Annotated in this window: 52 protein-coding genes (2 of these 52 cut by a window edge); 33 read left to right on the forward strand and 19 right to left on the reverse strand. The window is 61.1% G+C overall.

Annotated features, from left to right (window positions below):
- From L8I05_RS09295 to L8I05_RS09350, 12 genes are all read left to right on the forward strand, one after another.
- On the forward strand, nt 1–55 hold the 3' end of the coding sequence (locus tag L8I05_RS09295; RefSeq protein ID WP_159954616.1) for a chemotaxis protein CheW. 647 nt of this gene lie to the left of the window's left edge; 55 of the gene's 702 nt are visible here — the last part of the coding sequence; the start codon falls outside the window, past its left edge; its stop codon occupies nt 53–55.
- Complete coding sequence (locus L8I05_RS09300; protein WP_242168510.1) at nt 52–2,361, forward strand: hybrid sensor histidine kinase/response regulator; 2,310 nt, start codon at nt 52–54, stop codon at nt 2,359–2,361. The genes L8I05_RS09295 and L8I05_RS09300 overlap by 4 nt, the downstream gene beginning before the upstream one ends.
- The gene (locus L8I05_RS09305; RefSeq protein WP_242168512.1) at nt 2,358–3,368 is read left to right on the forward strand and encodes a chemotaxis response regulator protein-glutamate methylesterase; all 1,011 of its coding nucleotides are present in this window, start codon (nt 2,358–2,360) and stop codon (nt 3,366–3,368) included. The genes L8I05_RS09300 and L8I05_RS09305 overlap by 4 nt, the downstream gene beginning before the upstream one ends.
- A 51-nt stretch (nt 3,369–3,419) precedes the next feature.
- Nucleotides 3,420–4,421, forward strand: coding sequence for a PleD family two-component system response regulator (locus tag L8I05_RS09310; protein WP_159954619.1), 1,002 nt, complete (start codon nt 3,420–3,422; stop codon nt 4,419–4,421).
- A gap of 233 nt (nt 4,422–4,654) precedes the next feature.
- Nucleotides 4,655–5,750 (forward strand): peptide chain release factor 2 gene (gene prfB / locus L8I05_RS09315; RefSeq protein WP_096236834.1). Its coding sequence is split into 2 segments (ribosomal slippage): nt 4,655–4,726 and nt 4,728–5,750, totalling 1,095 coding nucleotides; the frame shifts between segments, so codons are not numbered across the junction.
- Nucleotides 5,751–5,859: 109 nt separating this feature from the next.
- The gene (gene lysS / locus L8I05_RS09320) at nt 5,860–7,362 is read left to right on the forward strand and encodes a lysine--tRNA ligase (RefSeq protein ID WP_008431110.1); all 1,503 of its coding nucleotides are present in this window, start codon (nt 5,860–5,862) and stop codon (nt 7,360–7,362) included.
- Nucleotides 7,363–7,540: 178 nt separating this feature from the next.
- Nucleotides 7,541–8,257, forward strand: a complete 717-nt coding sequence (locus tag L8I05_RS09325; RefSeq protein WP_083359848.1) for a TetR family transcriptional regulator — start codon at nt 7,541–7,543, stop codon at nt 8,255–8,257.
- A 33-nt stretch (nt 8,258–8,290) separates the two neighbouring features.
- Nucleotides 8,291–8,839 (forward strand): hypothetical protein, encoded by a 549-nt coding sequence (locus tag L8I05_RS09330; RefSeq protein ID WP_242168515.1) that lies wholly within the window; start codon nt 8,291–8,293, stop codon nt 8,837–8,839.
- Between the two features lie 21 nt (nt 8,840–8,860).
- Nucleotides 8,861–10,138, forward strand: coding sequence for a flavohemoglobin expression-modulating QEGLA motif protein (locus L8I05_RS09335; RefSeq protein ID WP_177016287.1), 1,278 nt, complete (start codon nt 8,861–8,863; stop codon nt 10,136–10,138).
- A 176-nt stretch (nt 10,139–10,314) separates the two neighbouring features.
- Nucleotides 10,315–11,220 (forward strand): alpha/beta hydrolase, encoded by a 906-nt coding sequence (locus L8I05_RS09340; protein ID WP_242168518.1) that lies wholly within the window; start codon nt 10,315–10,317, stop codon nt 11,218–11,220.
- On the forward strand, nt 11,217–11,543 hold the full coding sequence (locus L8I05_RS09345; RefSeq protein ID WP_048720026.1) for a hypothetical protein: 327 nt from the start codon (nt 11,217–11,219) through the stop codon (nt 11,541–11,543). Before L8I05_RS09340 ends, L8I05_RS09345 begins: the two co-directional genes overlap by 4 nt.
- A 99-nt stretch (nt 11,544–11,642) precedes the next feature.
- The gene (locus tag L8I05_RS09350; RefSeq protein WP_242168520.1) at nt 11,643–11,891 is read left to right on the forward strand and encodes a hypothetical protein; all 249 of its coding nucleotides are present in this window, start codon (nt 11,643–11,645) and stop codon (nt 11,889–11,891) included.
- Nucleotides 11,892–11,941: 50 nt separating this feature from the next.
- Here L8I05_RS09350 and L8I05_RS09355 read toward each other — a convergent pair whose 3' ends face one another.
- The 3 genes from L8I05_RS09355 to L8I05_RS09365 form a co-directional block, all read right to left on the reverse strand.
- On the reverse strand, nt 11,942–12,727 hold the full coding sequence (locus L8I05_RS09355) for an OmpA family protein (RefSeq protein WP_242168521.1): 786 nt from the start codon (nt 12,725–12,727) through the stop codon (nt 11,942–11,944).
- A gap of 56 nt (nt 12,728–12,783) precedes the next feature.
- The gene (locus tag L8I05_RS09360; protein WP_159954626.1) at nt 12,784–13,209 is read right to left on the reverse strand and encodes a DUF4398 domain-containing protein; all 426 of its coding nucleotides are present in this window, start codon (nt 13,207–13,209) and stop codon (nt 12,784–12,786) included.
- A 283-nt stretch (nt 13,210–13,492) separates the two neighbouring features.
- The gene (locus tag L8I05_RS09365) at nt 13,493–13,837 is read right to left on the reverse strand and encodes a pilin assembly protein (protein WP_177016284.1); all 345 of its coding nucleotides are present in this window, start codon (nt 13,835–13,837) and stop codon (nt 13,493–13,495) included.
- 185 nt (nt 13,838–14,022) lie between these two features.
- On the opposite strand from L8I05_RS09365, the gene ppc reads away from it, so the two are divergent.
- The 7 genes from ppc (at nt 14,023) to L8I05_RS09400 (ending at nt 21,253) form a co-directional block, all read left to right on the forward strand.
- Nucleotides 14,023–16,668 (forward strand): phosphoenolpyruvate carboxylase, encoded by a 2,646-nt coding sequence (ppc, locus tag L8I05_RS09370; protein WP_242168523.1) that lies wholly within the window; start codon nt 14,023–14,025, stop codon nt 16,666–16,668.
- 279 nt (nt 16,669–16,947) lie between these two features.
- The gene (adk, locus tag L8I05_RS09375; protein ID WP_242168526.1) at nt 16,948–17,595 is read left to right on the forward strand and encodes an adenylate kinase; all 648 of its coding nucleotides are present in this window, start codon (nt 16,948–16,950) and stop codon (nt 17,593–17,595) included.
- Between the two features lie 89 nt (nt 17,596–17,684).
- The gene (tsaB, locus tag L8I05_RS09380) at nt 17,685–18,371 is read left to right on the forward strand and encodes a tRNA (adenosine(37)-N6)-threonylcarbamoyltransferase complex dimerization subunit type 1 TsaB (RefSeq protein WP_242168528.1); all 687 of its coding nucleotides are present in this window, start codon (nt 17,685–17,687) and stop codon (nt 18,369–18,371) included.
- Nucleotides 18,372–18,531: 160 nt separating this feature from the next.
- Nucleotides 18,532–18,837: a hypothetical protein gene (locus L8I05_RS09385; protein ID WP_242168529.1), complete on the forward strand. Its 306-nt coding sequence runs from the start codon at nt 18,532–18,534 to the stop codon at nt 18,835–18,837.
- Complete coding sequence (locus L8I05_RS09390; RefSeq protein WP_242168532.1) at nt 18,837–19,697, forward strand: DUF72 domain-containing protein; 861 nt, start codon at nt 18,837–18,839, stop codon at nt 19,695–19,697. The genes L8I05_RS09385 and L8I05_RS09390 overlap by 1 nt, the downstream gene beginning before the upstream one ends.
- A gap of 26 nt (nt 19,698–19,723) precedes the next feature.
- On the forward strand, nt 19,724–20,551 hold the full coding sequence (locus tag L8I05_RS09395; protein WP_242168534.1) for an isocitrate lyase/phosphoenolpyruvate mutase family protein: 828 nt from the start codon (nt 19,724–19,726) through the stop codon (nt 20,549–20,551).
- Between the two features lie 3 nt (nt 20,552–20,554).
- Nucleotides 20,555–21,253, forward strand: a complete 699-nt coding sequence (locus L8I05_RS09400) for an extensin family protein (RefSeq protein WP_242168536.1) — start codon at nt 20,555–20,557, stop codon at nt 21,251–21,253.
- Nucleotides 21,254–21,256: 3 nt separating this feature from the next.
- Here L8I05_RS09400 and L8I05_RS09405 read toward each other — a convergent pair whose 3' ends face one another.
- Complete coding sequence (locus L8I05_RS09405; RefSeq protein WP_242168538.1) at nt 21,257–21,877, reverse strand: energy transducer TonB; 621 nt, start codon at nt 21,875–21,877, stop codon at nt 21,257–21,259.
- Nucleotides 21,878–21,973: 96 nt separating this feature from the next.
- Here L8I05_RS09405 and L8I05_RS09410 point away from each other — a divergent pair, with 96 nt between their 5' ends.
- Entirely contained in the window at nt 21,974–22,756 is a 783-nt protein-coding gene (locus L8I05_RS09410) for a class I SAM-dependent methyltransferase (protein WP_159954636.1), read from the forward strand.
- 115 nt (nt 22,757–22,871) lie between these two features.
- Here L8I05_RS09410 and L8I05_RS09415 read toward each other — a convergent pair whose 3' ends face one another.
- Complete coding sequence (locus L8I05_RS09415) at nt 22,872–23,507, reverse strand: TetR/AcrR family transcriptional regulator (RefSeq protein ID WP_159954637.1); 636 nt, start codon at nt 23,505–23,507, stop codon at nt 22,872–22,874.
- 93 nt (nt 23,508–23,600) lie between these two features.
- On the opposite strand from L8I05_RS09415, the gene L8I05_RS09420 reads away from it, so the two are divergent.
- A complete protein-coding gene (locus tag L8I05_RS09420; protein WP_242168540.1) occupies nt 23,601–24,704 on the forward strand; it encodes an efflux RND transporter periplasmic adaptor subunit in 1,104 nt (367 codons plus the stop codon).
- A gap of 6 nt (nt 24,705–24,710) precedes the next feature.
- A complete protein-coding gene (locus L8I05_RS09425) occupies nt 24,711–27,776 on the forward strand; it encodes an efflux RND transporter permease subunit (protein WP_242168542.1) in 3,066 nt (1,021 codons plus the stop codon).
- Between the two features lie 567 nt (nt 27,777–28,343).
- Here the strand turns inward: L8I05_RS09425 and L8I05_RS09430 are convergent.
- Genes L8I05_RS09430 through plsB form a run of 3 tightly spaced genes read right to left on the reverse strand, consistent with a single transcriptional unit; the run spans nt 28,344 to nt 32,045 of the window.
- Complete coding sequence (locus L8I05_RS09430) at nt 28,344–29,033, reverse strand: DUF4197 domain-containing protein (protein WP_159954641.1); 690 nt, start codon at nt 29,031–29,033, stop codon at nt 28,344–28,346.
- Nucleotides 29,034–29,072: 39 nt separating this feature from the next.
- On the reverse strand, nt 29,073–29,474 hold the full coding sequence (locus L8I05_RS09435; RefSeq protein ID WP_159954642.1) for a YbaY family lipoprotein: 402 nt from the start codon (nt 29,472–29,474) through the stop codon (nt 29,073–29,075).
- 51 nt (nt 29,475–29,525) lie between these two features.
- On the reverse strand, nt 29,526–32,045 hold the full coding sequence (gene plsB / locus L8I05_RS09440; RefSeq protein ID WP_242168544.1) for a glycerol-3-phosphate 1-O-acyltransferase PlsB: 2,520 nt from the start codon (nt 32,043–32,045) through the stop codon (nt 29,526–29,528).
- Nucleotides 32,046–32,226: 181 nt separating this feature from the next.
- Here plsB and L8I05_RS09445 point away from each other — a divergent pair, with 181 nt between their 5' ends.
- Nucleotides 32,227–32,436: a cold-shock protein gene (locus tag L8I05_RS09445; protein WP_032891681.1), complete on the forward strand. Its 210-nt coding sequence runs from the start codon at nt 32,227–32,229 to the stop codon at nt 32,434–32,436.
- A 147-nt stretch (nt 32,437–32,583) separates the two neighbouring features.
- Here the strand turns inward: L8I05_RS09445 and L8I05_RS09450 are convergent, their stop codons facing one another.
- The 4 genes from L8I05_RS09450 to L8I05_RS09465 all read right to left on the reverse strand — a co-directional run bounded on the left by L8I05_RS09450 (nt 32,584) and on the right by L8I05_RS09465 (nt 37,816).
- Complete coding sequence (locus tag L8I05_RS09450) at nt 32,584–32,961, reverse strand: hypothetical protein (protein WP_242168546.1); 378 nt, start codon at nt 32,959–32,961, stop codon at nt 32,584–32,586.
- A gap of 48 nt (nt 32,962–33,009) precedes the next feature.
- On the reverse strand, nt 33,010–33,819 hold the full coding sequence (locus L8I05_RS09455; RefSeq protein ID WP_159954645.1) for a putative RNA methyltransferase: 810 nt from the start codon (nt 33,817–33,819) through the stop codon (nt 33,010–33,012).
- Nucleotides 33,819–34,970 (reverse strand): succinyl-diaminopimelate desuccinylase, encoded by a 1,152-nt coding sequence (gene dapE / locus L8I05_RS09460; RefSeq protein ID WP_242168548.1) that lies wholly within the window; start codon nt 34,968–34,970, stop codon nt 33,819–33,821. The genes L8I05_RS09455 and dapE overlap by 1 nt, the downstream gene beginning before the upstream one ends.
- Before the next feature lie 254 nt (nt 34,971–35,224).
- Nucleotides 35,225–37,816: a glycosyltransferase gene (locus L8I05_RS09465; protein ID WP_177016271.1), complete on the reverse strand. Its 2,592-nt coding sequence runs from the start codon at nt 37,814–37,816 to the stop codon at nt 35,225–35,227.
- 211 nt (nt 37,817–38,027) lie between these two features.
- Between L8I05_RS09465 and tcdA the strand changes: the two genes are divergently transcribed.
- Complete coding sequence (tcdA, locus tag L8I05_RS09470; RefSeq protein ID WP_242168550.1) at nt 38,028–38,843, forward strand: tRNA cyclic N6-threonylcarbamoyladenosine(37) synthase TcdA; 816 nt, start codon at nt 38,028–38,030, stop codon at nt 38,841–38,843.
- A gap of 115 nt (nt 38,844–38,958) precedes the next feature.
- Here the strand turns inward: tcdA and L8I05_RS09475 are convergent, their stop codons facing one another.
- The 4 genes from L8I05_RS09475 to L8I05_RS09490 all read right to left on the reverse strand — a co-directional run bounded on the left by L8I05_RS09475 (nt 38,959) and on the right by L8I05_RS09490 (nt 42,016).
- On the reverse strand, nt 38,959–39,372 hold the full coding sequence (locus L8I05_RS09475; RefSeq protein WP_242168552.1) for a SufE family protein: 414 nt from the start codon (nt 39,370–39,372) through the stop codon (nt 38,959–38,961).
- Nucleotides 39,369–40,574, reverse strand: a complete 1,206-nt coding sequence (locus tag L8I05_RS09480; protein WP_242168554.1) for a cysteine desulfurase — start codon at nt 40,572–40,574, stop codon at nt 39,369–39,371. The genes L8I05_RS09475 and L8I05_RS09480 overlap by 4 nt, the downstream gene beginning before the upstream one ends.
- Nucleotides 40,575–40,641: 67 nt before the next feature.
- Complete coding sequence (gene dapD, locus L8I05_RS09485; RefSeq protein WP_159954651.1) at nt 40,642–41,676, reverse strand: 2,3,4,5-tetrahydropyridine-2,6-dicarboxylate N-succinyltransferase; 1,035 nt, start codon at nt 41,674–41,676, stop codon at nt 40,642–40,644.
- Nucleotides 41,677–41,707: 31 nt separating this feature from the next.
- Nucleotides 41,708–42,016, reverse strand: a complete 309-nt coding sequence (locus L8I05_RS09490; protein ID WP_229999207.1) for an arsenate reductase — start codon at nt 42,014–42,016, stop codon at nt 41,708–41,710.
- Nucleotides 42,017–42,296: 280 nt separating this feature from the next.
- Between L8I05_RS09490 and L8I05_RS09495 the strand changes: the two genes are divergently transcribed.
- Nucleotides 42,297–43,940, forward strand: a complete 1,644-nt coding sequence (locus L8I05_RS09495) for a Na+/H+ antiporter (protein WP_242168556.1) — start codon at nt 42,297–42,299, stop codon at nt 43,938–43,940.
- 10 nt (nt 43,941–43,950) lie between these two features.
- On the opposite strand, the gene dapC is transcribed toward L8I05_RS09495, so the two are convergent.
- The 3 genes from dapC to map all read right to left on the reverse strand — a co-directional run bounded on the left by dapC (nt 43,951) and on the right by map (nt 48,843).
- Nucleotides 43,951–45,150, reverse strand: coding sequence for a succinyldiaminopimelate transaminase (gene dapC, locus L8I05_RS09500; RefSeq protein WP_242168558.1), 1,200 nt, complete (start codon nt 45,148–45,150; stop codon nt 43,951–43,953).
- A 143-nt stretch (nt 45,151–45,293) separates the two neighbouring features.
- Entirely contained in the window at nt 45,294–47,996 is a 2,703-nt protein-coding gene (locus tag L8I05_RS09505) for a [protein-PII] uridylyltransferase (RefSeq protein ID WP_177016263.1), read from the reverse strand.
- A gap of 64 nt (nt 47,997–48,060) precedes the next feature.
- Entirely contained in the window at nt 48,061–48,843 is a 783-nt protein-coding gene (gene map, locus L8I05_RS09510; protein WP_159954656.1) for a type I methionyl aminopeptidase, read from the reverse strand.
- A 386-nt stretch (nt 48,844–49,229) separates the two neighbouring features.
- Here map and rpsB point away from each other — a divergent pair, with 386 nt between their 5' ends.
- The 8 genes from rpsB to rseP form a co-directional block, all read left to right on the forward strand.
- Nucleotides 49,230–49,967, forward strand: coding sequence for a 30S ribosomal protein S2 (gene rpsB / locus L8I05_RS09515; protein WP_003219330.1), 738 nt, complete (start codon nt 49,230–49,232; stop codon nt 49,965–49,967).
- Between the two features lie 203 nt (nt 49,968–50,170).
- Entirely contained in the window at nt 50,171–51,034 is an 864-nt protein-coding gene (gene tsf / locus L8I05_RS09520; RefSeq protein WP_083359812.1) for a translation elongation factor Ts, read from the forward strand.
- Between the two features lie 212 nt (nt 51,035–51,246).
- The gene (gene pyrH / locus L8I05_RS09525) at nt 51,247–51,990 is read left to right on the forward strand and encodes a UMP kinase (RefSeq protein WP_003172271.1); all 744 of its coding nucleotides are present in this window, start codon (nt 51,247–51,249) and stop codon (nt 51,988–51,990) included.
- Nucleotides 51,987–52,544, forward strand: a complete 558-nt coding sequence (frr, locus tag L8I05_RS09530; protein WP_016974404.1) for a ribosome recycling factor — start codon at nt 51,987–51,989, stop codon at nt 52,542–52,544. The genes pyrH and frr overlap by 4 nt, the downstream gene beginning before the upstream one ends.
- A gap of 17 nt (nt 52,545–52,561) precedes the next feature.
- Nucleotides 52,562–53,317 (forward strand): polyprenyl diphosphate synthase, encoded by a 756-nt coding sequence (gene uppS / locus L8I05_RS09535; RefSeq protein ID WP_016974405.1) that lies wholly within the window; start codon nt 52,562–52,564, stop codon nt 53,315–53,317.
- Nucleotides 53,318–54,127: a phosphatidate cytidylyltransferase gene (locus L8I05_RS09540; protein ID WP_197624437.1), complete on the forward strand. Its 810-nt coding sequence runs from the start codon at nt 53,318–53,320 to the stop codon at nt 54,125–54,127. It abuts the gene before it with no gap.
- Nucleotides 54,124–55,314 carry a 1-deoxy-D-xylulose-5-phosphate reductoisomerase gene (gene ispC / locus L8I05_RS09545; RefSeq protein ID WP_242168560.1) on the forward strand — a complete coding sequence of 397 codons (1,191 nt, stop codon included), beginning with the start codon at nt 54,124–54,126 and terminating at the stop codon, nt 55,312–55,314. Before L8I05_RS09540 ends, ispC begins: the two co-directional genes overlap by 4 nt.
- 53 nt (nt 55,315–55,367) lie before the next feature.
- On the forward strand, nt 55,368–56,525 hold the 5' portion of the coding sequence (rseP, locus tag L8I05_RS09550) for a sigma E protease regulator RseP (protein WP_242168563.1). Its footprint extends 195 nt past the window's final position; 1,158 of the gene's 1,353 nt are visible here — the first part of the coding sequence; it begins with the start codon at nt 55,368–55,370; the stop codon falls past the right edge of the window.

A 56,525-nucleotide genomic window follows, 5' to 3' on the forward strand; every position in this document is an offset into this window, starting at 1 on the left:
GCGCTGGCTGGATGAGGCGCAATTGTTGTCCGCCGTGACCCGGAGCCTCACATGACCCCCGACCAGATGCGCGATGCCTCGCTGCTGGAACTGTTCAGCCTGGAAGCCGACGCGCAGACCCAAGTGCTGAGCGCCGGTTTGCTGGCCCTGGAACGCAACCCGACCCAGGCCGACCAGCTGGAAGCCTGCATGCGCGCCGCGCATTCGCTCAAGGGCGCGGCGCGGATTGTCGGGGTGGACGCCGGGGTCAGCGTGGCCCACGTCATGGAGGATTGCCTGGTCAGCGCCCAGGAAAGCCGCCTGTACCTGCAACCCGAACACATCGACGCCTTGCTGCAAGGCACCGACCTGCTGATGCGCATCGCCACGCCGGGCAATGACGTCGGCCCGGCGGACATCGAAGGCTATGTGGCACTGATGGAGCGCCTGCTTGATCCGTCGCAGCTGACGGCCAACGTCGCGCCGCCGTCAACGCCAGCGCCAGCGCCAGCGCCAGCGCCACCGCCGGTGCCTGTTCCGGCGCCAGTCGTCGAAGCGCTGCCGCTGGAGCCCGAGCCCGCGCCGCCGGTCACCAGCGAACTGCCGCGCCAGAATAAACGCATGACCGAAGGCGGCGAGCGTGTGTTGCGCGTGACCGCCGAGCGCTTGAACAGCCTGCTCGACCTGTCGAGTAAGTCCCTGGTGGAAACCCAGCGGCTCAAGCCTTATCTGGCGAGCATGCAGCGCCTCAAGCGTATTCAAAGCCACAGCGCACGCGCCTTGGACACCTTGGACGGCCAGCTCAAGACCCTGGATTTGAACCTTGAAGCCCAGGAAGCCTTGGCCGACACACGCCGCCTGTTAAGCGAAGCCCAGGCGCTGCTGGCGGAAAAAACCGCTGAGCTGGATGAGTTCGGCTGGCAGGCCGGGCAGCGCGCCCAGGTGCTGTACGACACTGCGCTGGCGTGCCGCATGCGCCCGTTTGCCGATGTGCTCGCCGGGCAGGTGCGCATGGTGCGTGACCTGGGCCGCAGCCTCGGCAAACAAGTGCGCCTGGAGATCGAAGGCGAGAAGACGCAAGTCGACCGCGACGTGCTGGAAAAACTTGAGGCACCGCTTACGCATTTATTGCGCAATGCGGTCGACCACGGCATCGAAATGCCCGAGCAGCGCCTGCTGGCGGGTAAGCCGGCGGAAGGCCTGATCCGCCTGCGCGCGTCGCACCAGGCGGGTTTGCTCGTGCTGGAGTTGAGCGACGACGGTAATGGTGTTGACCTGGAGCGCCTGCGCGGCACCATCGTCGACCGGCACCTGTCGCCGCTGGAAACTGCCCTGCGCCTGAGTGAAGAGGAACTGCTGACGTTCCTGTTCCTGCCGGGTTTCAGCCTGCGCGACAAGGTCACCGAAGTGTCCGGGCGCGGCGTCGGCCTGGACGCGGTGCAACATATGGTTCGCCAACTGCGCGGCGCGGTGGTGCTGGAGCAGACGGCGGGACAGGGCAGCCGCTTCCATCTGGAGGTGCCGCTGACGCTGTCGGTGGTGCGCAGCCTGGTGGTGGAAGTCGGCGAAGAAGCCTACGCGTTCCCGCTGGCGCACATCGAACGCATGTGCGACCTGGCGCCGGACGACATTGTGCAACTGGAAGGCCGCCAGCATTTCTGGCACGAAGGTCGCCACGTCGGCCTGGTCGCGGCCAGCCAGTTGCTGCAGCGCCCGGCCGGGCAGAGCAACGAAGAAACCTTGAAAGTGGTGGTGATCCGCGAGCGTGATGCGATCTATGGCATTGCGGTGGAGCGCTTCGTCGGCGAGCGCACCTTGGTGGTGTTGCCGCTGGATGATCGCCTGGGCAAGGTCCAGGACATTTCTGCCGGTGCGTTGCTGGATGACGGCTCGGTGGTGTTGATCGTCGACGTTGAAGACATGCTGCGTTCGGTCGACAAGCTGCTCAATACCGGCCGCCTGGAACGCATCGCCCGGCGCAGCCAGCAGGCCACCGAAGCGCCGCGCAAACGCGTGCTGGTGGTGGATGATTCGCTCACCGTGCGTGAGCTGCAACGCAAATTGTTACTTAATCGCGGTTATGAAGTGGCCGTCGCAGTCGATGGCATGGACGGTTGGAACGCGTTGCGCTCCGAAGACTTCGACCTGCTCATCACTGACATTGATATGCCTCGTATGGACGGTATTGAATTGGTCACACTCTTGCGTCGTGATAGTCGCCTGCAATCGTTGCCGGTGATGGTGGTGTCGTACAAGGATCGCGAAGAAGACCGGCGTCGTGGACTGGACGCCGGCGCCGACTACTATTTAGCTAAAGCCAGTTTCCATGACGATGCCCTGCTGGACGCCGTGGTGGAACTGATTGGAGGCGCACGGGCATGAGGATTGCGATCGTCAATGACATGCCCCTGGCCGTCGAGGCCTTGCGCCGCGCCTTGAGTTTTGAACCCGCGCACGAAGTGGTATGGGTGGCCAGCAATGGCCTGGAAGCCGTGCAGCACTGCGCCGAAGTGACGCCGGACCTGATTCTGATGGACCTGATCATGCCGGTGATGGACGGCGTGGAAGCCACGCGGCGGATCATGGCCGAGACGCCGTGCCCGATCGTGATCGTCACCGTAGACCGCCAGGCCAATGTCAGTCGCGTGTTCGAAGCCATGGGCCATGGCGCCCTCGACGTGGTGGACACGCCGGCGCTGGGCGTCGGCAACGCCAAGGACGCGGCGGCGCCGTTGCTGCGCAAAATCCTCAATATTGGCTGGCTGGTTGGCCAGCGCGGCAGCCGCGTACGCACCGAAACCGCGCCCCAGCGCAGTACCGGCAAGCGCCAGAGCCTGGTGGCGATTGGTTCCTCGGCTGGCGGGCCGGCTGCCCTGGAAAGCCTGCTCAAGGGTTTGCCACGGGACTTTCCCGCGGCCATCGTGCTGGTGCAGCATGTGGACCAGGTGTTCGCCGCCGGCATGGCCGAGTGGCTGAGCAGCGCTTCCGGCCTGCCGGTGCGCCTGGCGCGCGAGGGCGAGCCGCCACAAAGTGGCGTGGTCCTGCTGGCCGGCACCAACCACCACATTCGCCTGTTGAAAAATGGCACGCTAGCCTATACCGCAGAGCCGGTGAACGAGATTTACCGGCCGTCCATCGACGTGTTTTTTGAAAGCGTCGCCAGCCATTGGAACGGCGACGCCGTCGGCGTATTGCTGACCGGCATGGGGCGCGACGGCGCCCAGGGGCTCAAATTGCTGCGTGAACAAGGATATTTGACCATCGCCCAGGACCAGCAGAGTTCGGCGGTGTATGGCATGCCCAAAGCGGCGGCGGCCATTGATGCCGCTGTTGAAATTCGCCCACTGGACAGAATTGCGCCCCGATTGCTGGAGGTCTTTGCAAAATGATCAAACCCTCCGCAGTGCCGGCTTGCAGGACAGTAATTCAGGTGACTGCACATGAATGATCTACAGATCGACGACATCAAGACCGACGAAAATGCCGCCATGGTGTTGCTGGTCGACGACCAGGCCATGATCGGCGAAGCCGTGCGGCGTGGCCTGGCCCATGAAGAAAACATCGATTTCCACTTTTGCGCCGACCCGCATCAGGCGATTGCCCAGGCGATTCGTATCAAACCCACGGTGATCCTGCAGGACTTGGTCATGCCGGGCCTCGACGGCCTGACGCTGGTGCGCGAATACCGTAATCATCCGGCCACGGCGAATATCCCGATCATCGTGCTTTCCACCAAGGAAGACCCGCTGATCAAGAGCGCGGCGTTTGCGGCCGGGGCCAATGATTACCTGGTCAAGCTGCCGGACAACATCGAGCTGGTGGCGCGCATTCGTTATCACTCGCGCTCCTACATGACCCTGTTGCAGCGGGATGCGGCGTATCGCGCATTGCGCGTCAGCCAGCAGCAACTGCTCGACACCAACCTGGTGCTGCAACGCTTGATGAACTCCGACGGCCTGACCGGGCTGTCCAACCGCCGCCACTTCGACGAATACCTGGAACTGGAATGGCGGCGCGCCATGCGTGACCAGACTCAGTTGTCGCTATTGATGATCGATGTGGACTTCTTCAAGACCTACAACGACAGTTTCGGCCATGTCGAGGGCGATGAAGCCCTGCGCAAGGTCGCGGCGGCAATCCGCGAAGCCAGCAGTCGTCCTTCGGACTTGCCGGCGCGTTACGGCGGTGAAGAGTTTGCCCTGGTGTTGCCGAACACTTCGCCGGGCGGCGCACGCCTGGTGGCGGAAAAGCTGCGCATGGCGGTTGAGGCGTTGAAGATTCCGCATATTGCACCGGCCGAGGGCGCGAGCCTGACGATCAGCATTGGGCTGTCGACCATGACGCCGGTGCAGAGCACGGACTGTCGGCAACTGATCATGGCGGCGGATAAAGGGCTGTACACGGCCAAGCATAATGGGCGCAATCAGGTCGGTATCGAATAATTCCAACGACGCTGATCCCCTGTGGGAGCTGGCTTGCCTGCGATAGCGGCCTGTCAGTTACCACCTCCGTCTCTGATACACCGCCATCGCAGGCAAGCCAGCTCCCACATTTGATCTGCATCCTTGTGCAGATCGTGCATATACCCGCCTTTTCGCCAAGCGGGCTGCCGTTGTCGCCGGTTTGTCGTTATACTCGTCGGCTTTCAAAAGTTCGCCAACGAGTGCTGCCCGCCATGGAAATCAACCCGATCCTTAACACCATCAAGGACCTGTCCGAGCGCTCCGAAACTATTCGGGGGTATCTTTGACTACGATCAAAAGCATGAGCGTCTGACCGAAGTCAATCGCGAGCTTGAAGATCCGGCTGTCTGGAACAAACCTGAATACGCCCAGGAACTGGGCCGCGAGCGCGCTGCGCTGGCGCAGATCGTCGACACCCTCGACGAGTTGAACACCGGTCTGGGCGATTGCCGCGACCTGCTGGACATGGCCGTCGAAGAAAATGACGAAGGCGCAGTGGGCGATGTCGTCGCCGAGCTGGCCCGTCTCGAGGAAAACCTCGCCAAGCTCGAATTCCGCCGCATGTTCAGCCACGAAATGGACCCGAACAACGCCTACCTGGATATCCAGGCCGGTTCCGGCGGCACCGAGGCTCAAGACTGGGCCAACATCCTGCTGCGCATGTACCTGCGCTGGGCTGACAAACGCGGTTTCGACGCGACCATCATGGAACTATCGGCCGGTGAAGTCGCCGGTATCAAAGGCGCAACCGTGCATATCAAGGGTGAATACGCCTTTGGCTGGTTGCGCACCGAGATCGGCGTACACCGTCTGGTGCGCAAGAGCCCGTTCGACTCCGGCAACCGTCGCCACACCTCGTTCTCTGCGGTGTTCGTCTCGCCTGAGATCGACGACAAAGTGGAAATCGAGATCAACCCGGCCGACCTGCGGATCGACACCTACCGCTCCTCCGGTGCCGGTGGTCAGCACGTAAACACCACCGACTCGGCCGTACGTATCACCCACGTACCGACCAACACCGTGGTCAGCTGCCAGAACGAACGTTCCCAGCACGCGAACAAGGACACCGCCATGAAAATGCTGCGGGCCAAGTTGTACGAGCAGGAAATGCAGAAGCGCAACGCCGCTTCCCAGGCGCTGGAAGACACCAAGTCGGATATCGGCTGGGGTCACCAGATCCGTTCGTACGTGCTCGATGCATCGCGGATCAAGGATCTGCGCACTAACATCGAACGCAGCGACTGCGACAAGGTACTCGACGGTGATATCGACGAATACCTGGAAGCCAGCCTGAAATCGGGCTTGTAACACATGCAATGCGGGATTGGCTGACACCCCTCGATCCCTGTGGGAGCGGGCTTGCCCGCGATCCCCAGCCACAGGCTGGGGCAACGAACCTGATGGAAAATTTAAAGACATGAGCGACCAACAACTCGACCCGCAAGCCCTGCAACAGGAAGAAAACTCCCTGATCGCCCTGCGCAAGGAAAAGCTGGCTGCCGAGCGCGCCAAGGGTAACGCCTTCCCGAACGACTTCCGCCGCGAAAACTACTGCGATGCCTTGCAGAAACAGTATGCGGACAAGACCAAGGAAGAGCTGGCCGAGGCTGCAATCCCGGTCAAGGTTGCCGGTCGCATCATGCTCAACCGTGGCTCGTTCATGGTGATCCAGGACATGACCGGTCGCATTCAGGTTTACGTCAACCGTAAAACCCTGTCCGAAGAAACCCTGGCCTCGGTGAAAACCTGGGACATGGGCGACATCATTGCCGCCGAAGGCACCCTGGCGCGTTCCGGCAAGGGCGACCTGTACGTTGAAATGACCAGCGTGCGCCTGCTGACCAAGTCGCTGCGCCCGCTGCCGGACAAGCACCACGGCCTGACCGACACCGAACAGCGCTACCGTCAGCGCTACGTTGACCTGATCGTCAACGAAGAAGTACGCCAGACGTTCCGCGTGCGTTCGCAGGTCATTGCGCACATCCGCAGCTTCCTGATGAAGCGTGACTTCCTCGAAGTCGAAACCCCGATGCTGCAAACCATCCCGGGTGGTGCCGCCGCCAAGCCGTTCGAAACCCACCACAACGCGCTGGACATGGAAATGTTCCTGCGCATTGCGCCGGAGCTGTACCTCAAGCGCCTCGTGGTTGGCGGCTTCGAGAAGGTGTTCGAGATCAACCGCAACTTCCGTAACGAAGGCGTTTCGACCCGTCACAACCCTGAATTCACCATGTTGGAGTTCTACCAGGCGTACGCCGACTACGAAGACAACATGGACCTGACCGAAGAACTGTTCCGCGAGCTGGCGCAGCTGGTGCTGGGCAGCACCGACGTGCCGTACGGCGACAAGGTGTTCCACTTCGGCGAGCCGTTCGTGCGCCTGTCGGTGTTCGATTCGATCCTCAAGTACAACCCTGAGTTGACCGCTGACGACCTGAACGACATCGACAAGGCCCGCGCCATCGCCAAGAAAGCCGGCGCCAAGGTGCTGGGCTTCGAAGGCCTGGGCAAACTGCAGGTGATGATTTTCGAAGAGCTGGTGGAGCACAAGCTCGAGCAGCCGCACTTCATTACCCAGTACCCGTTCGAAGTGTCGCCGCTGGCCCGTCGCAACGATGACAACCCGAACGTCACCGACCGTTTCGAGCTGTTCATCGGTGGCCGCGAAATCGCCAACGCCTACTCCGAGTTGAACGACGCGGAAGACCAGGCCGAGCGCTTCATGGCCCAGGTGGCCGACAAGGACGCCGGCGACGACGAAGCCATGCATTACGACGCCGACTTCGTCCGCGCCCTGGAATACGGCATGCCGCCAACCGCCGGTGAAGGTATCGGCATCGACCGCCTGGTGATGCTGTTGACCAACTCGCCGTCGATCCGCGACGTGATCTTGTTCCCGCACATGCGGCCACAAGCGTAACCGTAGCGAAATCCGAAGCCGCCTTTTATAAGGCGGCTTTTTTATGTGGTGTATTCAGCCGTCAAGAGAACGGCGCCAGGTGATCGTCCCCACTCCGTGCGTGGGATGATCGTTCCCACGCTCTGCGTGGAAACGCAGCCCGTGACGCTCCGCGTCACCCCTTAAAGGAAGATCTGTCGTGAACCGCGTAATGGCTCAAGAAGGTGCCGCCGGCATTGCTGCTGCCGTGGCTGAAAGTGTTCAGTACCAGGGCCGTAAGGCCAGCCGACGAGGCAGCGAGCAGCGCAGGCAGGACATTCTTGATGCGGCCATGCGCATCGTCGTGCGCGACGGCGTACGTGGCGTTCGCCATCGCGCCGTCGCGGCCGAGGCCGGCGTGCCGTTGTCGGCCACCACCTACTACTTCAAGGATATCGATGACCTGCTCACCGATACCTTCGCCCAATACGTGGAACGCAGCGCGGCCTTCATGGGCAAGCTGTGGGTGCGCAACGAAGGCCTGCTGCGCGAGATGGTCGCCTATGGCGATGGCAGCCCGCAGTCGCGCTCGCAACTGGCCGACGACATCGCGCGGCTCACCGCCGACTACGTGCTGCGCCAACTGACCAACCGCCGCGAACACCTGATGGCCGAACAGGCGTTTCGCCAGGAAGCCTTGCTCAACCCGCGCCTGGCGGAGCTGGTGCGCTCCCATCAACAGATTCTGCTGCAGGGCACGGGGCAGTTTTTCCAGGTATTGGGTTCGCGCGAGCCGCAACAGGATGCCAAAGTGTTGACGGCGATAATCAGTCGGATGGAATATCAGGGCCTGCTTGGCGGCCCAGAGCCTCTGACCGGTGAAGAGATGCTTGAGATCCTCAAGCGTTACATGCATTTGGTGCTGGCCTCGGTCTAGCCTCATCTGGGAGCTGGCTTGATGGAGTACGCAATGAAAGCCTGGCGTGTCGCGATCATCGCCTTGTCGTTCCTGTTGCTCAGCGGTTGTTTGGTGACCTTCAAGGACCCGCTGCCGGCCCGTGAAAACGCGCCGGATGCCTTGCTCGGCCATTGGTCGAGCAAAAATGCCTGGGGTGAGCCCCTCAACCTGCAGATCACCCGCGAGGGTGAGCACCGTTACAAAGCCGTGAGCTACCCTAAAGCCAATCCGGGCCAGCGCGATGAGTACCTGTTTACGGTGTCTCGTCATGGCAGCCGCTGGTATTTGTCGGCGCCGCTGCCGGACAAGTTCGGCGGGCATTTTTTCCTGGCTGGCTTTGAGTTTGATGAAAAGCACGAATTGGTGGTCTACAACCTCGACCTTGAGCAGATCCATCAAGCCATAGGTCAAAAAGTGCTGCACGGCAGCACCGTCGATACCGTCGAAGGTGACGGCGTGCTGGTCGACAGCCCCATGGACCAGGTGTTTGCCTACCTGGATGACCCGGCCAATGCCGATGTGTTCGTTGAAGCCGTGCGCTACCAGCGTGCGGGCAAATAACGTTTAAAGGGGAAGCACCGGGTGGACGATTACCAGCAGACGATACGCACCTTGTCTGATCGCATTGTGCTGGCGCAAACACCGATTCGCGTCCTCGACGCCGTGAAGTGGGACGAAAACATTCGCCAAGGGTTCCTCAAGGCCAAGGGCAAGGCCATGCCCGCCGTTGACCGCGATTACTACCTGGGCCGGCCGCTGTCGTTCGACTCCAGCGCGGTCAAGCTGGAGTTCCAGAACATCGAGCGCGACATCACCCGTCGCCTCGGCCAGTTCAGCCCGGTGGGGCAGATCATGCGGCGCATGTGCCGCGAATACCGCATGGTGGTGCGCATGCTCGAAGCGCGCGGCACCGAGGACTTCGGTCTGATCTCCCAGGAGCTGTATGGCGCCGCCTCCGACGCGTTCCACGCCGGCGACCCGACCCTGGCTGACCTCGGCCTGATGCTGTCCGACTACCTGAACAACATCGACGGCCGTGGCGATCTCAAAGACGAAGCCAAGACCCTCACCGCCAAAGATGCTGTGGCGTTGCTGCAAACCCGACTGAACAAAGTGTTTGGCGAGGCGGAAGAAACCATCCGCGTGTTTGAGTCCGACGGTATTGTCGCCGACGCGGCGGCCGGCGCCGATTACATCAAGATCCGCGCCGACGCGATGTTCAACGACCGCGATGTGCGCGCCCTGGAAGTGCATGAAGGCCTGGTGCACGTCGGCACCACGCTCAACGGCCAGAACCAGCCGATCTGCACGTTCCTGTCCAAAGGCCCGCCGTCCTCGACCGTGACCCAGGAAGGCCTGGCGATTTTGATGGAGATCATCACCTTCGCGTCCTACCCGAGCCGCTTGCGCAAACTGACCAACCGCACCCGCGCCATTCATATGGTCGAGGAGGGCGCCGACTTCCTGCAGGTGTTCGAATTCTTCCGCGAGCAAGGCTTTGAAATGGCCGAAAGCTACGGCAATGCCAGCCGGGTTTTCCGTGGTTCAACGCCGACCGGTCTGCCATTTACCAAGGATTTGTCCTACCTCAAGGGCTTTATCATGGTCTACAACTACATCCAGCTGGCCGTGCGCAAAGGCAAGCTGGAACAAGTGCCGTTGCTGTTCTGCGGCAAGACCACGTTGGAAGACATGCGGACCCTGCGCCAACTGGTGGACGAAGGCCTGGTGGTGCCGCCCAAATACCTGCCCGAGCAGTTCCGCGACATGAATGCGCTGGCGGCGTGGATGTGTTTCTCCAACTTCCTCAACCATCTGAGCCTGGATCGGATCGAGGCGGATTACTCGAATATTCTTTAGGGATTTCCCTGAAGAAACCGGATTAAAAAATGTGGGAGCTGGCTTGCCTGCGATGGCTGACTGTCAGTTGATACACCTGTAAATGACAGACCGCTTTCGCAGGCAAGCCAGCTCCCACATTTGATCTTCATTGATCTCAGGAACCGTTCTTCAACCCAATTGCGAGGCTTCAACGGATGAGAATCCTCGGCATTCTTTGCCTGCTCTTCACCTTGAACGGCTGCAGTTCGCTGCTGTTCTACCCCGAACCCGGCCTGCCGTTCACGCCGGAAAAGGCCCACTTGCAGTACCGCGACGTTACGCTCACCACCGCCGATGGGGTAAAACTGCATGCCTGGTGGCTGCCGGCCAAAGCCGGGGTGCCGCTCAAGGGCACGGTGCTGCACCTGCATGGCAACGGCGGCAATCTCGCATGGCACCTGGGCGGCAGCTGGTGGTTGCCGGAGCAGGGCTACCAAGTGCTGCTGCTGGACTATCGCGGTTATGGCCTGTCGGAAGGCAAGCCGTCGCTGCCGGCGATTTATCAGGACATCGATGCGGCGTTCAGCTGGATCGACAAGGCGCCCGAAACCCAGGGTCAACCGCTGATTGTGCTGGGCCAAAGCCTGGGCGGTGCACTGGCGGTGCACTACCTGGCGGCGCACCCGCAGCGTCAGCCGCAGCTCAAGGCGTTGGTGCTCGACGGCGTGCCCGCCAGTTATCGTGACGTAGGACAATTCGCCCTCAGCACCTCTTGGTTAACATGGCCGTTTCAGGTGCCGCTGTCCTGGCTGGTGCCCGACGGCGACAGTGCGATCAATGCCATGCCGCAGCTGACCGGCGTGCCCAAGCTGCTGTTTCATAGCCTGGACGACCCGATCGTGCCGCTGGCCAATGGCATTCGCCTGTATCAGGCCGCGCCGCCGCCCAGGGTGTTGCAGTTAACCCGCGGCGGTCATGTGCAGACCTTTGCCGACAAGACCTGGCAAACCGTGATGCTGCGCTATCTGGACGACCCCCAGCACTTCAACGGTCTGCGTCGCCTGGGGGAAATCCCCAACTACCCGAACCCTACAGTTGATTCATCAGAGAGCCCGCAATGAGCGAAGAACGCAACATGATCCCGCTGATCCTCACCGGCATCGGCACTATCATCGGTACAGTTGGCTGCCTGTGGTTCTACGGCTACCTGCACTTCGCCAAGCCGGAGGATGCGTTGCTGCTCAGCGATTTCACCATGCTCAAGACGGTGCCGGGCGAGGACTACAAAATCTCCCTGACCCCTGCTGCGCAGGTGGCCCAGTGTGTGGACGGTGTGCTGGTGATGTTTGATACCGAGCAAAAAGGCTTGAGCGGTGTGCTGGTCAACAATAAGAAGCAAGCTGTGCGTTGCATGGGCCAGGAAACCCCGCAGTTGGAACAATAACCCGACTGCAAGGAACCATATTTTGTACGAGACCACTGATGAGGGATGTCGGCAACTATGCGACACAACTTACTCAATGTGAATGTAGGGAGTATGAAGATGGTTTCGGGTATTGGCGGTGTGGGAAACATGGTGGGCAGTCTGTTTGGCGGTATGGACCAGATGCCGCAGGCGGGCGGTCAGCAGACGCAGGAAAAGGGCATAGAGGAGTTGAAGAAACGGTTGGAACAGTTGCTGACCAGTGTAGAGGGCGGTGGTGCTGAGCAAGGTGGCGGCGCTGGTGGTTTTTCGAATGGCTCGAAAATCAATATGCCAGAGATGAACACGAGTCAGGTCAATTTCATGTAGGCACAAAAAACCCCGCCAGGCTGGCGGGGTCTTTTATCTACATCAATCGATCAATTAGCAACGGAAGAACGTGGCTTGACCGGCTGGTTGTCGTTGGAGATGGTCACTTCAACGCGGCGGTTCATGGCACGGCCCGAGACGCTGCCGTTGTCGGCAACCGGGTATTCCTTGCCGTAACCCTGGGTCACGATGCGCGAGATATCCACGCCTTGTTGAGCCAGTGCACGTTGTACCGAAGCTGCACGACGCTCGGACAGGCTCTGGTTGTACGAGTCGGAGCCGGTGCTGTCGGTGTAGCCTTCGACGATCACTTTACGGTCCGGGTTATCACGCAGGAACTGCGCCAGCTTGGTGATGTTCACCAGGCCGCTGGACTTGAGGTCGGACTTGTTGGTGGCGAACAGCACGTCACCAAAAGTCACCAGCGTACCGCGATCAGTCTGCTTGGCGTTCAAGCTGTCTTGCAGTTGTTTGATCTGCGCGTCACGGGCTTGCAGCAGGGCGCGAGCACGTTCGTCGCCAGCGTTTTTCAGCTTGGCTTCGGATTCGCGCAGCACGATGGTGTCTTTCGCCACTTCAACGCGCTGGTTGGTCAGGTAGGCCAGTTGGTCAACCTTCTTCTCGTCTTCCTTGTCGCGGTAGGCCTTGTCAGCCTTGTCCAGCCAGTCGCTGGCGTCCTTGGTTTCCAGCGCCGCAAGCTTGGTCGCTTGTGGGTTGGTTTGCAGGGCCGAGAAGTTGGTCCGTGCGTTTTCCAGGTTCGCGTTCGGCGGGGTGGAGCAGGCCGCCAAGGCAACGCTCATCGCCAGCAGGGCAGGGATCATCAATTGTTTACGCATAGTCGTGTCGTCCTTTCAATTCGATTTCGGGTGCAGTGCAGTCAGTGGTCTGGGCCTTATTGCTGTTGGATAACAGCGGGGCGCATGCCTTCCTGACGCAGCTCCTGAACAGCTTTCTGGGAGTCCTTCACAGCCTGTTGGGCTTTGGCGGCCTGGGATTTACGCTCAGCGACGCGAGCGTCCCACTCGGCTTGTTCAGCCAGTTGGCGAGCCTTGTCGTAGTTCTTGTCGTGCATGGCGATTTCGGCTTCTTTGAGCTTGTCCTGAGCCGACTTCATTTCTACCGCTGCGTACTCGGTGCCGCCGGCGCTGACAGCGCTGTTCACCGCAGATTGGGTTACAGCGTATTGCTCGGTCGGAGGGTTGCCGGCGCAGCCCGCCAGAACGAAGCTGGTGCCGATTGCCAGCGCGGCCAATTTCAGCCCGCGCAGGTGGTTAAACGAGGATTTGGCAGTGCTGGTCTTCATCGTCTTCAACTCCATTGGGTAACTCCTGAAAAACATCAAAATCCACTTCGTTGGTCAGCGGTTGCGGGCCCGGCGGTAAAGCACCAAATGCCCTTTCAAACGGCCGTTCCAAGTGATGGCTTACTGGCTGTGACCGGAGGCTTTTTTCAAAAGTTCAGAGAAGATGGCGAATTGCCTAAAAAAATATCTGACTGATCGGTCAGCGTTTAAAAGTTGGAACTTTTGCATTGCGCAGAGGTAGTCCGAGCCTCTTGGAGGCCCGGATTATCTGGGGGAAACGGAGTTTAAAGGATGTTTATCAGTGCTTCTGTTCGTCCGCCGCGGCTGATAAATCATGCAGATAGCGGCGCGATAAAGTCAGAAAGCGTGGGGTAGGGCCGACGTCTTCGTACAGCGGGTCACCCTCTTCATCGGTGGCGATGACGTGCTGGCCCTTGATGTACGGAAAGCTCGCTTCCAGCTCTTCGAGGGCGGCGCCGATCAGCTCGCCGAGCAGTTCTTCGGTGTGGCGCTTGGGGTACATCTCGGCGATGGCGGCCAGGCGTGCGGCGGACTCCACGTCCAGATGAATCGCGTACTCGGTTTTGGTCAGGCGACCCTTGGCGTTCTCTTCCCAATGCTGGGCCAGTTCTCGAATTTTCATGGCAACCTCAATAAAGCCTGCTGTGGCAGGCGGTGATGAGTGTCCAGTCGCCTGCGTGGATAACGCGACGACTCACTGTTGAGACTAGCTGCAAGTCACAAGGTTTAAAGTGTCTTGTCAGAAACCGACGCGGGCGGCACTCTGGAACACCTGCGCGTCCCGGATTTCTGGCTGGAGATTGGCTGATGAGTGATATCGATGCACGCTTGCGTGAGGATGTTCACCTGCTGGGTGAGCTGTTGGGCAACACCATTAGAGAGCAGTACGGCGACGACTTTCTCGACAAGATCGAGCAGATCCGCAAAGGCGCCAAGGCCGACCGCCGGGGTGCCGCCGCCGAGCAGGCCGCCGGCGAGGAGCTCAGCGCCAGCTTGAACCAATTGCAGGAAAACGAACTGTTGCCCGTGGCGCGGGCCTTCAACCAGTTCCTCAACCTGGCCAACATTGCCGAGCAATACCAGTTGATCCACCGGCGCGACGAGTCGCAACCGGCGCCGTTCGAGTCCCGCGTATTGCCCGAGCTGCTGGCCCGCTTGCAAGGCGAAGGCCACAGCAACGAATCCCTGGCCCGCCAGTTGGCGCGCCTGGACATTGAACTGGTGCTCACCGCCCACCCGACCGAAGTGGCGCGCCGCACCCTGATCCAGAAATACGATGCGATTGCCGCGCAACTGGCGCTGCAGGATCACCGCGACCTCACCACCGCCGAGCGCGCGCAGATCCGCGAACGCCTGCAACGGCTGATCGCCGAAGCCTGGCACACCGAGGAAATCCGCCGTGTGCGCCCGACCCCGGTCGATGAAGCCAAATGGGGCTTTGCGGTGATCGAACACTCGCTGTGGCATGCCATCCCCAATTACTTGCGCAAGGCCGACCAGGCCTTGCACGCCGCCACGGGCCTGCACCTGCCGTTGGAAGCGGCGCCGATTCGCTTTGCTTCGTGGATGGGCGGCGACCGTGACGGCAACCCGAATGTCACCGCGCCGGTCACCCGTGAAGTGCTGTTGCTGGCGCGCTGGATGGCGGCGGACTTGTACCTGCGCGACATCGACCACCTGGCCTCCGAACTGTCGATGCAGCAGGCCAGCCCGGCGTTGCAGGCCAAGGTCGGCGACAGCGTCGAGCCTTATCGCGCCTTGCTCAAGCAATTGCGCGAACGCCTGCGCGCGACTCGCCAATGGGCGCACACATCGCTGACCACCACCACCCCGGCACCGGCTGAGGTGCTGCAGAACAACCGCGACCTGCTCGACCCGCTGGAGCTGTGCTACCAGTCGTTGCACGAGTGCGGCATGGGCGTGATTGCCGATGGCCCGCTGCTCGACTGCCTGCGCCGCGCGGTGACGTTCGGCCTGTTCCTGGTGCGCCTGGACGTGCGCCAGGACTCCAGCCGGCACTCGTCGGCCATGACTGAAATCACTGATTACCTGGGCCTGGGCCGTTATGAGGACTGGGACGAACAGGCGCGGATCAGCTTCCTGACCAAAGAGCTGGCCAACCGTCGACCGCTGTTGCCGGGCTACTTCAAACCGTCGGCAGACACCGCTGAGGTGTTGAACACCTGCAAGGAAATCGCTGCGGCACCGGCGGCCTCGCTGGGCTCGTATGTCATTTCGATGGCGGGCGCCGCCTCCGACGTGCTGGCGGTGCAGCTGCTGCTTAAAGAGTCGGGCGTGCAACGGCCGATGCGCGTGGTGCCGCTGTTCGAAACCCTGGCCGACCTGGATAACGCCGGGCCGGTCATGGAAACCCTGCTGCAATTGCCAGGCTATCGCGCGCGGTTGCAAGGCCCGCAGGAAGTGATGATTGGCTACTCGGACTCGGCCAAGGACGCCGGCACCACCGCCGCCGCCTGGGCGCAGTACCGGGCGCAGGAACGCTTGGTGGATATCTGCCGCGAACAACAGGTGGAATTGCTGTTGTTCCACGGTCGCGGTGGCACCGTCGGCCGTGGCGGCGGCCCGGCGCATGCGGCGATCCTGTCGCAGCCACCGGGCTCGGTGGCGGGGCGCTTCCGCACCACTGAGCAGGGCGAGATGATCCGCTTCAAGTTCGGCCTGCCGGACATCGCCGAGCAGAACCTCAACCTTTACCTGGCCGCCGTGCTGGAAGCCACATTGTTGCCACCGCCGCCGCCCGAACCGGCCTGGCGTCATTTGATGGACGAATTGGCGGCAGACGGTGTCAGCGCTTACCGCGCCGTAGTGCGGGAAAATCCGCAGTTCGTCGAGTACTTCCGCCAATCCACCCCAGAGCAGGAACTCGGCCGTTTGCCGTTGGGCAGTCGCCCGGCCAAGCGGCGTGCGGGGGGGATTGAAAGTTTGCGGGCCATCCCGTGGATCTTCGGCTGGACCCAGACCCGCCTGATGCTGCCCGCCTGGCTCGGCTGGGAAGCGGCCTTGAGCAAGGCGCTGGAGCGCGGCGAGGGCGAGTTGCTGGGGCAGATGCGCGAGCAATGGCCGTTCTTCCGCACCCGCATCGATATGCTGGAAATGGTGCTGGCCAAGGCCGATGCCGATATTGCGCGGCTGTATGACGAGCGTCTGGTGCAGCCTGACCTGCTGCCATTGGGTGCGCACTTACGCGACCTATTGTCGCAGGCGTGCAGCGTGGTGCTTGGCCTGACTGGCCAGTCGCAACTGCTGGCCCATAGCCCCGACACCCTTGAGTTTATCCGGCTGCGCAATACCTACCTCGACCCGCTGCACTTGCTGCAGGCCGAGTTGCTGGCGCGCTCGCGTCAACAGGAAGCAGCACAGGACAGCCCTCTGGAACAGGCGCTGCTGGTGTCTGTGGCCGGTATTGCCGCCGGTTTGCGTAACACCGGCTAAGGTTTTCCGCGTGTTCTCAAAGGCTTGCAGATAAACCACGACGGCCGCCCGGAAAAGGGCGGTCGGCGTTTATGGCGCCGGGTTGCACTCAGGCACACCCGACCTGTGACGCATGCGCGGCGCGGGTTCTTGCGACTTTCGGCGGCTTGTATGGATAGAGCCCGCTGTGTATCTTGATCAGCCTTTGGCCGTTTGATCGGCTAGACCCATATTTTTACGAGATTGGCCCCACGCGGCGAATCCGAGCGTCATCTCTATAAAAAATTGAGGAGCACATCGATGCGCGTCATTCTGCTGGGAGCTCCCGGGGCCGGTAAAGGTACTCAGGCAAAGTTCATCACTGAAAAATTCGGCATTCCACAAATCTCCACCGGTGACATGCTGCGCGCTGCCGTCAAGGCCGGCACCGAGCTGGGCCTGATCGCAAAAAGCGTGATGGACAGCGGCGGCCTGGTTTCCGATGACCTGATCATCAACCTGGTCAAGGAACGCATCAGCCAGGATGACTGCAAGAACGGTTTCCTGTTCGACGGTTTCCCACGCACCATTCCCCAGGCTGAAGCCCTGGTGAAGGCCGGCGTCGAGCTGGACGCTGTGGTTGAAATCGCGGTTGAAGATGAAGAAATCGTCCAGCGTATCGCTGGCCGTCGTGTTCACGAAGCCTCGGGCCGCGTTTACCACATCGTTTACAACCCGCCAAAAGTGGCCGGCAAGGACGATGTCACCGGCGACGACCTGGTGCAGCGTAAAGACGACACCGAAGAAACCGTGCGCCATCGCCTGTCGGTCTATCATTCGCAGACCAAGCCACTGGTGGATTTCTACCAGAAGCTGTCGGCTGCCCAAGGCAAGCCGAAGTACAGCCACATCCCTGGCGTGGGCTCGGTAGAAGCCATCACCGCCAAGGTGCTGCAAGCGCTGAGCTGATCAAACGATCAGCTGCATGCACAACGGCCCGCTTGCGGGCCGTTGTTGTTTATACTGGCGCACTTTTTTCGACTTGGACACCTACACCGATGAGCACCCTGCTGGCCCTGGACACCGCGACCGAAGCTTGCTCCGTTGCCTTGCTGCACGATGGCAAAGTAACCAGCCACTACGAGGTGATCCCACGCCTGCATGCGCAGAAGCTGTTGCCGATGATCAAGCAACTGCTTGAGGACGCGGGCACCACGCTTTCTGCCGTGGACGCCATCGCTTTCGGCCGTGGCCCGGGCGCATTCACCGGCGTGCGTATTGCCATCGGCGTGGTGCAGGGCCTGGCGTTTGCGCTGGAGCGCCCGGTGTTGCCGGTCTCCAACCTGGCCGTGCTGGCCCAGCGCGCCCTGCGTGAACACGGCGCTACGCAAGTGGCGGCCGCCATCGATGCGCGCATGGACGAAGTCTATTGGGGCTGCTATCGCGAAACCGCTGGCGAAATGCGCCTGGTGGGCGTCGAAGCGGTGCAGGCGCCGGAGTCCTCGGTGTTGCCTGCGGAGGCCAATGGTGACTGGTTCGGCGCGGGCACTGGTTGGGGTTATGGCGAGCGCATCGGCGTAAAACCTGTTGGCCAGGACGCCACGATGTTGCCACATGCCGAAGACTTGCTGACCCTGGCACGCTTCGCGTTCGAACGCGGCGAGGCGATTGCGGCGGATCAGGCGGCGCCGGTTTACTTGCGCGATAAGGTCGCGCAAACCAAGGCGGAGCGCGGGATTATTTGACGCCAAAAATGATGGCAATTTGGGGCAAACTCCGCCAATCGTCAGAATTTGCCCCTGTTTGTAAACCTTTTACAAATTATGTGTTCTAGTTATCACCAGAGCATTTGCGCACTACGGAAAGTGCCGCTAAATTGCCATCATTGATACCGAGTCTGCATGTATGCGTATAGACGGCTTTTCCTCACAGTCCTACCCACTCAAGCGTAAGCCGCGCAAGGCGAACGTGACGGTAGACGATTCCGTCGAAGACTCGCCGGATTTCATCGAGGTTCAGTCCGAGTCGCATGCCAGCGCACAAGGCGCTGCAGGTAGCGCGCGTATCAGCGGTCTTCCCGCCCGTCAGCAAGACATGGTCTTCCCCCGCTCCATGAGCAAAAGCGTCGCCACGGCCCTGGCCAGCTACCTGACCACCGCCGGCTTTGTCGAATGGGATATGGAAGTGCTGGGTCTCGACATCCATATCTGATGCGTCTGCCTTACTTTATCGGCTGCCCGTCCTGGAGTGAAAACGCCTGGCGCGAGTACCTGTACCCGGCCGATGCGCGCTCCGGCGATTACCTTGCGCTGTATTCCCAAGTCTTCAACGCCGTTGAAGGCAACACCACATTTTATGCCCGACCCTCGGCCGCCACTGTGCAGCGCTGGGCTGAAATCATGCCTGAGGATTTTCGCTTCACCGCCAAATTCCCCGGCGACATCAGCCACGCTGGCGACCTGCGCGAGCAACTGCCGGCGGCGGAAAGTTTTGTCGGTTTGATGAGCCCGCTGGGCGAACGTGTTTCGCCGCTGTGGCTGCAATTGTCGGCGAGCTTTTCGCCACAACGCCTCGGTGAACTGACCGGGTTTATTGATGGCCTGGAGCGCCCGCTGGCGGTGGAGGTGCGCCACCAGGCGTTCTTCGCCAAAGGCGATGCCGAGCGGATGCTCAACCGCCTGCTGCGCGACCGGGGTGTCGAGCGAATCTGCCTCGACCCGCGCGCCCTGTTCAGTTGCACCTCCACCTCGGCTGCCGTGCTGCACGCCCAATCGAAAAAGCCCAAGGTGCCGCCGCGTCCTGCTGCGCTGACGCTGTTTCCCCAAGTGCGTTTCATCGGCCATCCGGAGCTGGAAGCCAACGACCCGTTTCTGAGCCCCTGGGTGGAAAAAATCGCCGGTTGGATCGAGGAAGGGCGTACGCCGTACGTGTTCCTGCACACCTCGGATAACCGCCTCGCTGCGCAACTGGCACTGCGATTTCATGAAAAACTGATGGCACGCTTGCCGGGCCTGCCGCCACTGCCGACCTTGCATCGCGAACCCGCAGTGGAGCAACTGGGGTTACTCTAAGGCTCCTTTTCCGCCAGGAGTCAGACATGGATGCCCAAACCCTTCGCGCCGAAACCTTCAAGGCCCTGCACGAGCGTGATCGCGCGTTCGTGATGCCCAACCCGTGGGATGCCGGCTCGGCCATCATGCTTGCCAGCCTCGGTTTTGAGGCCTTGGCCACCACCAGCGCAGGGTTTGCGTTCAGCCTCGGGCGGCCGGATGCGGAAGGTGCATTGTCGCTGGAGGACACCTTGGGCAACGCCGGAACTATCGCGCGGGCGACTTCGCTGCCGGTGGCGGCGGACCTGGAAAACGGCTTCAGCGACACCCCTGAAGGCTGTGCCCAAACGATCCTGCGTGCGGCGGCCACCGGCATCGTCGGTGGCTCCATCGAAGACGCCACGGGCATTGCCGTCGACCCAATCTACCCTTTTGATTTGTCGGTTGAGCGCGTCGAAGCCGCCGTTGTGGCTGCCCGCAGCCTGCCATTTCCCTTCACGCTGACGGCTCGCGCGGAAAACCTCCTGCATGGCCGCCTGGATTTGCCTGACACCATCCGCCGCCTGCAGGCCTACGCCGAAGCGGGCGCCGATGTGTTGTATGCCCCGGCGCTGCGCAGCGCCGAAGACGTACTGGCCGTGGTCAAGGCCGTCGCGCCAAAGCCTGTGAATGTGTTGATGTCCGGTGGCTTGAACCTCAGCGTCGCGCAGTTGAGCGCGATGGGCGTGCGCCGCATCAGCGTCGGCTCGGCCTTGGCGCTGGCAGCGTATGGCGAGTTCTACCGGGCCGCGCAGGAGGTGTATGCGTTGGGCACCTTTACCTTCACCGAGCGCAAGATGCCGTTCAGCCAGGCCAACCAATTCTTCAAGGGCTGAGCCGTGCGGTTTTTCAAAGTGATCGGTGTACTGCTGTTGCTGGCGTGTCTGTGCGCTGTTGGCGTGTGGCGGGGTTGGCTGCCGTTGCCTGATGAGTGGAACCCGTGGGCGCCGCTGGATGTGCGTGCCAGCCCGAACCTGCTGACCCGTTTCAAACTTGGCCGGTTGCAGGATGATCCGGCGCTGTGTGATCAGGTGCTGAAAACCTCGGGTTTGCGCGTCAGCCACCAGGCTGACAGCCCGGCGGACGCCGCATGCCCACTGCGCAACGTCTTGCGCGTAAAGGGCGCCGACGTGGCCTTGAGCAGCAGTTTTCTCGCCAGTTGCCCGTTGGCTGTGGCGTTTGCCCTGTTCGAGCGCCACAGCCTGCAACCCGCGGCTCGGGCGGTATTTGGCCAGACGGTGACGCGGGTCGATCACCTGGGCAGTTTTGCCTGTCGCAACATGTATAACCGCGCAGATGGCCGGCTGAGTCAGCATGCCTCGGCCAATGCCCTGGATATCGCCGGCTTTCGCCTCGCGGACGGGCGCAGCATCAGCGTGCTCAAGGACTGGCCCGGCGAGGGCGAAAGTGCACGGTTTTTGCGGCAAGTGCGCGACGCTGCGTGTGATGATTTCAACGTGGTGTTGAGCCCGGACTACAACGCCGCCCATCGCAACCACTTCCATCTGGACATGGGACGTTGGTGGGTGTGTCGCTGATACTCAGGCGGCCAGGCGCAGGTTGTTGAGGATCAGTGGACGGGCCCAGTGGTAGTCGAAGTCGAGCGCCTTTTGCTGGGCTGCCAGTTCTTCGGCCGGGTAGGGCGTGGCAGGCGGTGGCAGCAGGTCCAGTTCGAACTCGGCGATCGGCAGGTGCAGCGGCTGGGGTTCCGGCGCTGGGCCAGGTTCAGGCAGCGGTTGGCCGGCGCTCAATACAATCGGACGGACCCAGCCGCTTTCGAAGTTTTGCTGGCGCTGTTGGGCGACGATTTCGTCGGCCGGGAGCGGCGTGGCGGGCGGTGGCAGAAGCTCGGTTTCAAATTCGGCGATCGGCAGGAACAGCGGCTCCGGCGGGGCGATCTCGGTGTCTTTTACGTCGCACTCACGCTGGGTGAGGATCTGCGACAGCAGGTCGGCGCCTTCACTGGGCTCTACCGCCGGGTCTCTCGGTGCCGGTGCCTTGGCGGCGAGCGCGTCCGGCGTGTCGCCGAGCTGCTCGGCCAGCGCCCGGGCGAAAAAGTCCTGCCACACATGACTCACCCCGGCCAGCGCTTGAGTATTGCGCAGGCCGTAATGGTTGTGGGTCGGCAGTACACCGATAGTTAGGGGAAGAATGTCTGACATTTTTCTCGGTCGACGCTCAGCTCTGGCAAAATACCTGACTGTTGTTTTTATCGGCCGTTATTTGCCGATCCTTAATATTTTTGAGCGTAGCGATTGATGAGCGAACAACCAGCGGCCAGCCGCATTCGGGTCGAGGCCTTGGCCGAAGGTTTTAAGGCGCGCGCCGAGCACTGGGCTGCGCAGCTTGGCTTGCCTTTGCAACTGGATGAGGCGGATTTTTCCCTGCAAGTCGGCGAACATGGCCTGCAGCTGCAACAGCTCGGGCCAGACGCCCCCGGGCCGGTGCGCGTGGACTTTGTCGAAGGTGGCGCAGCGCACCGGCGTTTATACGGCGGTGGCAGTGGGCAGATGATCGCCAAGGCCGTGGGCGTTGCCCAAGGCGTACGCCCACGGGTGCTGGACGCCACGGCGGGGCTGGGCAAGGACGCGTTTGTACTGGCCAGCCTGGGTTGCGAGATGAGCCTGATCGAGCGCCAGCCACTGATCGGCGCCTTGCTCGAAGACGGCCTGGCCCGTGGCGCGGATGATTTTGAAGTGGCACCGATTGTGGCGCGCATGCAGCTGCTCAAAGGCAACTCCATCGACGTGATGCGCAATTGGGAAGGTGAGCCGCCGCAGGTGATCTACCTCGACCCGATGTTTCCTCATCGTGAGAAAACTGCGTTAGTGAAGAAGGAAATGCGCCTGTTCCGGCCACTAGTGGGCGATGACCCGGACGCGCCGGCTTTGCTTGCTGCGGCGTTGGCCTTGGCCAGCCACCGTGTAGTGGTCAAGCGCCCGCGCAAGGCGCCGTGCATTGAAGGGCCCAAGCCGAGCCATGCGCTGGATGGCAAGTCGAGCCGGTATGACATCTATCCCAAGAAAGCGCTTAAGCCTTGAGGGCCTATCGCAGGCAAGCCAGCTCCCACAGTTGAGCGTGTTCTCATTGCTGGAATGCATTCTCCTGTGGGAGCTGGCTTGCCTGCGATAGCGCCGGTACAGGCAGCACAAGACGTCAGGGCCGATAAGCTCGCATAAACAACCCCACCACCTCCTGCACATGCGCTTCGGCGGCCTCTTCACTCAGTTGCCCGCCGCAGCCATACAGCAAACAGAAATTCGCCGTGCCCTTGAGCAGGCAAAAGAAGTGTTCGGCTGCCGTAAACGGTTTGTCGATGCTCAGCGCGCCGCTCTGGTCGATCTTGCTGAGCAGGCGCTCCATGCCCTGCAGCATGCGCATGGGCCCGGCCTCAAAGAAGATCTGCGAGAGTTTCACGTCCTGATTGCCGGTGGTCATCATCAGGCGATGCAGGTTTACCGACTCTTCGCTGTTGATCAGCCGATGGAAACCCCGTGCGATGTTCAGCAGCACGGTGTCCACGGGCATACCTGCTGGCAGTTCGAAATACATCACCGGCAGTTGCTCTTCGCATTTGGCCACGACGGCGGCGGTGAACAGCGTCTCTTTGTCGGTGAAGTGGCTGTAGACGGTCAGTTTCGACACGCCCGCTTCAAGGGCCACGGCGTCCATGCTGGTGCTCGCGTAGCCATTGCTCAAGAACAACACTTTCGCCGCTTCGAGGATTGCCTGGCGTTTTGCCATGTCCTTGGGACGCCCGGGGCTATTGGTGTTCACAGGATTGTCGGACATTTTCACCTTTAATACTGGACTGGTGAGTTTGGTATTAATAACATACCGGCCAGTATAATTATTCCTAGCTCCATTTGCGAAAGGTCCTTCAGCATGCGCAGTACTTTCCTGCCCCTTGCGTTGCCTGTCAGCCTGGTCTTCCTGTTGGTCGCCTGCGGCCATGAAGAAGCGGCCCAAACCACCATTCGCCCGGCCATGGTGGTGCAACCGCAGCCTTCGGCGCAGGCGATGGACAGCTTTCCAGGCGAGGTGCGGGCGCGGTATGAGCCGGACCTGGCCTTTCGCATTGGCGGCAAAGTCAGCAAACGCCTGGTGGAGGAGGGCGAGCGGGTCAAGGCCAACCAGCCGCTGGCCGAACTCGACCCGCAGGATGTGCGCCTGCAACTGGAAGCCACCCGCGCCCAAGTCGCCGCCGCCGAGGCCAACCTGAGCCTGGTGCGTGCCGAGCGTGACCGCTACAAGACCCTGATGGACCGTCAGATGGTCAGCCGTTCCCAGTACGACAATTCCGAAAACCTCTACCGCTCCGGCGAAGCACGCCTGAAGCAGATCAAGGCCGAGTTCGACGTGTCCAGCAACCAGGCAGGTTATGCCGTGCTGCGCGCGCCGCAGGACGGTGTGGTCGCCAAGCGCGCGGTGGAAGTTGGCCAAGTGGTCTCCGCTGGCCAGACCGTGTTCACCCTGGCCACCGATGGCGAGCGTGAAGTGCTGATCAGCCTGCCCGAGCAAGGCTTTGGCCGGTTCAAGATCGGCCAACCGGTGTCGGTCGAGCTGTGGAGCCAGCCCGACCAGCGTTTTGCCGGGCGCATTCGTGAGCTGTCGCCTGCCGCCGACCCCAAATCGCGTACCTTCGCTGCCCGCGTCGCGTTCACCGGCGGCAAAGTCCCGGCTGAGCTGGGCCAAAGCGCCCGCGTGTTCATACAGGCCGATGGCGTGATTGCGCTGTCGGTGCCGCTGTCGGCCCTGAGTGCGGAGAACGGCGCGTCCTACGTCTGGGTGGTGCAACCGGACAACACGCTCAAGCGCACCCCGGTGCGCATCGGCGCCTTCGGTGAAAAAACCGTGCCGGTACTGGAAGGCTTGACGCCCACCGACTGGGTGATTGCAGCCGGTGTGCACGTGCTCCATGAGGGCCAGCAGGTGCGCCCGGTGGATCGCTCCAACCGCGTGGTGAATCTGGCGGCCAACAAGGAGTAGTCCCCGATGGGTTTCAATCTTTCCGAATGGGCGTTGCGTAACCGCCAGATCGTACTGTTCCTGATGATCCTGCTGGCGGTGGTCGGCACGTTGTCCTACACCAAGCTGGGGCAAAGTGAAGACCCGCCGTTTACCTTCAAGGCCATGGTGATCAAGACCAACTGGCCGGGGGCCACGGCCCAGGAAGTCTCACGGCAGGTCACCGAGCGTATCGAGAAAAAACTCATGGAGACCGGCGACTACGAACGCATTGTCTCCTTCTCGCGTCCCGGTGAATCCCAAGTCACCTTCGTGGCCCGCGACGCGATGCACTCGGCGCAGATTCCCGACTTGTGGTATCAGGTGCGCAAGAAGATCAGCGACATTCGCCAGACCTTGCCGCCGGATATTCAGGGGCCGTTTTTCAACGATGAATTCGGCACCACCTTCGGCAATATCTACGCCCTGACCGGTGACGGCTTCGACTACGCGGTGCTCAAGGACTACGCCGACCGCATCCAGATTCAACTGCAACGCGTGCCGGATGTGGGCAAGGTCGAGTTGCTTGGCCTGCAGGACGAGAAAATCTGGATCGAGCTGTCAAACCTCAAGCTCGCCACCCTCGGCCTGCCATTGGCAGCCGTGCAACAGGCCTTGCAGGAGCAGAACGCCGTCTCTACGGCCGGCTTCTTTGAAACCCCGACCGAGCGTGTACAGCTGCGGGTGTCGGGCAACTTCAAGACGGTGGACGAGATCCGGAACTTCCCGATCCGTGTCGGTGACCGCACTTTCCGTATTGGTGACGTCGCCGACATCCACCGTGGCTTCAACGACCCACCGGCACCGCGCATGCGCTACATGGGCGCAGACGCCATCGGCCTGGCCGTGGCCATGCGCGACGGCGGCGATATTCTGGTGCTCGGCAAGGCGCTTGAAGGCGAATTCGCACGGCTGCAGAAGAGCCTTCCGGCAGGCATGGAGCTGCGCAAGGTGTCGGACCAACCGGCAGCGGTGAAAACCAGCGTCGGCGAATTCGTCCAGGTACTCGCCGAGGCACTGGCCATCGTCTTGCTGGTGAGCTTCTTCTCCCTCGGCGTGCGCACTGGCATGGTCGTGGCCCTGGCGATTCCGCTGGTGCTGGCGATGACCTTTGCCACCATGTATTACCTCGGCATCGGCCTGCACAAGATCTCCCTCGGCGCCTTGGTGTTGGCCCTGGGCCTGCTGGTGGACGATGCGATCATCGCCGTGGAAATGATGGCGATCAAAATGGAGCAGGGCTACGACCGCCTCAAGGCTGCGAGTTTCGCTTGGACGAGCACCGCGTTCCCGATGCTTACCGGCACGTTGATAACCGCGGCGGGCTTCCTGCCGATTGCCACCGCGCAATCGAGCACCGGCGAATACACCCGCTCGATCTTCCAGGTGGTGACCATCGCGTTGCTGGCGTCCTGGGTCGCTGCCGTGGTGTTTGTGCCGTATCTGGGGGAAAAGCTCCTGCCGGATCTGGCGAAAATTCATGCCGCCAAACACGGCACAGATGGGCCAGATCCCTACGGCACACCCTTCTATCAGCGTGTAAGACGTTTGGTCGAATGGTGCGTGCTGCGGCGCAAAACCGTGATCGTACTGACGCTGCTGTTGTTTATCGGCTCGGTCGCGCTGTTTCGCTTTGTGCCGCAACAGTTCTTCCCGGCCTCGGGGCGGCTGGAGTTGATGGTCGACCTCAAACTGGCGGAAGGCGCTTCCCTGAGCAACACCGCCGAGCAGGTCAAGCGCCTGGAAGCCTTGCTCAAGGAACACGCGGGTATCGACAACTCCGTGGCTTATGTCGGCACCGGTTCGCCACGCTTTTATTTGCCGTTGGACCAGCAGTTGCCGGCCGCCAGCTTCGCGCAATTTGTGGTGCTGGCGAAGACCATCGAAGAGCGCGAAAGCCTGCGCACCTGGCTGATTGAAACCCTGAATGAACAGTTCCCGGAGTTGCGCTCGCGGGTTACGCGCCTGGAGAACGGCCCGCCTGTGGGCTACCCGGTGCAGTTCCGTGTGACTGGCGAACACATCGAAGAAGTCCGCGCCCTGGCGCGCAAAGTGGCGGCCAAGGTTCGCGAAAATACCCACGTGGTCAACGTGCACCTGGACTGGGAAGAACCGAGCAAGATCGTCTACCTCAATATCGACCAGGACCGCGCCCGTGCTCTCGGCGTAAGCACTGCCAATCTGTCGAAATTCCTGCAGAGTTCCCTCACCGGCTCCACCGTCAGCCAGTACCGCGAGGACAACGAATTGATCGAAATCCTGCTGCGCGGCACCGTGCATGAACGCACCGAATTGTCGCTGCTGCCGAGCCTGGCGGTGCCGACCGACAACGGTAAAAGCGTTGCGCTGTCGCAAATCGCCACCCTCGAATATGGTTTCGAGGAGGGCATTATCTGGCACCGCAACCGGCTGCCGACGGTGACCGTGCGCGCCGATATCTATGGCAAGGAACAACCGGCAACCTTGGTGCAGCAAATCCTGCCGACCCTCGAAGGCGTACGTGCCGAGCTGCCGGATGGTTACCTGCTTGAAGTGGGCGGCACCGTCGAGGATTCCGCGCGTGGCCAGAACTCGGTCAAGGCCGGGGTGCCACTGTTTATCGTGGTGGTGCTGACGTTGCTGATGCTGCAACTGCGCAGTTTCTCACGCACGGCGATGGTGTTTCTCACCGCGCCGCTGGGCCTTATCGGCGTGACCTTGTTCCTGCTGGTGTTTCGCCAACCGTTCGGCTTCGTCGCCATGCTGGGGACCATCGCCTTGTCGGGGATGATCATGCGTAACTCGGTGATTCTGGTGGACCAGATCGAACAAGACATCAAGGCCGGCCTGGCGCCGTGGCAAGCAATCATCGAAGCCACTGTGCGACGCTTCCGCCCGATTGTGCTGACGGCTCTGGCGGCGGTGCTGGCGATGATTCCGCTGTCACGCAGCGTGTTCTTCGGGCCGATGGCCGTGGCGATCATGGGCGGTTTGATTGTGGCGACGGCGTTGACCCTATTGTTCCTGCCGGCCCTGTATGCTGCGTGGTTCCGAGTGAGGAAGGACGTCGCGTAATCATGTTGGTCACCGTTTCAGCCCTGACGTTGTGGCTACCCATTTGCTGTTTTGCCACGCTCGTGATCGGGCGGTTGGCGGACTCGGTGATGGGTTGATTCACATGCTGATGCAAACAGGCATCAATGTGGCTGGAACGATCGGCTTTTTTTACTCCACTCAGATTTGCCTGATGGACAGGCACAGGTTTCGGCTTTGCCAGTTGGCGGCCGGGCTTTTCCAATGAGTTCATGGAGTGTCATATGTCGTTTCTTAATGCTATCGCTGCGTTCAAAGGTGCGTTTCTTGGCGCCTTGTTGGGCAATAACGTGGCTGTTCGGGGGCCTGAAACCGCCTCGCCACACAGGCGTAAGCGCTCTCACCCTGCTTATTCATCCACGACTGGCGCAGGCCACTCCCTGCCCGAGAGGCCCGGTCACGGCAACTCGCAACCCTACCCGGTGTGCGAATACCCGCTGCCCGACAGGCCGATGCACTCGCTGACTTCGTTGCACCGATAAGGTATTAGCGTAGGGCCGGTGCGCCAACGTCCGTGAGAACGGAGGTTGGCGCACCCGTTATGAATGGTTACAGCGCGCCAAACACTTTCTTGGCCAGGCTGGTCGCTGCGGCCGCCGGGTTCTTGCGAATGGTTTCTTCCTGCTGCGCGATCATCTTGAACAGGCCGTCCAGCGCTTGTTCGGTCACGTAGCTTTCGACGTTGGCACTTTTGGCATCAACCGCGCCAAACGCTGCCGCCTTGCCGGCCAGGGCATTGTACTGCTGGGCAACGCCGACCTTGTCGGTGGCGGCCTTGACGATCGGCAGGAACTTGGCACGGATCTCTTCACGGCTGGTTTTGTTCAGGTACTGAGTGGCCGAGTCCTGGCCGCCGGTGAGGATGCCCTTGGCGTCGGTCACGCTCATGTTCTTCACGGCATTGACCAGGATCGGTTGAGCCTGGGTCACGGCGGTTTCAGCCGCCTTGTTCATGCTGGTTTCCAGTTGCGTGACCTGATCACCCATGCCAAACATTTTCAGCTTGTCGGCGACTTTGCCCAGCTTGCCGGGCAGGCCGATTTTCACTTCAGGGTTATTGCTGAAACCACCGGGAACCCCCAGCTGTTTCACGGCGATTTGTGCGCCTTGGGTCAGTGCGTCCTTGAGGCCACCGCTGGCGTCACCTTGGGACAGGCTGCCGAGTGACAGGGCCATGGCGTTGGCGCCGAGCAGCAGGCCGGCGCACAGGGCAGTGAGGCGAAGAGAGTTACGGAGCATGGGCGCTTCCTTTTGATAGGGCTTATGTGCTGGAAAATATCAGTGCGCGACCGCATCCACCCGCAGGCGCAGCGGTTGCGGGTCTTGGCCATTGAGCTGTACCGCGTGCCGTTCAGTCGTGATGAACAGTAGCTTGCCGTCCAGCTCGATGCGAGCGCTCACCGAGTAAGTGTGGCCGGGCTTGACCTGTGCCGGGTCGTAGCTCAGGTGAAACGGCAGCGGCACCTGGCCTTTGACCGGGCCTTTCTGTTCGGCGAGGGTCACGGCCGGTGCGTCCATCAAGGACACGTCTTGCAGGCTGACGCTCAAGGTGGCGGCGGGCGGCAGGGCGATGCGTTGCAGGTAGAACACTTCGCCGTCGAGGCTGGCCTTGGGCGCGGGGTGCATGGATTGGCAGGCTCCGAGCAGGGCGGTCAGGCCCAGGAGGATGATCTTTTTCATGGTACAGCTCCTTTTCAACGGCGCCGGAATCCATCCGGCGCCTGATTCAATCTAGCGGTTTTCTTCAGGCGTGACGGCTGCGGGTTCGGCGGGCGCTTCAGCTGCGCCATCGACACGGTGCAATGCCACCTGGCGGATCGACAGGCGAATATCGGCGGGCAGTACGCGTTTCGCCGCACCTTCAGCCAGCTCACCGAGCAAGTCGTGGTAACTCAACTTGCCGGCCTCATCGCGGCGCAGCACATCTTGCTCCAGCAATGTCTGGATGAAATGTCGGAAAAGGCTCTTGTCGAAGAACTCCGGGGCGTTGAGGCCATGCAGGATCGACAGGCGCTGGGCCATGATCGTGCACAGGTCTTCCAGTTCCTCGGCGCTGATGCTGTTCTGGCCGCTGTTGAGCAGCAGCGAAATCGCCATGTAGAAACGCTGCAGGGTCTGGGCGATGCTCTTGGACAGCAACGTCAGCAGCACAAAATGCCGCGAACTCGGCGCCGGGCGCAGGTACACGTCGTTCTCGAAGCGCAGCAGGCCTTGTTCGACGAACGCCTCAAGCCACTGGTCGACCACCGCGTCCAACTCGTCCAGCGACCAGCGGATAAACAGCTCCGATTGCAGGTACGGGTAAAGCGCGCGGGTGTAGCGCAGGATCTGTTCGCGGCTCATGCGTGAGCTGCTCTGGAAGAAGCTCGCCAGCAACGCCGGCAGGGCGAAGATGTGCAGCACGTTGTTGCGGTAGTAGGTCATGAGGACGGCGTTCTGCTCGTCCAGGTACAAAATCTTGCCGAGGGCGTCGCTCTGTTCCGACAGCAGGTCCATGTCCTTGACGTGCTTGATCAGCGCCAGGCCATCGCCTTCCGGCAGGGTGGTATGCGGCGAGTACGGCACGCGGCGCAGCAGCGCCAGGTACAGGTCCAACTGGCGCGCCATGGCTTGTTCGTCCAGGGCCAGGCGTGTGGTCGACAGCAATGCCAGCGCCACCAGGTTCACCGGGTTGACCGCCGCCGCTTCGTTCAAGTGGCGCGCCACCTGCTCGCCGAGGCGGTTGGTGGTTTCGTTGAGCCACGCCGGCTTGTAGTTCGGGGCCAGCTCCTGGGCGCGCCAGTCGGGTTGCTCGGCGTCGAGGAACTCGGCCAGTTTGATCGGTTCGCCGAAGTTGACCGCGACTTGGCCAAAGCGCTGCTTGAGCGCGCCAACCACTTTGAAAATATCGAAGATCGACTCTTTCTTCTTGCTCGCGCCGCGCAGCTCTCCCAGATACGTGCGGCCTTCCAGTACACGTTCATAGCCGATGTACACCGGCACAAACACAATCGGCATGCGCGAAGAGCGCAGGAAGCTGCGCAGGGTGATCGCCAGCATCCCGGTCTTCGGTTGCAGCATGCGCCCGGTGCGCGAGCGTCCGCCTTCGACGAAGTACTCCACCGGGAAACCCTTGGTGAACAGGGTATGCAGGTATTCGTTGAACACCGAGGTGTACAGCGGGTTGCCCTTGAAGGTGCGGCGCATGAAAAACGCACCGCCACGGCGCAGCAGGCTGCCGATCACCGGCATGTTCAGGTTGATGCCGGCGGCGATGTGCGGCGGGGTCAGGCCGTTTTTGAACAGCAGGTAAGACAACAGCAGGTAGTCGATGTGGCTGCGGTGACACGGTACGTAGATCACCTCGTAACCCTGGGCAACCTTTTGCACACCTTCGATGTTATTGACCTTGATGCCGTCGTAGATCTTGTTCCAGAACCAGCTCAACACCACTTCGAGAAAGCGGATGGCGGTGTAGGTGTAGTCCGAGGCGATCTCGTTGCCGTAGCGCAGCGCCTGGGCCTTGGCTTTTTCCGGGGTGATTTTTTCGCGCTCGGCCTCATCCGCGATGGCCTGGCGCACCAGCGGCATATTGACCAGGCCCTTCACCAAGTTGCGGCGGTGGGACAGGTCGGGGCCGATCACGGCGGTCTTCAGGTTACGAAAGTGCACCCGCAGGATGCGCTGGGCCATGCGCACGGTGCGTTCGTGACCTTTATTGTGCTCGATCAATTCACGCAGGTTGATAGGCGCGGAGAATTGCACGCGGGTCTTGCGACCCAGGATCAGGATGCTCAGCAAGCGGCGCAGGCGGCCGGTGACGGCCCAGCTGTCGGCAAACAGCAGTTTCCACGGGCTGGACTCGCTCTCGGGCGACTGCCCCCAGAACACACTGACCGGAATGATTTGTGCATTCTCTTCGGCGTGTTCGCTCAGGGTGTTGACCAGCCGGGTCAGGGTCGGCGGCGCGCCGCGCTTGTCCTGGCGGCCGAGCCAGTCGGGCTCCGGCGTGAGGTAAAAGAACGCCGCCGGTTCCATCAAAGGGCCGACCGACACCGGCAGCACCGGGCGCGGCAGGCCGGCCTTGGTGCACTCGGCATCGACCACGGCCAATTCGGTGAGTGAGGGCGATTGCAGGACGTAAAACACCGGCCGGCTGCGGTCGAGGTTAAGGGTTAGGGACGACTGGTTGATCGTCTCCGAGCGAACCCAGAGGTACAACAGTCGGCGCAAGGTGCCAAACACCAGACGGCGGAACGGGGAGCGGGTCATAGGCGTGCTGCTTCAAGTGGAAAAAAACCGAGCAGGCGCTCGGGCGGGTAGTGTGCCGTATTCGCCGAAAATCGGCAAAAAAGCGGCGAAGTAAACTTGAGTTGAACGTTTTTGAGCCTGTCTTATACTCGGCAGTTCAATGCGAGCGACTCAACAATAAAAGCATGTGGGAGCAAAACAGATGGCAACGCGCGAAACCGGCAATGTGAAGTGGTTCAACGATGCAAAGGGCTATGGCTTTATTCAACGCGAAGACGGCAAGGATGTGTTCGTGCACTACCGCGCGATTCGCGGTGACGGCCACCGTTCATTGGCCGAGGGCCAGCAGGTGGAATACGCCGTGGTAACCGGCGAGAAGGGGTTGCAGGCGGAGGATGTGGTGGGTCTGTAAGGCCGGACCTGTCTTGATCTGGTAACCCAATCAACGGTGGGAGCTGGCTTGCCTGCGATGCACACACCTCGGTCTATCAGACAGACCACAGTGATGCCATCGCAGGCAAGCCAGCTCCCACATGTTGATGGGGTTTGCAGGTTTGGATCAGGCGGTTTTCCAGGTGATCTGCTCTTCACCGTCCACGCTGATGCGAATCCAGGTGTCGGCGCTTTCTTCACCTTCTTCCTCAACCCACGTGCCCGGTGCGCAGCGCACTTCGACGTTCAGCGCGGCAAACGCGGCGCGGGCGCAGGCGATGTCGTCATCCCACGGGGTCTGGTCGCTTTCCAGGTACAGGCTGTTCCACTTGCCTACGGCCTTAGGCAGCCAAGTGACGGGCACGTCGCCGGCGGTGCACTTGTAGGTCTGGCCTTTCTGGACCCAGTCGGTGCACGAGCCCAGCGCGGCGCCCAGCCAGGCGGCGATGGCCTTGTGGTCGACGTCGGCGTCCTTCAGGTAAATCTCGATATCAGGTTGGCGCATGGATGTTCCTCGTTGCGGGATTCGAAAATCCATTCGCGGAAAAGTCGGTTATTGAAGCACGAAATAATCGTAGCGCATCGACACCGTGACCTGCAGCGGTTCGGCGGCCTCGATCACTTCGGCGCGGCGCTCTGCACTTGCGCGCCAGCCGTGGGGCGTCATCGCCAGCAGGTTGGCGCGGTCCTTGGGTTCGCTCAGGCTGAGGGTGAACTCAAGGGTTTCGCTGTGCGCCAGGCTCATGCCGTCCGGCACCAGGGCCAGATGCTTGTCGTCGGTGTACTCGCGCACTTCGTCGTACAGGCGTTCGCGCAGTTCCATCAGGTGGCCAGCCGTCGGGCCGACCTTCATCAGGCCGCCGCCGGGGCTGAGCAGGCGCTTGGCCTCTGCCCAGTCCAGTGGGCTGAAAACGCTGGCGAGAAATTGGCAACTGCCCGAAGCCAGTGGCACGCGGGCCATGCTGGCGATCAACCAGGTCAGCGCCGGGTTGCGTTTGCACGCGCGCTTCACCGCTTCCTTGGAGATATCCAATGCATAGCCGTCGGCGTGGGGCAGGGCGTCGGCGATTTGCGCCGTGTAGTAACCCTCGCCACAGCCTATGTCGACCCAGCGCTGTGGCGCGCGTTCGGCGGCCAGTTCAGCCAGGCGCTTGGCCACCGGAGCGTAGTGCCCGGCGTTGAGAAAGTCACGGCGTGCCTCGACCATGGCGAGGTTATCGCCAGGATCGCGGCTGTTTTTGTGCTGCACCGGCAACAGGTTCAGGTAACCCTGGCGCGCGCGGTCGAAACGGTGCCCGGCCGGGCACGCCACGCCATTGTCCACCGCGTTGAGCGGTGCGCTGCAAATGGGGCAGGCGAGCATCAGGCGAGCAACTTGATCAGGGTCTGGTAGTAGATTTCGGTCAGCACATCGAGGTCGCTGGCCAGAATACGTTCGTTGACCTGGTGGATCGTCGCGTTGACCGGGCCCAGTTCAACCACCTGAGTGCCGAGGGTGGCAATGAAGCGCCCATCGGACGTTCCGCCGCTGGTGGACGCTTTGGTCTCACGGCCAGTGATCGCCTTGATGCTGGCGGAAACCGCATCCAGCAAGGCGCCAGGTTCGGTGAGGAACGGCAGGCCCGACAGCGCCCACTCCACGTGCCAGTCCAGGCCGTGCTTGTCGAGAATCTCTGCAACGCGTTGTTGCAGGCCTTCGACGGTGGACTCGGTGGAGAAACGGAAGTTGAACACCGCCGTCAGGTCACCGGGGATCACGTTGGTGGCGCCGGTGCCGGAATTGAGGTTGGAAATCTGGAAGCTGGTCGGCGGGAAGAAGGTGTTGCCATCGTCCCAATGCTCGGCGGCCAATTCCGCCAACGCTGGGGCGGCCAGGTGGATCGGGTTCTTTGCCAGGTGCGGGTAAGCCACATGGCCTTGCACGCCGCGCACGGTCAGGGTCGCGCCGAGGGAGCCACGGCGGCCGTTCTTGACCACATCGCCCACCAGCGTGGTGCTCGACGGCTCGCCGACGATGCACCAGTCCAGGCGCTCCTTGCGTGCGGCCAGGCGTTCGATCACGGCTTTGGTGCCGTGGTGCGCCGGGCCTTCTTCATCGCTGGTGATCAGGAAGGCTACGGAGCCCTTGTGGTCGGGGTAGTCGGTGACGAAGCGCTCGGAAGCGACCAGCATCGCCGCCAGGCTGCCTTTCATGTCTGCCGCGCCACGCCCGCAAAGCATGCCGTTTTCGTCGATCAACGCGTCGAACGGGTCGTTCTGCCAGGCTTGCACCGGGCCGGTCGGCACCACGTCGGTGTGGCCGGCAAAGCACAGTACCGGGCCTTCATGCTTGCCGTGGGTGGCCCAGAAGTTGTCCACGTCCTCGATGCGCATCGGCTCCAGCGCGAAGCCGGCGTCGCCCAGGCGCTGCATCATCAGCTTCTGGCAGTCGGCGTCAATCGGCGTGACCGATGGGCGCCGGATCAGGTCGATAGCGAGTTGAAGGGTCGGCGAAAGCTCGGCGTGGGCCGTCATGGGAAAACTCCGGGAAGCGTGTAAGGGGCGCTGGACGAATGTGCAATACAAAACCTGAATCGGCGCAGGACGAATGTGGGAGCTGGCTTGCCTGCGATGGCATCGCTGCGGCTTACCTGCCAGACCGCGGCGTCTGCATCGCAGGCAAGCCAGCTCCCACAAAGAACAGGGCCTGGGCCAGGACTCACAAAACGGCCGTTATCTTATAGCAAAACGGCGGCCAGAGGCCGCCGTTTAGTGCATTGCGCAAGTTTTTACTCTGCCGTTGCCGGCTCAACCGCTGGCGCAGGTTTTGGCAGCGACGAGAGGAACGCCATGATCAGCGCTGCCACGTACGGCAGCGATTGCACCAACAGCATCACCACCCAGAAGCGCATGTCATTGCTTGGCAGGCCCTGCACCAGGTAAATCCCCAGTGCTGCGCCCCACAACAGCAGCATGATGAACATCTCTTCGCGGGCTTCGGAAATCGCCACCCAGAAGCCGTGGTTATCCGCGTTTTTCGGTGTACGAAAGAACGGAATACTGGTGGTGAAGAAGCCATACAGCACCGCCTTGGCGATGGTGTGGGACAACGCCAAACCGGCCAGGGCCGCGCAGAACGCATCTTTCAAGTTCACACCCACCGCACGGCGGTAGAGGAAGATGATCTTGCCGACCTTGAACACAAAAAGCGCCAACGGCGGAATCGCGAAAATCAGCAGCGGCGGGTCGACCCGCATCGGCACGATGATCATCGCCGCCGACCACAACAGCGCACCGACGGTGAAGAAGATGTTCATGCCGTCTGCCACCCACGGCAACCAGCCCGCGAGGAAGTGGTAGCGCTGGCCACGGGTCAGCTCGGTGTCTTTGCCGCGCAACAGGCTGGCGGTGTGACGCTTGATGATCTGGATTGCGCCGTAGGCCCAGCGGAAACGCTGTTTCTTGAAGTCGATAAAGGTATCCGGCATCAAGCCTTTGCCGTAGCTGTCGTGGTAATACGCCGCCGACAGGCCTTTCTCGAACACGCGCAGGCCCAGCTCGGCGTCTTCACAGATGCACCAGTCGGCCCAGCCGAGTTCTTCGAGCACCGAGCGACGGGTCATGGTCATGGTGCCGTGCTGGATGATTGCGTCGCGGTCGTTACGGGTGACCATGCCGATATGGAAGAAGCCTTTGTATTCCGCGTAGCAGAGCTTCTTGAAGGTGCTTTCGTTCTGGTCGCGGTAATCCTGCGGCGACTGCACCACGGCGATTTTTGGGTCGGCGAAGTGCGGCACCATGTGCTTGAGCCAGTTCGGCGACACGCAGTAGTCGGAGTCGATCACCGCGATCACTTCGGCATCCTTGGCGGTGTGCGGGATCAGGTAGTTCAACGCGCCGCCCTTGAAACCGGCCAGGGGCGCGACGTGGAAGAACTTGAAGCGCGGGCCGAGGGTTTCGCAGTAGTCGCGCACCGGCTCCCAGACGGCCGGGTCCTTGGTGTTGTTGTCGATGATCAGGACTTCGAAGTCCGGGTAATCGAGGGCAGCCAGGGCGTCGAGGGTCTGTTTGACCATCTCCGGCGGCTCGTTGTAGCACGGCACATGGATCGACACTTTCGGGCGGTAGTCCGAGTCGCCTTCCACCGGCAGGAATTCACGTCGACGCTTGTGGGTCCACACCGCTTCCGCCAGTTCGTGGGCCTCGGTCAGCAACACGATAAACACGCCGAGTGCGCCGAGGGCCAGCAAAATGCCGACGGTTACGCTGAACCAGGTGCTGTATTGCTGGCTGTAGTCGTAACCGATCCACACCAGCACCGAGCCGCACAGGAACGCGATAAACGTCAGGAAGGTACGGCCACGCTGGCGCAGCGCCGAGCCATCGATCATCAGCAGGGTCAGCGACAGCAGCGCCAGCACCACCGAGCCGATGGCCAGCACGCGCCATTGCGGGATCGCGACGACCGGGCCTTCAAAGTTGAATTTCTGCTGGCGCGCGGCGTTGTACACGCCCCAATACGCGCCGGCCGAGCCTTCATCGCTGACTTTCCACGGCTGGTCGAACGCCTCGATCACGAAGTAGTTGTAGCCTTGGCGGTTCAGCTTGTTGACCAGCGTACGCAGGTAAATCGCCTGGTCAGCCGGGGAGGTTTCATTGCCCCCGCGCATGCGGCCGTTGCTCGGCCAGCCCACTTCCGACAGCAGCAGCGGCTTTTTCGGGAACAGTTTTTTCAGGTCGCGGGCGCGGTCGAGTACGTACTGGCCGGCCTTGTCCATCGGGATAAATTCCCAGAACGGCAGGATGTGCGCGGCGATCAGGTCGACGTGCTTGGCCAGTTGCGGGTTCTTTTCCCAGATGTGCCACTGCTCGGAGGTGGTCACCGGCACTTTCACGGCGGCGCGCACACGGTCCAGCAGCACGATCAGCGCTTCAGGGGTGATTTCCTCACGGAACAACGCTTCGTTGCCGACCACCACGCGCACAACGCTGCGCGAGCTGTTGGCAATTTCGATGGCGCGCTGGATTTCGCGCTCGTTGCGTTCCAGGTCCGGGCTGATCCAGATCCCCAGCGTCACACGCAGGCCGAACTCTTCTGCCAGCTTGGGGATATCGCCCAGGGTGCCGTCGACCGAGTAAGTACGGATGTTGTCCGTCAACTTGCTCATGATCGCCAGGTCCTGGCGCATCTGATCGTCCGTCGGGTACTGATCTTTCTGCGGGAACTGGCCTTGCTGGAACGGCGAGTAGGAAAACCCGGAGATCTGTTCAGGCCAGTTAGGGGTCGTGACCGGGCGGTTGATCAGCGCCCAGAAGCCGGTGAACAGCGCGGCAATTGCCAGCACTACCACCAGGTTGAGTCCAAATTTACGCGATGACATGGCTATTTCGGGTTCCAAAGGGTGTGGAACGAAAAGAGGTGTCGGCCTACGCCGAACGGCGCGCATCCTACACCGGCCTTTCACCGAGCGTACAGCAGACAGAGAAAAGCCGGACGTTAGTCAGCGAAAGACCATCGAAGTTCTTTACTTGTAGCTTGTAGCTTCGATCTTGTCGCTGTGTAGTCCATAATGCGCGCCGGTTTTTGGGGTAATGGTCATGAGCACAGAAGATCCGCGGTTCGCAGGCGTCGCCCGCTTGTATGGCATTGAAGGCCTGGAACGCTTGAAAGCCGCCCATGTGGCGATCGTCGGCGTCGGCGGCGTAGGCTCCTGGGCGGCGGAAGCCATGGCCCGTTGCGGCGTGGGCGAAATATCGCTGTTTGACCTGGACGATGTCTGCGTGAGTAACAGCAACCGTCAGTTGCACGCGCTGGACAGCACCGTGGGCAAACCCAAGGTCAAAGTGATGGCTGAACGCCTGCGTGGCATCAACCCGGATTGCACCGTGCACGCGGTGGCAGACTTCGTCACCCGCGACACCATGGCCGAGTACATCACCCCGAACATCGATTGCGTGATCGACTGCATCGACGCCGTCAACGCCAAGGCTGCGCTGATTGCCTGGTGCAAGCGCCGCAAAATTCAGATCATCACCACCGGCGGCGCCGGCGGGCAGATCGACCCGACGCTGATTCAAGTCTGCGACCTGAACCGCACCTTCAACGATCCGCTGGCCTCGAAAGTGCGTTCCACCCTGCGCCGCGACTACGGTTTCTCCCGCACGGTGACCCGCCATTACAGCGTGCCGTGCGTGTTTTCCACCGAGCAACTGCGCTATCCCAAGCCGGACGGCAGCATCTGTTTGCAGAAAAGTTTTGTCGGCGACGGCGTGAAGCTGGACTGCGCCGGAGGATTTGGCGCGGTGATGATGGTGACGGCCACTTTTGGCATGGTCGCGGCGACCAAGGCGGTGGATAAGATTGTGGCGGGGGTGCGCCGGCCGTCGGAGCGGGTTAAACCCGCCTGAATGCCACTGCCTGGTGCAACTCTAAAATGTGGGAGCTGGCTTGCCTGCGATGGCATCACCGAGGTTTGACTGATAAACCGAGGTGTCTGCATCGCAGGCAAGCCAGCTCCCACCTTTAGTTTTGTGTAAGGCTTAATGCCCGCATGCGCAGCAGCACAGCATTGAGGCCATTACTGCGCGACGGCGACAACTGCCGTGACAGGCCAAGCTGGGTAAACCAATCGGGCAAGTCAACCGCCTGCAACTGCGCCGCCGACAACCCATTGACCCGCGCCAGCAGCAACGCCACCAACCCACGAATCATCCGCGCATCGCTGCTGGCGGCGAACTGCCAAAGGCCGTCCTCCAAATGCCCCACCAGCCACACCAGGCTTTCACAACCCTGCACCAGGTTGGCGTCGACTTTGTCCGCATCCGCCAAGGCGGGCAGGCGTTCGCCCCATTGCATCAGCATCCGCGCGCGCTGTTCCCAGCTGCCGACCGCCTGGAAGGCTTCCAGCGCCGCCGCGGCTTCGGTTGGCAAGTTCATCGCAACATATCCAGCGCCTGGTCCAGCGCTTCAAAGAAACGTTCCAAGTCATCCGAGTCGTTGTACAGCGCCAGGGACACGCGGATCGCCCCCGACAGGTGCATGGCCTTGAGCAACGGCATCGCGCAATGGTGCCCGGCGCGCACGGCAATGCCTTGCTCGGTCAGCAGGTGAGCGAGGTCGGCGTTGTGCACGCCTTCCACCACAAAGCTGGCCAAGGCTACGTGCGGCGAACCCAAGACGCGGACGCCATTGCGTGCGTTCAAGCCGCGCAGCAGGTAGTCGTGCAGCGCCGCTTCATGGGCGATCACCGCTGGCTGATCCAACGAACTCAGGTAATCCAGGCTGGCGCCCAGGCCGATCACACTGGCAATCGAAGGCGTGCCCGCTTCAAAACCCAGCGGGGCAGGGCGGAAGCTGGCGCTGTGGTAGTCCGCCTGTTGCACCATCTCGCCGCCAAACTGCCAGTGGCGCAGGTGGTGCAGGGCTTCGTTGCGGCCATACAACACGCCCACGCCGTCCGGGCCATACAGCTTGTGGCTGGAAAATACATAGAAGTCGCACCCCAGCGCCTGTACATCGTGGCGGCCGTGGACGATGCCTTGGGCGCCATCGATCACGGTCAGCGCGCCGTGGGCCCTGGCGCGCGCTATCAGCGCTTCCAGCGGCTGCCAGGCGCCGAGCACGTTGGACAGCTGGCTTACCGCCAGCAGGCGTGTGCGCGGGCCGATCAACTCGGCAGCGGCCTGCAGGTCTATCACGCCATCATCGTCCAGGGGCAATACCACCAGGGTGAGCGCGCGACGTTTGGCCAGTTGCTGCCAGGGCAGCAAGTTGGCGTGGTGTTCCAGGGCGCTGATGACAATCTCATCGCCCGCATTGAATAAGTGCTCAAGGCCATAGGCCAAGAGGTTCAGCGCAGAGGTTGCGCCATGGGTAAACACGATTTGCCCGCTGTCACCTGCGTTCAACCACTGCGCGACCTTGCTGCGACTGTCTTCAAACGCCTGGGTCGCATGGGCACCCGGCAAATGCTGGGCACGGTGCACATTGGCTGCGCCATTGGCGTAGTAATGGCTGATGGCATCCAACAGGGCTTGGGGTTTCTGCGTGGTGGCGGCGTTGTCCAAGTAGGTCTGGTCTTGCCGTTGCAGGGTGGCGATGGCCGGGAAATCGGCGCGCCAGGGAGAGGGCACAAGCATGGTGTTCAAGACTCGTATAAGCGGGCCGACCCGAAGGCGCGACCCGCTAGTGGCATCGAGTGGCTGCTTAGTTGTGAGCGTGCAGCGCTTCGTTCAGTTCGATGGCCGATTTGTGGGTTTTGCACTCCACGGCACCGGTCTCGGAGTTGCGACGGAACAGCAGGTCCGGTTGGCCGGCCAGCTCGCGCGCCTTGACCACTTTGACCAGTTGGTTCTTCTCGTCGAGCAGTGCGACCTTGGTGCCAGCGGTTACGTACAGGCCTGATTCCACGGTGTTGCGGTCGCCCAACGGAATGCCGATACCGGCGTTGGCGCCGATCAGGCAGCCTTCGCCGACCTTGATCACGATGTTGCCGCCGCCCGACAGGGTGCCCATGGTGGAGCAACCGCCGCCCAGGTCGGAGCCTTTGCCGACGAACACGCCCGCCGAGACACGGCCTTCGATCATGCCCGGGCCTTCGGTGCCGGCGTTGAAGTTGACGAAACCTTCGTGCATCACGGTAGTGCCTTCGCCCACGTAGGCGCCCAGGCGGATACGCGCGGCGTCAGCGATACGTACGCCGGTCGGGACCACGTAGTCGGTCATTTTCGGGAACTTGTCCACCGAGAACACTTCCAGCAGCTCGCCACGCAGGCGTGCTTCCAGTTGGCGCTCGGCCAGCTCATTGATGTCGATCGCGCCCTGGCTGGTCCATGCCACGTTCGGCAGTTGCGGGAACACGCCGGCCAGGCTCAGGCCGTGCGGCTTGACCAGGCGATGGGACAGCAGATGCAGCTTGAGGTAGGCCTCAGGCGTGGACGTCAGTGCAGCGTCTTCGGCCAGCAGGGTCGCGACCAGCGGGGTGTGGCTTTCCGCCAGACGGCTCAGCAGGGCCGCTTGGGCAGCGTCGACGCCTTTGAGTGCGTCAGCCAGTTGCAGCGCCTGGGAGACGGTGAAGGTGATGGCCTGGTTGCCTTCGGTGTAACCGAGGATCGGCGCGATGGCGGCGACGATTTCGGCCGACGGGTTGAGCAAGGGTTGTGCGTAAAACACTTCCAGCCAAGCACCTTGGCGGTTCTGAGTGCCGACGCCGAAGCCCAGGCTGAACAGGGAATTGGACATGCTGTTACCTCTACAAAAATGGAAGGCTGGCCTACTTGAGGGCCGCCGAATAACTATCTGGCTTGAAGCCAATCAGGGTTCTGTCACCGAGATCGAGCACGGGGCGCTTGATCATCGAGGGTTGTGCGAGCATCAATTCAATGGCTTTCGACTGATCGAGATCGGCTTTGCGTTCGTCTTCGAGTTTGCGAAAGGTGGTGCCCGCACGGTTCAAAACCACCTGCCAACCGTGCTCGTTGCACCATTGGGTCAAGTGTTCGCGGTCGATACCGGCCGTTTTGTAGTCGTGGAATTCATAGCTCACGCCGTGCTCATCGAGCCAGGTGCGGGCTTTTTTCATGGTGTCGCAGGCTTTGATGCCGAAAAGGTGCAACGTTTTGCTTGAAGCGGTCAAGGAATTGCCCCCCTTTGGGCCAAGTAAAAACGAAAGGTCACGGATTATGCCATGACCAGCGGGTTTGGGTGCCGCTCGTCACAGGTGTGCAGTGCTTCGTGCGACTTTTGTGCAAAAGCCATCGCGTAGCCTAGCCAGGTAAGATAGCCGGGTAATGTGGCACTTCAACGGCCAGTTGTTGCCTGATGTGTGTTGCAGCAAGTCGATTGTCCGGGAAACCCGCGTTATGCAAACCGCCTACACCGTTCTTATCCTGCTGATGCTGGTCAGCGTTTCGCGCCTTGTCGGGCGCATCATTCCACTGCCGTTGCCCTTGGTGCAGATTGCCGCCGGTGCCTTGCTGGCCTGGCCGACGCTGGGTCTGCATGTGGCGTTGGACCCGGAGCTGTTCCTGTTTCTGTTTCTGCCGCCGTTGTTGTTCTCCGATGGCTGGCGCATGCCCAAACGCGAATTGTGGCGCCTGCGTGGGCCGATCCTGACGTTGGCGGTGGGGTTGGTGCTGTTCACCGTGATTGGCGCTGGCTACTTCATTCATTGGATTCTGCCTACGATCCCATTGCCGGTTGCCTTCGCCCTGGCGGCTGTTTTATCACCGACGGATGCCGTAGCGGTGTCAGCCATTTCCCAGAATCGTTTGCCCAAGCCGCTGATGCACATGCTTCAGGGCGAAGCCTTGATGAATGATGCCTCGGGCCTGGTGACCTTCAAGTTCGCCCTGGCGGCGGCGTTGACCGGCGTGTTCTCCCTGGCGGATGCGAGCCTGACCTTTGTGCTGGTGGCCGTCGGTGGCCTGGCGGTTGGCGTGGCATTGAGCTGGCTGGTCGGGCGTTTGCGCGCCTGGATGATCGCGCGGGGTTGGGATGACCCGGCGACCCATGTGGTGTTCATGTTGCTGCTGCCGTTTGCGGCGTATGTATTGGCTGAACGCCTGGGTGCCTCGGGCATTCTCTCGGCGGTGGCGGCGGGCATGATGCAAAGCTGGCTTGACCTGCTGCCACGCCAGACCAGCACGCGCTTGCTCAACCGCAGTGTCTGGTCGCTGCTGGAGTTTGCCTTCAATGGCCTGATCTTCCTGCTGTTGGGCCTGCAACTGCCGGACATCATCAAGGCCGTGGTCAGCCACGAGCCGACGCTGTGGCCAGCCCTGCTGTATCGCTGCCTGGAAGTGGTCGCGATCTTTCTGGTGCTGGTGGTGCTGCGCTTTATCTGGGTGCAGAGTATTTGGCGACTGTCGGGCCTGCTGCGCCGCATTCGTGGCAAAAGTGAACTGACCCTGGTGCCGACTGCCCGTTCCTGCTGGCTGCTGACCGTCGGTGGCGTACGCGGTGCGGTAACGTTGGCGGGTGTCATGTCGGTGCCGTTGCTGCTGGCGCCGGGGCAGGATTTCCCGGAGCGCGACCTGCTGATTTTTATTGCCGCCGGCGTGATCCTGCTGTCATTGATCGCCGCCTGTATCGCTTTGCCGTTGCTGTTGCGCGGCATCGAAAAGAGCCCCGATGAAAAGCGCCACAACGAAGTGCGTGAAGCCTGGAAGAAGACCGCCGTGGCCGCCATCCATGCGCTTGAAGCCGAAGAGCCTGCTGAAACCGAAACCCAGGATGCCGCCCAGGCCGCACTGGCCACTGAGCTCAAGGCGCGGCTGATGTCGGAGTATCGCCATCAGTTGGAAGTGTTCAACGACTCGGCCGAAGCCCAGGCGCTGGCGCAGCAGATGGACCTGCTTGAGCGCAAGCTGCGGCTCAAGGCCCTGCGAGCGCAGCGGTTGGAGTTGTATAGCTTGAGCCGTCATCACCAGATTGGTGATGACGTTTTGCGTGAAGTGCTGGCGGATCTGGACATGAGCGAGGCGAATCTGGGTCATGTGAAATGACCCATAAGTGTCAGCGGCGGCGCTGAATGAAGTCGCGAATGCGCTCGGCCGCTTCAACACACTCCGCCAGCGGCGCAACCAGCGCCATGCGCACACGCCCGGCGCCAGGGTTAACGCCATCCACTTCCCGCGACAGGTAGGAACCCGGGACCACGGTCACGTGTTCCTCCACGAACAGGTCGCGGCAGAAGGCGGCATCGTCGCCATTCACATTCGGCCACAGGTAGAACCCACCGTCCGGGCTCTGCACGTCCAGCACCGGCTTGAGGATGGCCAGCATTGCGTCGAACTTCTCGCGGTACAGGTCACGGTTGGCCTGCACGTGCGCTTCGTCCTGCCAGGCAGCGATGCTCGCCAGTTGGGTTTGCACCGGCATCGCGCAGCCGTGGTAGGTGCGGTACAGCAGGAACGCCTTGAGAATGTCGGCGTCGCCGGCGACAAAGCCGGAGCGCAGGCCTGGCAGGTTGGAGCGCTTGGACAGGCTGTGGAACACCACGCAACGCTTGAAGTCCTGGCGACCCAGTTCCACGCAGGCACTGAGCAAGCCTGGCGGCGGGGTTTGTTCGTCGAAGTACAGCTCGCTGTAGCACTCGTCGGCGGCAATCACGAAGTCGTATTCATCGGCCAGGGCGATGAGCTTTTTCAGGGTGTCGACCGGGATCAATGCGCCGGTCGGGTTGCCTGGGGAGCACAGGAACAGAATCTGGCAGCGCTTCCAGATGTCCGGCGACACAGCGTCGAAATCCGGGTTGAAGCCGTTTTCGTCCAGGCAGGGCAGGTAATGCGGCTTGGCCCCGGCCAGGAACGCGGCGCCTTCGTAGATCTGGTAGAACGGGTTCGGGCTGACCACCAGCGCGTCGTCGCCACGGTTGACCACGGTCTGGGTAAAGGCGAACAGCGCTTCGCGGGTGCCGTTGACCGGCAGGATGTTGCGCGCCGGGTCGAGCCAGCCCTTGGGCACGCTGAAGCGGCGTTCGCACCAGGCGCCGATGGCCTCGCGCAAGGCCGGGATGCCCAGGGTGGTCGGGTACACGGCCATCTGGTCGAGGTTATTGCTCAGCGCTTCGGCCACGAACGTCGGCGATTTGTGCTTGGGTTCGCCGATGGACAGCGCGATCGGGCGTTTGTCCGGGTTCGGCGTGACGCTGCCGAGCAGGGCGCGCAGTTTCTCGAACGGGTAGGGCTGCAGCTGGTTCAGGGCGTTGTTCATGTAAGCCTCTAATGCAATGGGCACGAACCCTGTGGGAGCTGGCTTGCCTGCGATGGCATCGCTGCGTTGCGCCAGACACACCGCGGTGCCCGCATCGCAGGCAAGCCAGCTCCCACATGAATCGCGTTCACACAGTTAAGAAATCAAATCGTCAGCCGCGTCAGCTCGACGCCGGGTTCCTGGGTCACGCTCAGTTGCTGGACGATTGCGTCCTGCAGGCGTCGGCACAGTTCAGGGTCGGACAGCGGCTGGTTGTCGGCGTCGGTGATGAAGAACACGTCTTCCACGCGCTCGCCGAGGGTTGCAATCTTGGCGTTCTGCAACGACAGGTCGAACTCCAGGAAAATCCCGCCAATGCGCGCCAGCAAGCCTGGGCGGTCCGGCGCGCTGAGTTCGAGCACGGTCACCGGGCGTTGGGCGTCGTTGGAGATGGTCACCTGGGGCGCGAAGGCAAAGTGCTTGAGCTGGCGCGGCACCCGGCGCTGGATGATGGTCGGGTAATCGTCCGGGTTGCGCAGGGCTTCGGTCAGGCCTTCGCGGATCTTTTTCACGCGCACCGGGTTGTCGCCGATCGAGTCGCCGTCGGTGTCGAGCACGATGTAGGTGTCGAGGGTGAACTGGCTGCTGGAGGTGATGACGCGGGCGTCATGGATGTTCAGGTTGAGCTGGTCCATGGCGGCCACGGTCACGGCGAAGAAGTCGTGCTGGTCGGGTGCGTAGATGAAAATCTGCGTACCGCCCTCGAATTCGCGCTGGGTGGTTTCCTTGATCAGTACCAGCGGGCCGCCGTCGGCCGGCTGCTGCAGGATCGCGTCACTGTGCCAGGCGACGTCGCCGGCGGTGTGGCGCAGGAAGTAATCGTCACCCAATTGCGACCACAATTGCTCGACGTCGTCCGGGTCGTTGCCGCCCCGCACGAGGATATCCAGGGCCGCGCTTTGGGTGCGGCGGATCTGCTCTTCGCGGTCCACCGGGTTTTCCAGGCCACGGCGCAGCGCGCGCTTGGTCTCGGTGTAGAGCTGGCGCAACAGGCTGGCGCGCCACGAGTTCCACAACGTCGGGTTGGTGGCATTGATGTCGGAGACGGTCAGCACATAGAGATAGTCGAGGCGGATTTCATCACCGACGATGCCTGCGAAGTCGTGGATCACCTGCGGGTCGGACAAGTCTTTGCGCTGGGCGGTGGTCGACATCACCAAGTGGTTTTGCACCAGCCAGACAATCAGGCGGCTATCCCACAGCGGCAGTTGATGGCGCTGGCAGAACGCCTCGGCGTCGACCGCGCCGACCTCCGAGTGGTCGCCATGCCGGCCCTTGCCGATGTCGTGGTACAGGCCGGCCAAATAGATCAACTCGGGCTTGGGCAGCTTGGCCATCAGCTTACTGGCCAGCGGGAATTTCTCTGACACCTGGGTGTACTGCAACTTACGCAGGTGCTTGATCAGGTTCAGGGTGTGGGCGTCCACGGTGTAAATGTGGAACAGGTCGTGCTGCATCTGCCCGACGATAAAACCGAACTCCGGCAGGTAGCGCCCGAGGATGCCGTAACGGTTCATCCGCCGCAGGTTGCGGTGGATACCGATCTTGCACTTGAACAGCTCGATAAACAGGCTGGTGTTGCGGATGTCATTGCGAAAATCATCGTCGATCAGATGACGGTTTTCGCGTAGCAGGCGGATGGTATCGGCGCGTACGCCTTTGATTTCCGGCTGCTGGGCCATCAGCACGAAGATTTCCAGCATGGCGAACGGCGTGCGGCGAAACACGTTGTCGTTGCGCGCCTCGATATAGCCGTCATGCAGTTGGAAGCGCGAGTTGATCGGTTGCGGCGGCGCTTCGTCTTCGGGGGCCAGGATCACCTCTTCGAAGTGCTGGATGATCAGGTCGCTGAGCTGGGCAATGCTCATGACCACCCGGTAATACTGTTGCATGAAGCTTTCGATGCTGGTCTTCGCGTCTTCGCCTTCAAACCCCAGCAGTGTGGCGATGGAGCGCTGGTGGTCGAACAGCAGGCGGTCTTCGGAGCGCCCGGCGAGCATGTGCAGGGCGTAGCGCACTTTCCACAGGAACTCCTGGGAGGAGGCCAGCAAGGCGTTTTCGCTCTCGACCAAAAAGCCTTCACCGGCCAGTGCGCGCAGGTTGAGGGTGCCGTATTGACGGCGGGCGACCCACAAAATGGTCTGGATATCGCGCAGCCCGCCCGGTGAGCCTTTTACATTTGGCTCAAGGTTGTATTCGGTATCGTTGTACTTATGGTGACGAGCTTTCTGCTCGGCACGCTTGGCCAGGAAGAACTCCTTGCTTGGCCACATATGCGCGGTGCTGGTGACTTCCAGCATGCGCTGGCGCAGGCGCTCGGGGCCGGCGATGGTGCGGCTTTCCATCAGGTTGGTGATGACGGTGAGGTCGGCACGGGCCTCTTCGGCGCATTCGTCCACCGAGCGTACGCTCTGGCCGACTTCCAGGCCGATGTCCCACAACAGCGTCAGAAAACGCTCGATGGAATCGCGAAAGATCTCATGATCGGCGCTGTCCAGCAGGATCAGCAGGTCGATGTCGGAGTAGGGGTGCAGTTCGCCGCGCCCGTAGCCGCCGACGGCCACCAGGGCGATATCGGCGTCTTCACTCCAGCTGAACTGCTCCCAGGCCTTTTGCAGGATGTTGTCGACGAACCAGGCGCGGTCCTCGATCAGTCGTCGAATGTCCCGGCCGCTGCGAAAGCGCGCATCGAGCACTTCGCGCGCCTGGCGAATAGCCTTCTTGAAGGCGGCGATGGGGCTCGCCTTCAGTGCCAGTTCGGCCTGGAACTGGCCACGGTCGAAGAGTTCGGGATCCACCTGGGGCATTGATCGGCTTTCCTTTCTATCTGTCAGTCAGTCACAACACGCTGTGGGAAAACCAAGTCAGCCTTTAAGCCGAAATGCGCGGGATGGTGTCATCGGCGCGCAGGGTGAAGATCTCGTAGCCGGTTTCGGTGACCAGCAGGGTGTGTTCCCACTGGGCCGAGAGCTTGCGGTCCTTGGTGATTGCGGTCCAGCCGTCGCCCAGCACCTTGGTGTCGGCCTTGCCCTGGTTGATCATCGGCTCAATGGTAAAGGTCATGCCTGCTTTGAGTTCCATGCCGGTGCCGGCGCGGCCGTAATGCAGGATTTGCGGCTCTTCATGGAACACTGTGCCGATGCCGTGGCCGCAGAAGTCGCGCACCACCGAGAAGCCGTTCTTTTCGGCATGCTTCTGGATCACTTCACCGATATCGCCCAGGCGGCAGCCGGGTTTGACGATTTCGATGGCCTTGTACATGCATTCCTGGGTGACCTGGGACAGGCGCTCGGCCCACACCGGTACGGTGCCGACGTGGAACATGCGGCTGGTGTCGCCGAAATAGCGGTCCTTGATCACGGTGACGTCGATGTTCAGGGTGTCGCCGTCCTTCAACGGCTTGTCACCGGGGATCCCGTGGCAGACCACGTGGTTGACCGAGGTGCAGATCGACTTGGGGAAACCCTTGTAGTTCAGCGGCGCAGGGATGGCGCCCTGCACGTTGACTATATAGTCGTGGCAGATCTGGTTGAGGGTTTCGGTGGTCACGCCTGGCTTGACATGCTCGGCAATCATTTCCAGCACGTCGGCAGCCAGTTTGCCGGCGATGCGCATGCCGGCGATGTCTTCGGCGGTTTTCAAACTAACGGTCATACAGGCTCTCTCTAGCGCGACGCGCTGAAATCAATACGGTTTACGGGCGTGCGACAAAAAGGTTACAGAATTCGCACAAGCCACAGAAAACACGATTCTAACAGACGATGGCGTCAAATCATGAGCCTCTGATGATCGCTTCTTTCTATAAGGTGGGGGTATATAGGCTCTATTCAAAGGGTTACGTAAACGCCGCTCACGGCAAATGTGATTGCGGGTTCCGTTTTCGTCCTTCGTGTGGTATAAAATGCGCCGCTTTCCGGGGATGCCCCGCAGAGCTTAAATCCACACACGTGTCGACACGATGACCTGGGTGCCGGAGGCGAATGCCGCTGGTTGGTCATTGGGATACGTGGAGGCCAAACCCGACTTATTAAGGAACTATCATGTCCCAAGTCAACATGCGCGATATGCTGAAGGCCGGTGTGCACTTCGGTCACCAGACCCGTTACTGGAACCCGAAAATGGGTAAATACATTTTCGGCGCGCGTAACAAGATCCACATTATCAACCTTGAAAAAACCCTGCCAATGTTCAACGAAGCTCTGACTTTCGTAGAGCGTCTGGCCCAGGGCAAAAACAAGATTCTGTTCGTCGGCACCAAGCGTTCCGCTGGCAAGATCGTTGCTGAAGAAGCAGCACGTTGCGGTTCGCCGTACGTCGATCACCGCTGGTTGGGCGGCATGCTGACCAACTTCAAAACCATCCGTGCTTCCATCAAGCGTCTGCGTGACCTTGAAGTGCAAGCCGAAGACGGTACTTTCGCCAAGCTGACCAAGAAAGAGGCGCTGATGCGCACTCGCGACCTGGAAAAGCTCGATCGTTCCCTGGGTGGTATCAAGGACATGGGCGGCCTGCCTGACGCACTGTTCGTTATCGACGTTGATCACGAGCGCATCGCGATCACCGAAGCCAACAAGCTGGGCATCCCGGTTATCGGCGTAGTCGATACCAACAGCAGCCCGGAAGGCGTTGACTACATCATCCCAGGCAACGATGACGCAATCCGCGCTATCCAGCTGTACATGGGTTCGATGGCTGACGCTGTAATCCGTGGCCGCAACCACGTTGCTGGTGGCACCGAGCAGTTCGTCGAAGAAGCTCCGGTAGCTGCAGCTGAGTAATTGACGCCCTGGCGTTGACTCAGTAAGCAAAAAGGGGGCTTGGCCCCCTTTTTGCCACCTCGAAAACCATTTGTCGGAAGCGCAGCTACAACACCTGTAACGTGCAGCGGCCTACAAAGGTGATTCGGGAAGAATTGATCGCCCGTTTGATCGCCCGTTTGATCGGGTGGAATGGTTGAAAACCTATCCAAGAGGATTTTGAAATGGCAGAGATTACTGCAGCGTTGGTTAAAGAACTGCGTGAGCGCACCGGCGAAGGCATGATGGATTGCAAAAAGGCCTTGACCAAGGCCGGCGGCGACATCGAAAAAGCCATTGACGACATGCGTGCTTCCGGCGCCATCAAGGCTGCCAAGAAAGCAGGCAACGTAGCTGCCGAAGGCGCTATCGCTCTGAAAGAAGACGGCAAGTCCGCCGTTCTGCTGGAAGTGAACTCGCAGACCGACTTCCTGGCTCTGCAGGACGACTTCAAGGCATTTGTTGCTGCCAGCGTTGAAAAAGCGTTCGCCGACAAACTGACCACTGTTGAGCCTCTGATCGAAGCTCAAGAAGCTGCTCGCCTGGTACTGGTCGGCAAGGTTGGCGAAAACGTCAACATTCGTCGCCTGGCTCGCATCGAAGGTGATGTGGTTGGTGGCTACCTGCACGGCAACAAAATCGGCGTTGTGGTTGCCCTGAAAGGCGGCGACGTTGAGCTGGCTAAAGACATCGCTATGCACGTAGCGGCCAGCAACCCAGAGTTCCTGCTGCCATCGGAAGTGTCTGCTGACGCAATCGAGCGCGAAAAAGCCGTGTTCCTGAGCCTGAACGCCGACAAGATCGCCGGCAAGCCAGAGAACATCGTTGAAAACATGATCAAAGGCCGTATCAGCAAGTTCCTGGCTGAAGCGAGCCTGGTTGAGCAGGCGTTCGTCAAGAACCCTGAAATCAAGGTTGGCGAACTGGCTAAGAAAGCCGGTGCTGAAATCGTTTCCTTCACTTACTACAAAGTAGGCGAAGGCATCGAGAAGCCGGTCGACAACTTCGCTGAAGAAGTTGCTGCCCAGCTGGCTGCCGCCAAGCAATAAGACAGTTTTTAACTGTCGCCCGAAAGAGGCTGCCCGCTCACGCGCGCAGCCTCTTTTCAAATGGGAAGGCCAATTTTTATTTGGCTTCCTTTCGGAACTGGCTTACAAAGCCGTGTTCCGATGGCGCTGTGATAGCGTCCAGCTAGAGTGAACGCAAGCCGTAAACGGCTCGCCAAGAATTTTTAAAAAATACGCCGCAGGAGAGATTCGCAATGGCTCAGCAGGGCAGTGGTTATCAGGCTCGCTATAAACGCATTCTACTCAAGCTTAGCGGCGAGGCCCTGATGGGCTCGGAAGAGTTCGGGATTGATCCCAAGGTACTCGACCGCATGGCACTGGAAGTCGGCCAATTGGTGGGCATCGGTGTTCAGGTCGGCCTGGTGATCGGCGGCGGTAACTTGTTCCGTGGCGCGGCACTGAGTGCTGCGGGTATGGACCGAGTGACCGGCGACCACATGGGCATGCTGGCCACTGTGATGAACGCCTTGGCCATGCGTGACGCCCTGGAGCGTGCCAATATCTCGGCAATCGTGATGTCGGCTATTTCCATGGTCGGCGTGACCGATCACTATGACCGTCGCAAAGCCATGCGTCACCTGAACGCCAAGGAAGTCGTGATCTTTGCTGCCGGTACGGGTAACCCGTTCTTCACCACGGACTCGGCCGCTTGCCTGCGCGCTATCGAAATCGATGCCGACGTAGTGCTCAAAGCCACCAAGGTGGACGGCGTCTACACCGCAGACCCATTCAAAGACCCGCATGCCGAGAAGTTCGATCATCTGACTTACGATGAAGTGCTGGATCGCAAGCTGGGCGTGATGGACCTGACGGCTATTTGCCTGTGCCGCGACCACAAGATGCCGCTGCGCGTATTTAACATGAACAAGCCCGGCGCCCTGCTGAATATCGTACACGGCGGCGCGGAAGGGACTCTGATCGAGGAAGGCCAACAATGATCAACGAAATCAAGAAAGACGCCCAAGCGCGTATGCAGAAATCCCTGGAGTCTCTGAGCCACGCATTCGGCCAGATTCGTACCGGTAAAGCGCACCCGAGCATCCTGGGCAGCGTGATGGTGCCTTACTACGGCGCCGACACCCCGCTGAGCGGCGTGGCCAACGTTACCGTTAAAGACTCGCGCACCCTGCAGGTCGTGGCTTTCGAGCGCAACATGCTTGCTGCTGTCGACAAAGCCATCCAGAGCGCCGGCCTGAACCTCAACCCGACCAACCTGGGCGAGTTGTTGCTGATCTCCATGCCTGCGCTGACCGAGGAAACCCGTAAGGGCTTCACCAAGCAGGCGCGCAGCGCAGCGGAAGATGCACGTGTTGCCGTGCGTAACATCCGTCGTGATGCATTGGGTGACCTGAAGAAGCTGGTCAAGGACAAAGAAATCAGCGAAGACGAAGAGCGTCGTGCCGTCGCCGATATCGATAAGCTGACCAAAGACGCCGAGGCCCAGATCACCAAGGCCACGGAAGAGAAAGAAAAGGACCTGATGGCCGTATAAGGGGTCAGGACGCCTTCATGGAAAAGACCAAGCAGACTGTGCCCTCCGTGGTGCCGCGCCATGTCGCGATCATCATGGATGGGAATAATCGCTGGGCGAAGAAACGCTTTATGCCGGGTGTTGCCGGGCATAAAGCGGGTGTCGATGCGGTGCGCGCGGTAATAGAAGTGTGTGCCGAGGCCAAGGTTGAGGTGTTGACCCTGTTTGCCTTCTCCAGCGAGAACTGGCAACGGCCCGCCGAAGAAGTCAGTGCCTTGATGGACCTGTTCTTCAAGGCGCTGCGTCGTGAGGCCAAGCGCCTCAACGACAACAACATCAGCCTGCGCATCATTGGTGATCGCTCGCGGTTCCATCCGGAGCTGCAGGCCGCCATGCGCGAAGCCGAGGCTATCACTGCCGGCGCGAACCGTTTTGTGTTGCAGATTGCAGCCAACTACGGCGGCCAGTGGGATATCGCCCAGGCTGCACAGCGGCTTGCCCGCGAAGTGCAGGCCGGGCACCTGAGGCCCGACGACATCACGCCTGAACTGTTGCAAACCTGCCTGGTAACCGGCGACCTGCCGTTGCCGGACCTGTGCATTCGTACCGGTGGCGAGCACCGCATCAGCAATTTCCTGTTGTGGCAGTTGGCCTACACCGAGCTGTACTTCTCCGACCTGTTCTGGCCGGACTTCAAACACGATGCCATGCGTAATGCACTGGCCGATTTCGCTTCCCGTCAGCGTCGCTTCGGTAAAACGAGCGAGCAGATCGAAGCTGGAGCCCGGGTTTAAATGCTTAAACAACGAATCATCACAGCACTGATCCTGCTGCCGATTGCCTTGTGTGGGTTTTTCCTGCTCGACGGTTCCGGTTTTGCGCTGTTTATCGGCCTGGTCGTGACCTTGGGCGCCTGGGAATGGGCGCGCCTGGCAGGTTTCACCGAGCAGTTGCCGCGCGTGGTGTATGCCGCTGTCGTGGCACTTCTACTGTTCCTCATGCATACGCTTTCGAGCATTGTGGTGCCCTGGGTGTTGGGGGCGGCGGTGTTGTGGTGGGCGCTCGCGACCTTCCTTGTGCTGACCTATCCGCGTACCAGCGGCCAGTGGTCCAGTGTGGCCAGCAAATTGGTGATTGGTTTATTGATTCTGCTGCCGGCCTGGCAAGGGTTGGTAGAAATCAAGAATTCGCCGATGGGCAACTGGTTGATCATGGCCGTGATGGTGCTGGTGTGGGGGGCTGATATCGGTGCCTACTTCTCCGGGCGGGCTTTCGGTAAACGCAAGCTGGCGCCGGCGGTCAGTCCGGGCAAGAGCTGGGAAGGCGTCTACGGTGGCCTGGCGTTGACCCTGGTGATCACGCTGGTTGTCGGTGTTGTGCGCGACTGGTCGGTGAAGGAAATCCTCCTGGCCTTGTTGGGTACGGCGGTGGTCGTGTTTATCTCGGTGGTGGGTGATCTCACCGAAAGCATGTTCAAGCGCCAGGCCGGGATCAAGGACAGCAGTAACCTGTTGCCGGGTCATGGCGGCGTGCTGGATCGTATCGACAGCCTTACCGCTGCGATTCCGATCTTTGCCGTGCTGCTGTGGATGACGGCGTCGTGAGCCGCCTGCAGCAGGTGACGGTGCTGGGTGCGACGGGCTCGGTCGGGCTGAGTACTCTGGACGTGATAGCACGTCATCCTGATCGCTATCAGGTGTTTGCGCTGACCGGCTTCACGCGTTTGGCTGAGTTGCTGGCCTTGTGTGTACGCCACACGCCGCGCTTTGCTGTCGTGCCTGAGGCGTCGGCGGCGCGTGGTTTGCAAGACGATCTGCGCGCTGCCGGCCTGGCTACTCAGGTATTGGTAGGCGAGCAGGGGCTGTGCCAGGTGTCAGCCGATGCGGAAGTCGACACTGTAGTGGCGGCTATTGTCGGGGCAGCAGGCTTGCGGCCGACACTGGCGGCAGTCGATGCAGGCAAGAAGATCCTGCTGGCCAACAAAGAAGCATTGGTCATGTCGGGCACACTGTTTATGCAGGCGGTGCGCAAGAGTGGCGCCGTGCTGTTGCCCCTGGACAGCGAGCACAACGCGATTTTCCAATGCATGCCCGGTGATTTTGCCCGTGGCCTGACCCAGGTTGGCGTGCGGCGGATTCTCCTTACGGCTTCCGGTGGACCCTTCCGGCAAACTCCGCTGGATGATCTTGAGCATGTGTCGCCTGATCAGGCGTGTGCGCACCCGAACTGGTCCATGGGGCGCAAAATCTCCGTGGATTCGGCGAGCATGATGAACAAAGGCCTTGAGTTGATCGAGGCGTGCTGGTTGTTCGATGCCCGGCCGGATCAGGTCGAGGTGGTGATCCACCCGCAAAGTGTGATTCATTCCCTGGTCGACTATGTGGATGGTTCGGTGTTGGCGCAGTTGGGTAATCCCGACATGCGTACACCGATCGCCAATGCCCTGGCTTGGCCGGAGCGGATCGACTCCGGTGTCGCACCCTTGGACCTGTTCGCGATTGCACGCCTGGATTTCGAGGCGCCGGACGAGCAGCGCTTTCCGTGCCTGCGTCTGGCCCGGCAAGCGGCGGAGGTGGGCAGCAGCGCGCCGGCCATGCTCAATGCGGCGAATGAAGTGGCTGTGGCAGCGTTTCTTGACGGGCGTATTCGCTTTCCGCAGATCGCGAGTATCATCGAGGATGTTTTGAGCCTTGAGCCCGTTGTGGCTGTGGATGATTTAGGGGCAGTGTTCGAGGCTGATGCAAAGGCCCGTACCCTGGCCAAGCAATGGTTGAACCGCAACGCGCGTTAGTTTGTGGGCAGGTTTGAGCCTACAGGCACTGGATTGGAATGCGGAGAAATTAGATGAGTGCGCTCTACATGATTGTCGGCACCCTGGTTGCTCTGGGTGTGTTGGTGACCTTCCACGAATTCGGCCACTTTTGGGTGGCCCGTCGTTGCGGCGTCAAGGTACTGCGCTTTTCCGTCGGTTTTGGCATGCCGCTGCTGCGTTGGCACGATCGGCGGGGCACTGAATTCGTGATCGCGGCCATCCCGTTGGGTGGCTACGTGAAGATGCTTGATGAGCGCGAAGGCGAAGTGCCTGCTGATCAGTTGGACCAGTCCTTCAATCGTAAGACCGTTCGTCAGCGTATCGCTATTGTTGCAGCCGGCCCGATCGCCAACTTCCTCTTGGCGATAGTGTTCTTCTGGGTCCTGGCCATGATGGGCAGCCAGCAGGTGCGTCCGGTCATCGGCGCGGTTGAGGCGGATAGCATGGCGGCCAAGGCTGGCCTGGTCGCCGGGCAGGAAATTGTTTCTATTGATGGCGAGCCAACCACGGGTTGGGGCGCTGTGAATTTGCAGTTGGTGCGCCGCATGGGTGAAAGCGGCACCATCAATGTCGTGGTGCGCGAGCAGGATGCCACCACCGAAACGCCGCGTGAATTGTCCCTCGACCATTGGCTCAAGGGCGCTGATGAGCCTGACCCGATCAAGTCCCTGGGCATTCGTCCGTGGCGACCGGCGTTGCCGCCGGTGCTCGCCGAGCTCGACCCGAAAGGTCCGGCGCAGGCTGCTGGTCTGAAAACCGGCGATCGTCTGCTGGCCCTTGATGGTCAGGCGTTGGGCGATTGGCAGCAAGTGGTCGACCTGGTGCGTGTACGCCCTGATACCAAAATTGTGCTGAAAGTTGAGCGCGATGGTGCTCAAATCGACGTCCCTGTGAACCTCGCGGTTCGCGGGGAGGCCAAGGCAGCCGGGGGTTATCTCGGTGCCGGGGTGAAAGGTGTAGAGTGGCCGCCATCGATGGTGCGCGAGGTCAGCTTCGGGCCGTTGGCGGCAATTGGCGAGGGTGCAAAGCGCACTTGGACCATGAGTGTGCTGACCCTCGAATCGCTCAAGAAAATGTTGTTCGGCGAGCTCTCGGTAAAAAACTTGAGTGGACCGATAACCATTGCTAAAGTGGCGGGCGCTTCTGCCCAGTCGGGTGTCGCGGATTTCCTGAATTTCCTGGCTTATCTG

The sequence above is a fragment of the Pseudomonas sp. MONT-RG-20F-20-E-7-02 genome, assembly GCF_022662395.1.
Taxonomy (GTDB): Bacteria; Pseudomonadota; Gammaproteobacteria; order Pseudomonadales; family Pseudomonadaceae; genus Aquipseudomonas.

Excerpts from the sequence above, each read along its gene's own strand:
- L8I05_RS09445 (WP_032891681.1), top strand. The coding sequence starts at position 32,227 with ATGGCAACGCGCGAAACCGGCAATGTGAAGTGGTTCAACGATGCAAAG.
- L8I05_RS09480 (WP_242168554.1), bottom strand. The coding sequence starts at position 40,574 with ATGCTTGTGCCCTCTCCCTGGCGCGCCGATTTCCCGGCCATCGCCACC.
- L8I05_RS09350 (WP_242168520.1), top strand. The coding sequence starts at position 11,643 with ATGGTTTCGGGTATTGGCGGTGTGGGAAACATGGTGGGCAGTCTGTTT.
- L8I05_RS09405 (WP_242168538.1), bottom strand. The coding sequence starts at position 21,877 with ATGTCAGACATTCTTCCCCTAACTATCGGTGTACTGCCGACCCACAAC.
- lysS (WP_008431110.1), top strand. The coding sequence starts at position 5,860 with ATGAGCGACCAACAACTCGACCCGCAAGCCCTGCAACAGGAAGAAAAC.
- L8I05_RS09540 (WP_197624437.1), top strand. The coding sequence starts at position 53,318 with ATGCTTAAACAACGAATCATCACAGCACTGATCCTGCTGCCGATTGCC.
- tsaB (WP_242168528.1), top strand. The coding sequence starts at position 17,685 with ATGAGCACCCTGCTGGCCCTGGACACCGCGACCGAAGCTTGCTCCGTT.
- L8I05_RS09490 (WP_229999207.1), bottom strand. The coding sequence starts at position 42,016 with ATGAAAAAAGCCCGCACCTGGCTCGATGAGCACGGCGTGAGCTATGAA.
- L8I05_RS09330 (WP_242168515.1), top strand. The coding sequence starts at position 8,291 with ATGAAAGCCTGGCGTGTCGCGATCATCGCCTTGTCGTTCCTGTTGCTC.
- L8I05_RS09360 (WP_159954626.1), bottom strand. The coding sequence starts at position 13,209 with ATGGAGTTGAAGACGATGAAGACCAGCACTGCCAAATCCTCGTTTAAC.
- L8I05_RS09345 (WP_048720026.1), top strand. The coding sequence starts at position 11,217 with ATGAGCGAAGAACGCAACATGATCCCGCTGATCCTCACCGGCATCGGC.
- L8I05_RS09310 (WP_159954619.1), top strand. The coding sequence starts at position 3,420 with ATGAATGATCTACAGATCGACGACATCAAGACCGACGAAAATGCCGCC.
- dapD (WP_159954651.1), bottom strand. The coding sequence starts at position 41,676 with ATGTCCAATTCCCTGTTCAGCCTGGGCTTCGGCGTCGGCACTCAGAAC.
- L8I05_RS09455 (WP_159954645.1), bottom strand. The coding sequence starts at position 33,819 with ATGCTCGCCTGCCCCATTTGCAGCGCACCGCTCAACGCGGTGGACAAT.
- L8I05_RS09305 (WP_242168512.1), top strand. The coding sequence starts at position 2,358 with ATGAGGATTGCGATCGTCAATGACATGCCCCTGGCCGTCGAGGCCTTG.
- L8I05_RS09415 (WP_159954637.1), bottom strand. The coding sequence starts at position 23,507 with ATGTCCGACAATCCTGTGAACACCAATAGCCCCGGGCGTCCCAAGGAC.
- L8I05_RS09430 (WP_159954641.1), bottom strand. The coding sequence starts at position 29,033 with ATGCTCCGTAACTCTCTTCGCCTCACTGCCCTGTGCGCCGGCCTGCTG.
- map (WP_159954656.1), bottom strand. The coding sequence starts at position 48,843 with ATGACCGTTAGTTTGAAAACCGCCGAAGACATCGCCGGCATGCGCATC.
- L8I05_RS09300 (WP_242168510.1), top strand. The coding sequence starts at position 52 with ATGACCCCCGACCAGATGCGCGATGCCTCGCTGCTGGAACTGTTCAGC.
- frr (WP_016974404.1), top strand. The coding sequence starts at position 51,987 with ATGATCAACGAAATCAAGAAAGACGCCCAAGCGCGTATGCAGAAATCC.
- dapC (WP_242168558.1), bottom strand. The coding sequence starts at position 45,150 with ATGAACAACGCCCTGAACCAGCTGCAGCCCTACCCGTTCGAGAAACTG.
- adk (WP_242168526.1), top strand. The coding sequence starts at position 16,948 with ATGCGCGTCATTCTGCTGGGAGCTCCCGGGGCCGGTAAAGGTACTCAG.
- L8I05_RS09495 (WP_242168556.1), top strand. The coding sequence starts at position 42,297 with ATGCAAACCGCCTACACCGTTCTTATCCTGCTGATGCTGGTCAGCGTT.
- L8I05_RS09390 (WP_242168532.1), top strand. The coding sequence starts at position 18,837 with ATGCGTCTGCCTTACTTTATCGGCTGCCCGTCCTGGAGTGAAAACGCC.
- pyrH (WP_003172271.1), top strand. The coding sequence starts at position 51,247 with ATGGCTCAGCAGGGCAGTGGTTATCAGGCTCGCTATAAACGCATTCTA.
- L8I05_RS09395 (WP_242168534.1), top strand. The coding sequence starts at position 19,724 with ATGGATGCCCAAACCCTTCGCGCCGAAACCTTCAAGGCCCTGCACGAG.
- L8I05_RS09465 (WP_177016271.1), bottom strand. The coding sequence starts at position 37,816 with ATGTCATCGCGTAAATTTGGACTCAACCTGGTGGTAGTGCTGGCAATT.
- L8I05_RS09410 (WP_159954636.1), top strand. The coding sequence starts at position 21,974 with ATGAGCGAACAACCAGCGGCCAGCCGCATTCGGGTCGAGGCCTTGGCC.
- L8I05_RS09450 (WP_242168546.1), bottom strand. The coding sequence starts at position 32,961 with ATGCGCCAACCTGATATCGAGATTTACCTGAAGGACGCCGACGTCGAC.
- L8I05_RS09505 (WP_177016263.1), bottom strand. The coding sequence starts at position 47,996 with ATGCCCCAGGTGGATCCCGAACTCTTCGACCGTGGCCAGTTCCAGGCC.
- L8I05_RS09365 (WP_177016284.1), bottom strand. The coding sequence starts at position 13,837 with ATGAAAATTCGAGAACTGGCCCAGCATTGGGAAGAGAACGCCAAGGGT.
- L8I05_RS09475 (WP_242168552.1), bottom strand. The coding sequence starts at position 39,372 with ATGAACTTGCCAACCGAAGCCGCGGCGGCGCTGGAAGCCTTCCAGGCG.
- L8I05_RS09385 (WP_242168529.1), top strand. The coding sequence starts at position 18,532 with ATGCGTATAGACGGCTTTTCCTCACAGTCCTACCCACTCAAGCGTAAG.
- L8I05_RS09355 (WP_242168521.1), bottom strand. The coding sequence starts at position 12,727 with ATGCGTAAACAATTGATGATCCCTGCCCTGCTGGCGATGAGCGTTGCC.
- L8I05_RS09425 (WP_242168542.1), top strand. The coding sequence starts at position 24,711 with ATGGGTTTCAATCTTTCCGAATGGGCGTTGCGTAACCGCCAGATCGTA.
- uppS (WP_016974405.1), top strand. The coding sequence starts at position 52,562 with ATGGAAAAGACCAAGCAGACTGTGCCCTCCGTGGTGCCGCGCCATGTC.
- L8I05_RS09340 (WP_242168518.1), top strand. The coding sequence starts at position 10,315 with ATGAGAATCCTCGGCATTCTTTGCCTGCTCTTCACCTTGAACGGCTGC.
- dapE (WP_242168548.1), bottom strand. The coding sequence starts at position 34,970 with ATGACGGCCCACGCCGAGCTTTCGCCGACCCTTCAACTCGCTATCGAC.
- plsB (WP_242168544.1), bottom strand. The coding sequence starts at position 32,045 with ATGACCCGCTCCCCGTTCCGCCGTCTGGTGTTTGGCACCTTGCGCCGA.
- rpsB (WP_003219330.1), top strand. The coding sequence starts at position 49,230 with ATGTCCCAAGTCAACATGCGCGATATGCTGAAGGCCGGTGTGCACTTC.
- tcdA (WP_242168550.1), top strand. The coding sequence starts at position 38,028 with ATGGTCATGAGCACAGAAGATCCGCGGTTCGCAGGCGTCGCCCGCTTG.
- L8I05_RS09435 (WP_159954642.1), bottom strand. The coding sequence starts at position 29,474 with ATGAAAAAGATCATCCTCCTGGGCCTGACCGCCCTGCTCGGAGCCTGC.
- tsf (WP_083359812.1), top strand. The coding sequence starts at position 50,171 with ATGGCAGAGATTACTGCAGCGTTGGTTAAAGAACTGCGTGAGCGCACC.
- ppc (WP_242168523.1), top strand. The coding sequence starts at position 14,023 with ATGAGTGATATCGATGCACGCTTGCGTGAGGATGTTCACCTGCTGGGT.
- L8I05_RS09420 (WP_242168540.1), top strand. The coding sequence starts at position 23,601 with ATGCGCAGTACTTTCCTGCCCCTTGCGTTGCCTGTCAGCCTGGTCTTC.